This is a genomic window from Pseudomonas sp. B3(2017) (assembly GCF_002113595.1).
In the GTDB taxonomy this organism is placed as follows: Bacteria; Pseudomonadota; Gammaproteobacteria; order Pseudomonadales; family Pseudomonadaceae; genus Aquipseudomonas; species Aquipseudomonas ekonensis.
On the sequence record NZ_NEIU01000030.1, the window covers coordinates 1 to 45,030 of the forward strand.

The window sequence follows — 45,030 nt, forward strand, 5'->3', positions numbered from 1 at the left end:
GGCCGTCGGCAAGCCGTTGACCTGGCTCGCCCTGATCAGCATTCCGGGCTGACGTGGCCAAGGCACCGGCGAAGATCGAGTACCAGCCCCTGCCGGAAACGGCGTTGGGCGGCGGCGCCAAACCGGCCGAGGCCGCGCAGCCGGCCGCACCCGCAGCCCCTGCCGCCGCACCGGCCCAGGCGTCCAATGCCGGCCCTGCGTTCGACAAGGTGCACAGCGTGATCCAGGAACGTTGCGCGGTCTGCCACTCGGCCAAGCCGACCAGTCCGCTGTTCAGCGCAGCCCCTGCCGGCGTGATGTTCGACACCCCTGAACAGATCCGCCAGAACGCGGCGCGGATCCAGGCCCAGGCCATCACCACGCAGATCATGCCGCTGGGCAACATCACCCAGATGACCCAGCAGGAACGTGACCTGATCGGTGCATGGATCGCCCAGGGAGCCCAGACCAACTAAGCAGTAAAAGCATCGCGAGCAGGCTCGCTCCTACACAGGTCATACAAAACCTGTAGGAGCGAGCCTGCTCGCGATTGACCGCAACGCGGTCAGCCTGATGCAAATGACAGCGGTGCGCACCACCACCGCTGTTCAATCACAAGAATAAAAAGATCCGAGGTGTTGCATGTCCGAGCTGTCCAAAGCGCGCATCCCCGACGCACCCGCCATTCAGCGTTTGCCCCTTTTGCAACTGATCCTGGTCGGTCTGCAACATGTTCTGCTGATGTACGGCGGCGCCATCGCGGTTCCGCTGATCATCGGACAGGCCGCAGGCCTGAGTCGCGAGGAAATCGCCTTCCTGATCAACGCCGACCTGCTGGTCGCCGGCATCGCCACCATCGTCCAGTCCCTGGGCATCGGCCCGATGGGCATCCGCATGCCGGTGATGATGGGCGCCAGCTTCGCCGCCGTCGGCAGCATGGTCGCCATGGCCGGCATGCCCGGCATCGGCCTGCAGGGGATCTTCGGCGCGACCATCGCCGCCGGGTTCTTCGGCATGCTCATCGCGCCGTTCATGTCCAAGGTCGTGCGCTTCTTCCCGCCGCTGGTGACCGGCACGGTCATCACCTCGATCGGCCTTTCGCTGTTCCCCGTGGCCGTGAACTGGGCCGGCGGCGGTGCCGCCGCCGCGCAGTTCGGCTCACCCGTCTACCTGGCCATCGCCGCCCTGGTGCTGGCCACCATTTTGCTGATCCACCGCTTCATGCGCGGCTTCTGGGTCAACATCTCCGTGCTGATCGGCATGTGCCTGGGGTATGTGCTCTGCGGCGCCCTCGGCATGGTCGACCTGAGCGGCATGGCCAATGCGCCCTGGGTGCAGTTCGTCACCCCGCTGCATTTCGGTCTGCCGAAGTTCGAGCTGGCGCCGATCCTGTCCATGTGCCTGGTGGTGGTGATCATCTTCGTCGAGTCCACCGGCATGTTCCTGGCGCTGGGCAAGATCACCGGCGAAGACGTCTGCCCGCGCCGGCTGCGGCGCGGCCTGATGTGCGACGCCGCCGCCTCGTTCTTCGCCGGTTTCTTCAACACGTTCACCCATTCCTCGTTCGCCCAGAACATCGGCCTGGTGCAGATGACCGGCGTGCGCTGCCGCTCGGTGACCATCGTCGCCGGCGGCCTGCTGATCGTGCTGAGCCTGTTGCCCAAGGCAGCGTTCCTGGTGGCGTCGATTCCGCCGGCGGTGCTGGGCGGCGCGGCCATCGCGATGTTCGGCATGGTGGCGGCCACCGGGATCAAGATCCTGCAGGAGGCCGACATCGGCGACCGGCGCAACCAGCTGCTGGTGGCGGTGAGCATCGGCATGGGCCTGATCCCGGTGGTGCGTCCGGAGTTCTTCGCCCACCTGCCCGTGTGGATGAGCCCGATCACCCACAGCGGCATCGCCATGGCCACCCTCAGCGCCCTGGTGCTGAACCTGCTGTTCAACATCCTCGGCGGCGCCGAACGCGCAACGATCAACGACTGCCACGCTCACCCGCATTGACGGCAACACGAAGCTCCCTTGTGGGAGCGAGCCTGCTCGCGATAGCGGTGTGTCATTCAACAGTGACGGCGACTGACACGCCCTCTTCGCGAGCAGGCTCGCGCCTACAGGGGATGGGCAACCCTGCGCCTGAAAAACAATAACAAGAGGGAGCACCAGATGATTCGCACGCAATCCGGATTGCTGTTGAGCGGTGGCCTGATGGCCGCCACCCAGGCCATGGCCGGCGACCTGCTGCTGTGGCAGACCAACAGCCTGAGCTACCTGTACGGCAAGAACTTCGCGATCAACCCGTCGATCCAGCAGACGGTGACGTTCGAGCACGCCGACAAATGGAAGTACGGCGACAACTTCCTGTTCGTCGACAAGATCTTCTACAACGGCCAGGAAGACCGCAACAAAGGCCCTCACGCGTTCTACGGCGAATTCAGCCCGCGCCTGTCGTTCGGCAAGATCTTCTACAAGCGGATCGAATTCGGCCCGGTCAAGGACGTGCTGCTGGCGATGACCTACGAATACGGCGAAGGCGACAGCGAGGCCTACCTGATCGGCCCCGGCTTCGACCTCAAGGTGCCGGGCTTCAACTATTTCACCCTCAACTTCTACCGCCGCCAGACCGAAGGCCCGCGCCCCGGCGACGGCGTCTGGCAGATCACGCCGGGCTGGTCGTACAGCATTCCCGTGGGCAACTCCGACGTGCTGATCGACGGCTACCTCGACTGGGTGGTGGACAACGACGAGAACGCGCGCGGCACCTACCACGCCAACCTGCACATCAACCCGCAGATCAAGTACGACCTGGGCAAGGCCCTCGGCTGGCGCGAAAAGCAACTGTACGTGGGCACCGAGTACAGCTACTGGAAGAACAAGTACGGCGTCGAAAGCAGCCACAGTTTCGACACCAACCAGAACACCGCCAGCCTGCTGGTGAAGGTGCACTTCTGAGATGGCCCGCAACCGCGCCCCTTACCTGTCGTCGGTGCTCTGTTGCGGGGCACTTGAGGCCTGGCCGTCGAGTCAGTATTCTCCGCGGCCTCCTGAATTCGGTCTAAAAAAAAGCCCGAATTTAATTCCTGACCGAAAAGCCAACTTATCCAGGCCGCGGTCAGTGCCGAGGCATTCCGAAAACACGTTCATCCGACTGTTTTTCAGCAGCCGGACGGGCGTTTTTTTGCTTTCCGAAAGCCTTGGCGCAGCTCTTGCTGAACGCACCTGCCACAAGCGGCGGAGCTGACCGGACGGACGATTTTCGCAGTAACGAGAAAAGGCGCCACACCAGAGCGCCGACCTTAAAAAAATAACGTGGAACACCTACTTTGGGAGCAACCGAATGAAACGCACCTGCACCAGCCTGATGCTCGCGGGATCCTTGCTGGCCGGCGGCCAGGCCATGGCCGGCGACCTGCTGCAATGGCAGAACAACAGCCTGACCTACCTGTACGGCAAAGACTTCAAGGTCAACCCGGCCATTCAGCAGACCGTCACCTTCGAGCACGCCGATGCGTGGAAGTACGGGGACAACTTCCTGTTCATCGACAAGATCTTCTACAACGGCAAGCCGGATGGCGGCGTCGGCAACAACACCTACTACGGCGAGTTCAGCCCGCGCCTGTCGCTGGGCAAGATCCTCGACCAGAAGATCGAGTTCGGCCCGGTCAAGGACGTGCTGCTGGCGATGACCTACGAGTTCGGTGAAGGCGACGTCGAGTCCTACCTGATCGGCCCGGGCTTCGACCTGGCGATCCCAGGCTTCGACTACTTCCAGCTGAACTTCTACCAGCGCCACACCGAAGGCCCGCGCGCCGGTGACAACGTCTGGCAGATCACCCCGGTCTGGTCCTACACCATTCCGGTCGGCAAGTCGGACGTGCTGATCGACGGCTTCATGGACTGGGTGGTCGACAACGACTCCAATTCCAAGGGCGACTACCACGCCAACCTGCACTTCAACCCGCAGATCAAGTACGACCTGGGCAAGGCGCTGAGCTTCGGCGAGAAGCAGCTGTACGTGGGCGTCGAGTACGACTACTGGAAAGACAAGTACGGGATCGACGACACCCGTGCGTTCACCACCAATCAGAACGTGACCAGCTTCCTGGTGAAGTTCCACTTCTGATTCAGGCCTAAGCGGCGTCCTTGCGGACGCCATCGCGAGCAAGCTCGCTCCCACAGGGCATTGCAGAGACAACAGAATCTGCATTCAACCCGGATCCCCTGTGGGAGCCAGCCTGCTGGCGATGAGGCTGGCACAGCTGACAGCTTCACCGCCTGACACACTGTCATCGCTGGCAAGCCAGCTCCCACAGGGTTTGGGTTCAACCCTGCATCCGAGAACGCCTCAGGCCGGCACCACCGCCTCGCCGATCCCCAGGAACCGGCACAGCTCATCGCGCTTGGCCAACGCATCGCGCCGCCCCAGGTCGATCAGCTCGCTGCAGTACCCCGCCTCGAACAACAGATAGCTCAGCACCCCCGCCCCGCTGGTCTTGGTCGCGCCCGGCCCGCGCAGGAACACCCGCAACGCCGCCGGCAGCTCCTGACGGTGCCGCGCCGCGATTTCGTCGATCGGCTGGCTGGGCGAAATCACCAGCACCTCCACCGGCGCCGCGCCCAACGCCCGGGTCGGCGTGCCGTCGGGCAGCAGATGGCTGAACTGGTTCAGGCGCTGGAGCAGTTCGATGTCGCTTTCCAGGCTGTCGATGAACGTGCTGTTGAGCATGTGCCCGCCGATCTGCGCCAGCGTCGGCTGCTGGCCGGTGTAGGTGCGTTCCAGCGGCTGCTGCGGATCGACGCCGCGCGGGTTGCCGCTCACGCCCACCACCAGCACCCGGCTCGCCCCCAGGTGCAGCGCCGGGCTGATCGGCGCCGACTGCCGCACCGCGCCGTCGCCGAAGAACTCGGCGCCGATCTTCACCGGGGCGAACAGCAGCGGGATCGCCGAACTGGCCAGCAGATGATCCACCGACAGTTGGGTCGGCACGCCGATGCGCCGGTGACGCAGCCACGCATCGATGGCGCCGCCGCCCTGATAGAACGTGACGGCCTGGCCGGACTCGTAGCCGAACGCCGTCACCGCTACCGCATGCAGCTGTTTGCGGGCGATGGACTCGGCGATGCCGGGCATGTGCAGCTTGTCGTGCAGCAGCGAGCGCAGCGGCGAACTGTTGAGCAACGCCACCGGCACCCGCCGGCCCAGGCCCAGCAGGCTGTGGAACACGAACCGGGCGGCCTGGCGGATCACCCCCGGCCAGTCGCTGCGCAGCACCCGGTGGCTGCGGAACCCTTGCCAGAACTGGGTGAGACGCTCGACGGCGGCGCGAAAATCCGTGGCGCCGCTGGCCAGGCTGACCGCGTTGATCGCCCCGGCGGACGTGCCGACGATCACCGGGAACGGGTTGTCCGCCCCCGGCGGCAGCAATTCGGCGATGGCTGCCAGCACCCCGACCTGATAGGCCGCCCGAGCCCCGCCGCCGGAAAGAATCAAACCTGTGACCGGTTCAGCTGGGCTCATCGCAACGCTCCGTGGTGCCTTAAGGGAAAGGGAACATCAACCGCGCTTGGCGTACAGCTTCGGCTCGCCCGGCGGACGGCTCTTGAAGCGCCGGTGGGCCCACAGGTATTGCTCGGGGCAATCGCGCAGCACGCCTTCGACCCACTGGTTGATGCGGATGCAGTCGGCCTCTTCGGTCTCGCCGGGGAAATCCTCCAGCGGCGCGTGGATCACCAGCCGGTAGCCGCTGCCGTCGGCCAGGCGTTCCTGGGTGAACGGCACCACCAGCGCCTTGCCCAGCCGGGCGAATTTGGTGGTGGCGGTGACGGTCGCCGCCTGAATGCCGAACAGCGGCACGAAAATGCTTTGCTTGGCGCCGTAGTCCTGGTCCGGCGCATACCAGATCGCCCGGCCCGAACGCAGCAGTTTGAGCATGCCGCGTACGTCGTCGCGTTCCACCGCCAGCGAATCGAGGTTGTGCCGTTCGCGGCCGCGACGCTGGACGAAATCGAACAGCGCGTTCTTGTGCTCGCGGTACATGCCGTCGATGGTGTGCTGCTGGCCGAGCAGCGCCGCGCCGATCTCAAGCGTGGTGAAGTGCGCGGCCATCAGGATCACGCCCTTGCCCTCGCGCTGGGCCTTCTGCAGGTGCTCCAGCCCCTCGACATGGGCCAGCTTGGCCAGGCGCTGGCGCGACCACCACCAGCTCATCGCCATTTCAAAGAAGGCGATGCCGGTGGAGGCGAAGTTCTCCTTGAGCAGGCGCTTGCGCTCGGCGGCGGACTTCTCCGGGAAGCACAGTTCCAGGTTGCGCTTGGCGATGCGCCGCCGGTCGCCGGCCAGGCGATACATCACGGCACCGAGAAACCGACCGATGGCCAGCAAGGCGGGGTACGGCAGCTGCACGATCAGCCACAAGAGCCCCAAGCCGCACCAGAGCGGCCAGAAGCGCGGGGAAAGAAAGGCGGTTCGAAAACGCGGGCGTTCCATTAAAGCTTCCGTCAATGCAGTGGCCGCGCATTCTACATCGTTCGACCCGGCTTGCGGCTGGCCGGCGTTCTCGTTATAAGTCTCGGCACTTTTAGTGACAAGCCGTTGTATCCCGACATGAGCCAAACCGAACCGCTAGACCAGGATCCCGTGTTCCAGTTGAAGGGCAGCATGCTGGCCATCACCGTGCTGGAGCTGTCCCGCAACGACCTCGACAGCCTCGACCGGCAACTGGCGGCCAAAGTGGCCCAGGCCCCGAACTTCTTCAGCAACGCGCCGCTGGTCCTGGCCCTGGACAAACTGCCGCCGGGCGAAGGCGCGGTCGACCTGCCGGGACTGATGCGCGTGTGCCGCCAGCACGGCCTGCGCACCCTGGCGATCCGCGCCAGCCGCATCGAGGACATCGCCGCCGCCATCGCCATCGACATCCCGGTGCTGCCGCCGTCCGGCGCCCGCGAGCGGCCGCTGGAGGCGCCTGAGCCAGAGGTGAAGAAACAACCGGAAAAGGCGCCGGAACCGACCGTCAAGCCGACCCGCGTCATCACCTCGCCAGTACGTGGCGGCCAGCAGATCTACGCCCAGGGCGGCGATCTGGTGGTGGTCTCCTCGGTCAGCCCCGGGGCGGAACTTCTGGCCGACGGCAACATCCATGTATACGGCCCGATGCGCGGACGTGCGCTGGCCGGCGTCAAGGGCGACACCAAGGCGAGGATTTTCTGCCAGCAATTGAGCGCTGAACTGATCTCCATCGCAGGCCATTACAAGGTTTCCGAAGATTTGCGCCGCGACCCGCTGTGGGGCGCCGGCGTGCAGGTCAGCCTGTCGGGCGACGTGTTGAACATCATTCGGCTTTAACGGATACTGCCGCATTTTCCAAGCATCTCTGAAACATAGCGAAAACGGCTCAAACGAAGTAGGAAAAAGGCCAAAAGCCGAATTCCAGCCAAGGCTGTCCGACTGCATTAGTTTTCAAGAGATGTTTTTCAGGGGCTGAACAGTCCTTCTTCCTTAGGGGTGAAACACCTTGGCCAAGATTCTCGTGGTTACATCCGGCAAGGGTGGTGTGGGTAAGACCACCACCAGCGCCGCTATCGGTACCGGCCTCGCACTGCGCGGGCACAAAACAGTCATCGTCGACTTCGACGTGGGCCTGCGTAACCTCGACCTGATCATGGGTTGCGAGCGTCGCGTGGTGTACGACTTCGTCAACGTGGTCAACGGCGAAGCCAACCTGCAGCAAGCCCTGATCAAGGACAAGCGCCTGGAGAACCTGTACGTGCTGGCCGCCAGCCAGACCCGTGACAAGGACGCGCTGACCCAGGAAGGCGTGGAAAAGGTCCTGATGGAACTCAAGGACCAATTCGACTTCGTGGTCTGCGACTCCCCGGCGGGCATCGAGAAAGGCGCCCACCTGGCCATGTACTTCGCTGACGAAGCGATCGTCGTGACCAACCCTGAGGTTTCCTCGGTGCGCGACTCCGACCGCATGCTGGGCCTGCTGGCCAGCAAGTCGCGCCGCGCCGAAAAAGGCGAAGAGCCGATCCAGGAACACCTGCTGATCACCCGCTACCACCCGGAGCGTGTCGAGAAGGGCGAAATGCTCGGCGTCGAAGACGTCAAGGAAATCCTCGCCGTCCGCCTGCTGGGCGTCATTCCGGAATCCCAGGCCGTGCTCAAGGCCTCCAACCAGGGCGTCCCGGTCATCCTCGACGACCAGAGCGATGCCGGCCAGGCCTACAGCGACACCGTCGACCGTCTGCTGGGCAAGGAAAAAGAACACCGGTTCCTCAATGTCGAGAAGAAGGGATTCTTCGAGCGTCTGTTTGGAGGTAGGTAATGAACCTTTTTGACTTCTTTCGTGCCAACAAGAAGCCCAGCACCGCCTCGGTAGCGAAAGAGCGTCTACAGATCATCGTGGCGCATGAACGCGGCCAGCGCAGCACCCCCGACTACCTGCCGTCCCTGCAGAAGGAACTGGTGGAAGTGATCCGCAAGTACGTCAACATCGGCAACGACGACGTGCACGTGGCGCTGGAAAGCCAGGGCAGCTGCTCGATCCTGGAACTCAACATCACCCTGCCAGACCGCTGATCCGGCCTGGCGGGAACGACGGCGGCTTCAGGCCCTTCCAGCGATGGAACGGCCTGAAGCCGCCGTCGGCATTTGTCACGAGACTGTTTTAATGCCGCTGTCCAACATCCGCATCATCCATCAGGACGCCGCCATTCTGGTGGTCGACAAGCCCACCCTGCTGCTCTCGGTGCCCGGCCGGGCCGAGGACAACAAGGATTGCCTGATCACCCGCCTGCAGGAAAACGGCTACCCGGAAGCGCGAATCGTCCATCGGCTGGATTGGGAAACGTCCGGCATCATCCTGCTGGCCCGCGACCCCGACACCCACCGCGAACTGTCGCGCCAGTTCCACGACCGGGAAACCGAAAAGGCCTACACCGCCTTGTGCTGGGGCCAACCGGAACTGGACAGCGGCAGCATCGACCTGCCCCTGCGCTACGACCCGCCGACCAAGCCGCGCCACGTCGTGGACCACGAGTTCGGCAAGCACGCCCTGACCTTCTGGCGCGTGCTGGAGCGTTGCGGCGACTGGTGCCGCGTCGAGCTGACGCCGATCACCGGCCGTTCGCACCAGTTGCGCGTGCACATGCTGTCCATCGGGCATCCGCTGCTGGGCGACGGGCTCTATGCCCATCCGCAGGCCCTGGCGGCCTGGCCGCGCCTGTGCCTTCACGCCAGCATGCTCAGCTTCACCCACCCCCAGTCCGGCGAACGCTTGCGCTTCGAGTGCCCGGCGCCGTTCTGAGCACTGCCCAGAGGGGCAGTCACCTGTATTGAGACAAGGATTTTTGTTCCGGATGAGCGGTATCGATTCCCTGGCAACACCCGTCAAGAAAACCCGTCACCAGCTGCTTTACCTGATCTACGGCAACCAGGATGTGTACCGGCGCGAAGCCAAGTTCAGCATCCTCACCGCCCTGTCCCAGGCCAAGAACGGCAAGCGCCCGGCGATCCGGATCCTCACCGACCGGCCGCAGGACTATGCCGGCTGGCCGGTGGACACCCTCGTGCTGGACGAACAGACCCTGACCCGCTGGCAAGGCAGCCACGGCTACCACCACCGGCGCAAGGCCTGTGCGATCGCCGCCGGCCTGCAACTGGCGCAGAAGACCCTGTTCGTCGACACCGACACGCTGTTCACCAGCGACCCCAACCGGCTGTTCCAGCACATCACCCCCGGCCAATCGGTGATGGACCGCTTCGAGTACGACTGGAAAGACGTGCACCAGCGCCAGGACTACCTCAAGCTCGCCCGCGACCTCGTTGCCCACGGCGTGACGCCCGACAACGGCTTCAAGCTCTACAACAGCGGCCTGTGCGGGGTCACCGACAGCGACTCGGCGCTGTTCGAGGAATCGATCCGCCTGATCGACGAATGGACCGCCGGCGGCTTCGAGATCCACACCATCGAGCAGATCGCCTTGTCGTACGCCATGCGCAAGCGTCCGGTGGTGGAGGCGCGCAAGCACATCTACCACTACTTCGCGGAGAAGCGTTTCTTCCATGCGATGCAGGCGTACTTCTTCTCCCAGCACGGCGAGGCGTTCAGCCAGCGCCTGGTGGACCTGTGCACCGACGTGCCGCGGGCCAAGCCATTCCCGTCGGCCTGGCAACGCCTGAAGATCAAATGGAAACTGCGCAACCAGAGCGGCACCCTGCGCAAGGTCGGCCGCGACCTTTTGTACGGCAGCGCCGCGCCGGACCATCCGTACTACACCGCTTGCCGCCATGAGTGGTGGGAATGCGCCTCGCGGGAAATCCTGCGCTGGGACGAAAGCCGCCGGAAAAAGCTGCTGGACCATCCCCGCTGGCCGCAGCAACTGCCGCGTCCGGACAAGCCCGAAGACGAAAAGATCATCATGAGCTACCTGAAGAAACGGGTGTCGGCGGCCCGCTGAGGCACCTCTCCGGCTCCGCGGCGCCTTGGCTGACGCCATCGCCGGCAGGCCGGCTCCCACAAACGTGTGGAAGCCACTGTCTTGATCATGCCCTGCGGTGCCCGGACGGCCGCCATCGCTGGCAAGCCAGCTCCCCACAGTTATCGCAGATCACCGAAGACCACTGTGGGAGCGGGCTTGCCCGCGAAAGGGCCGGCCCCGGCAACACCCTCCTGCCGGCCGCCCTTCTGTGGGAGCCAGCCTGCTGGCGATGGCGCCGGCCCAGGCACCGCACGACCGGACCAAGACAGTAGCGCCCGCATGTCCCCAGCCTCGGACCGATGGGTTAAACTCCCGCCCATCGCTGTCTGGAGCCTCCTATGCGCGAAGAGTTGAACCAAGGCCTGATCGACTTCCTCAAGGCCTCACCTACCCCGTTCCACGCCACCGCCAGCCTTGCCCAACGCCTGGAGGCCGCCGGTTATGTGCGCCTCGACGAGCGCGAGCCGTGGCACACCGAAGCCAACGGCCGTTACTACGTCACCCGTAACGACTCCTCGATCATCGCCATCAAGATGGGCCGCCACTCGCCGCTCCACGACGGTATCCGCCTGGTCGGCGCCCACACCGACAGCCCGTGCCTGCGGGTCAAGCCGCAACCGGAACTGCAGCGCCAGGGCTTCTGGCAACTGGGCGTCGAAGTCTACGGCGGCGCGCTGCTGGCGCCATGGTTCGACCGCGACCTGTCGCTGGCCGGCCGCGTCACCTTCCGCCGCGACGGCAAGGTCGAAAGCCAACTGATCGACTTCAAGGCACCGATCGCGATCATCCCCAACCTTGCGATCCACCTCAACCGCGAAGCCAACCAGGGCTGGGCGATCAACGCACAGACCGAGCTGCCGCCGGTGCTGGCGCAGTTCGCCGGCGACGAGCGCGTGGACTTCCGCGCCGTGCTCACCGACCAGTTGGCCCGCGAGCACGGCCTCAACGCCGATGTGGTGCTCGACTACGAGCTGAGCTTCTACGACACCCAGAGCGCCGCCGTCATCGGCCTGCACGGCGACTTCATCGCCGGCGCCCGCCTGGACAACCTGCTGTCGTGCTACGCCGGCCTGCAGGCCCTGCTCAACGCCGACACCGAAGAGACCTGCGTGCTGGTGTGCAACGACCACGAAGAGGTCGGCTCCTGCTCGGCCTGCGGCGCCGACGGCCCGATGCTGGAGCAGACCCTGCGCCGCCTGCTGCCCGAAGGCGACGAGTTCGTGCGCACCATCCAGAAATCCCTGCTGGTCTCGGCCGACAACGCCCACGGCGTGCACCCCAACTACGCCGAGAAGCACGACGGCAACCACGGCCCGAAACTCAACGCCGGCCCGGTGATCAAGGTCAACAACAACCAGCGCTACGCCACCAACAGCGAAACCGCCGGGTTCTTCCGCCACCTGTGCATGGCCGAAGAAGTGCCGGTGCAAAGCTTCGTGGTGCGCAGCGACATGGGCTGCGGCTCGACCATCGGCCCGATCACCGCCAGCCACCTGGGCGTGCGCACCGTCGACATCGGCCTGCCGACGTTCGCCATGCACTCGATCCGCGAACTGTGCGGCAGCCATGACCTGGCGCACCTGGTCAAGGTGCTGAGCGCGTTCTACGCCAGCCGCGAACTGCCGTAACCCTGCGAGAACATCGCCGGCAGACGGGCTCCCACATGGGCAATGCGTTCCATTATGGGAGCCAGCCTGCTGGCGATGGCTATCGAACAGACGCCGCCCCCGTCCGGAGCGGCCCGGTTCTGACCCGCATCACCCCCACCGGGCAAAATCCCACCTAGACTTGAACCATCCCCTTCGACAAGGCAGTCGCCATGATCTCGATGTCATCGTTCCACGCCATGCTCATTCCGATCCTGTCGGGCATGATCCTGCTCGCCATCGGCTTCAACTTCCGCGACAAGAACGCCGGCGTGTTCGCCATGTGGGTCGGCATGCTGATGATCCTGGCCACCGTGGTCTACAAGATCCTGGCCAAACTCAACGAATGAGCCGTGCTGCGCTCGCATTGGCTCCGGCGGGCTCGTACACTCGCCCGATCCGCCCCTTGCGAGGTTGACTGCCCCGTGTTCGCCCGTCTCTTCACCCTGCCCTGCCTGTTTCTCGTCTGCCTGATTTCCCTGATGCCGCTGGCGCCGGCCGAGGCGGTCGGCCTGCCGGGCATCCTCAACGGCGCGAACAAGGCCCAGCCCGAAGCCCAGGAACCGCTGGGCCAGTCGCTGGACGAGGTCATCAAGTCGCTGGAGAACGATCAGCAGCGCGCCCGCCTGCTGGCGGACCTGAAGAAACTGCGCGACGCCACCCAAAAGGCCCAGGCCACCCCGGAAGAAGGCGTGCTGGGCCTGATCGGCGGCACCCTGGCCAACTTCGAAAAGCAGTTTTCCGGCGCCGACAGCCCGCTCAGCCGCTGGCTCGCCGAATTCGACCAGGCCCAGGACGAACTGGCCGCCCTGATGGTGCCCGCCAGCGAGTGGGTGCCGATCGTCTTCGCATTCGCCGTGATCCTCGCGGTCTGGAGCCTGCTCGCCGCCGCGCTGATCTGGCTCGGGCACCGGGTGCGCCTGCGCTTCGGCCTCACCGAGGAACTGCCGCAACACCCCAAGGCCCTCGACATGCTGCGCTTCGCCCTGCGCAAGCTCGGGCCATGGATGATCGCGCTGGTGATGACCGTCTACATGAGTTACGCCCTGCCGTCGTCGCTGGGCAAGAGCCTGGCGATGGTGCTGGCCTATGCCTTGGTGGTGGGCACCTGTTTCTCGGCGATCTGCGTGATCGCCTTTTCCCTGCTCGACGGGCCGCACCGCCACCGCGCGCTGTACATCCTGCGGCACCAGGCGTTCCGCCCGCTGTGGCTGATCGGCAGCTTCGCCGCGTTCGGCGAGGCCCTGAACGATCCGCGCCTGATCGCCAGCCTCGGCGTGCACCTGGCGCACACCGCCGCCACGGTCGCCAACGTACTCGCCGCCCTGTTCACCGCGCTGTTCATCCTGCGCTTCCGGCGGCCCATCGCCCATCTGATCCGCAACCAGCCGCTGTCCCGCCGCCTGACCCGCCGCGCCCTCAGCGACACCATCGAGATCCTGGGCACGTTCTGGTACGTCCCGGCGCTGGTGCTGGTCGGCATTTCGCTGTTCGCCACGTTCATTTCCGCCGGCGACACCAGCACCGCGTTGCGCCAGTCGCTGATCTGCACCGTGCTGCTGGTGCTGTGCATGGTCATCAACGGTCTGGTGCGTCGCCATGCGCTCAAGCCGCAGCGCGGGCCGAAGCGCCACGCGTTCTATTCCGAACGCCTCAAAGCCTTTTTCTACACCCTCGCCCACCTGGCGGTATGGCTGGCGTTCATCGAGCTGGGCCTGCGGGTGTGGGGCAAGTCGCTGATCGGCTTCACCGAAGGCGAAGGCCACGACGTCAGCGTCAAGCTGTTCAGCCTGATCGGCACCCTGATCTTCGCCTGGCTGATCTGGATCCTCAGCGACACCGCCGTGCACCACGCCCTCACCCGCTCGCGCAAGGGCCTGGCCAACACCCGGGCGCAGACGATGATGCCGCTGATCCGCAACGTGCTGTTCGTGGCGATCTTCATCGTGGCCCTGATCGTCGCCCTGGCCAACATGGGCATGAACGTCACGCCGCTGCTGGCCGGTGCGGGCGTGATCGGCCTGGCCATCGGCTTCGGTGCGCAGTCGCTGGTGGCGGACCTGATCACCGGGCTGTTCATCATCATCGAAGATTCGCTGGCCATCGACGACTACGTGGACGTCGGCGGCCACCTGGGCACCGTCGAAGGGCTGACCATCCGCACCGTGCGCCTGCGGGACATCGACGGCATCGTGCACACCATCCCGTTCAGCGAAATCAAGAGCATCAAGAACTACTCCCGTGAGTTCGGCTACGCGATCTTCCGGGTCGCGGTGCCGTACAACATGGACATCGACGAGGCGATGAAGCTGATGCGCGAGGTCGGCCAGAAGATGCGCACCGATCCCCTGCAGCGCCGCAACATCTGGTCGCCGCTGGAGTTTCAGGGAGTGGAGAGTTTCGAGTCCGGCAACGCGATCCTGCGGGCGCGCTTCAAGACCGCGCCGATCAAGCAGTGGGAGGTTTCGCGGGCGTTCAACCTGTCGCTCAAGCGCCACCTGGACGAAGCCGGGCTGGACCTGGCGACGCCGCGCATGAGCGTGCAGGTGGTGACGGCCGGCGGTGGAGAGCCGAAACCGGAGTGACCGTCATCGCAAGCAGGCTCACTCCCCGCACTCCCCCCGAATCCCTGTGTGAGCCAGCCTGCTGTCGATGACGTCGGCAGGCGCACCGATCCAGTCACGGCCAGCCAACAGCTCAGAACACATCGACGCCGACATGGATCGCGTCATGCCGCCAGAACTCCAGGTCGCAGTCGATCAGCCGCTCGTGCTGATCGTAGTTGACCCGGGCGATCCGCAAGCCCGGACTGCCCACCGACACCCGCAGCGCCGCCGCGGCATCCACCGACAGCGAGGTCGGCACGATCTCGAACCGCACCCGGCCGTAGTGCAGGTCGTAGTTGCGCGCGTACAGCTCGGTGATCGACTGGTTCAGGTCGCAGTCCAGGATGCCCGGGAAATAATGCGGGTTCAGGTAGTGCTCCACATACAGCACCAGCCGCCCGTCGATGCGCCGGGACCGGCAGATCTGGATCACGCTCGACAGCGCCGGCAACTGCAGCCAGGCGCACACCGCCGCCGACGCCGGCTGCAGCCGCGCCGAAATCACCTCGGTCGACGGCACCCGCCCCTGGGCGCTGACCATCGCGTGAAAGTGGCTGCGCTGCATCAGGTTGTACGCCAGGCGCGGCGGTGACACGAACCAGCCACGGCGCTCCTCGCGGTAGATCTGCCCTTGGGCCTCCAGCTGCAGCAACGCCTCGCGCACCGTGATCCGGGTGGTGCCGAACAGCTCGCTGAGCTTGCGCTCGGCCGGCAGCTTGCTGCCGGGCGCCAGCAGGCCGTGGTTCATCTGCTCCTGAAGGATCAGGCAAATGGCTGTCACCGCTTTTGTTGCCTCATCGCGCATCAACGTTACCTATCTGGACTAGACCAGCACTGTTTCGGGGCAGAACCGCGCTGCAAAACCGGCTCATCACTGAACACAAAGCCTAGGCAGCGCAGATGACCGGGAGATGACAAAACCGCCCGACGGTCACGCTCACAGCCTGCAATACATCGGCCAAGTCCTTTACGGACCGGGCTCCGGCCATGGTCTACGCTTACCGGGCAGCCTGCGACGGCCCGCAGAAAAAAGCGCCGCCGGACAGTCGCCGACATCAAAGTGTCATCCAGCCCCCTTAGATTGGCTCAGGTATTGCTGACCTAGACCAACACACACCGCAATCGCAGCGTTGAACACGACCCAAGGAGCTTCGGAATGAAACAGTTTTTCCTGGCATCACTGTTAGGCTCGACCATTGCAATGTGCACCGCCGCCATGGCGGCCGACGACCTGAAAACCCTGGAAGCCGCTGCGAAAGCGGAAGGCGCCGTCAACAGCGTGGGCATGCCCGACGACTGGGCCAACTGGAAAGGCACCTGGGAAGACCTGGCCAAGAACTACGGCCTCAAGCACGTCGACACCGACATGAGCTCGGCCCAGGAAATCGCCAAGTTCGCCGCCGAGAAAGACAACGCCACCGCCGACATCGGCGACGTCGGCGCGGCCTTCGGCCCGATCGCGGTCAAGCAAGGCGTGGTGCAGCCGTACAAGCCGAGCACCTGGGAGCAGGTGCCTGCCTGGGCCAAGGACAAGGACGGCAACTGGGCGCTGGCCTACACCGGCACCATCGCCTTCATCGTCAACAAGAAGCTGCTGCACGGCTCCGAAGTGCCGACCAAATGGGCCGACCTCAAGGGCGGCAAGTACAAGGTCTCCATCGGTGACGTGAGCACCGCCGCGCAAGCCGCCAACGGCGTGCTGGCCGCCGCGCTGGCCAACGGCGGCGACGAGAAGAACCTGCAGCCGGCGCTGCTGCTGTTCGCCGACATCGCCAAGCAGGGTCGCCTGTCGATGTCCAACCCGACCATCTCCACCATCGAGAAGGGTGAAGTGGAAGTCGGCGTGGTCTGGGACTTCAACGGCCTGAGCTACAAGGCCAAGATGGCCAACCCGGATGACTTCGTGGTGCTGATCCCGTCCGACGGCTCGGTGATCTCCGGCTACACCACCATCATCAACAAGTACGCGAAGAACCCGAACGCGGCCAAGCTGACCCGCGAATACATCTTCAGCGACGCCGGCCAGATCAACCTGGCCCGCGGCAACGCCCGTCCGATCCGCGCCGAGCACCTGACCCTGCCGGAAGACGTGAAGGCCAAGCTGCTGCCGAACGAGCAGTACAAGAAGGTCACCCCGATCAAGGACGCCGATGCGTGGGAGAAGACCTCCAAGGCCCTGCCGCAGAAGTGGAACGAAGAAGTCATCGTCGAGATGAAGTAAGCCGATAGATCCCTACTAGGTCTGGCACAAAACCCTGTGGGAGCGGGCTTGCTCGCTCCCACAGGATCCGTGTCGATTTCGAGTTTCCCGTTCTTATTGTTTCGCGGAGTTTCTGCCCCTATGAAGCACAACGTCATCCTTGTCGTGCTCGACGGCCTCAGCCACGAGGTCGCCCGTCACGCCATGGGGCATCTGCAAGCTTATGTCGGCGCAGGACGCGCCGCGCTCCATCAACTGGAGTGCGAGCTTCCGGCCCTGTCCCGACCGCTGTACGAATGCATCCTCACCGGCGTGCCGCCGATCGACAGCGGCATCGTCCACAACAACGTCTCGCGCCTGTCCAACCAGCGCAGCATCTACCACTACGCCAGGGACGCCGGCCTGACCACCGCTGCGGCGGCCTACCACTGGGTCAGCGAGCTGTACAACCGCTCACCGTTCGTGGCGGCGCGCGACCGTCACACCGACGACCCGGCCCTGCCGATCCAGCACGGCCACTTCTACTGGAACGACCACTACCCGGACTCGCACCTGTTCGCCGACGCCGAGCACCTGCGCCTGCGCCACCGCCCGAACTTTCTGCTGATCCATCCGATGAACATCGACGACGCCGGCCACAAGCACGGCCTCGACTCGCCCCAGTACCGCAACAGCGCCCGCAGCGCCGACATCATCCTCGCCGACTACCTGCAAGGCTGGCTCGACGCCGGCTACCAGGTGCTGGTGACCGCCGACCACGGCATGAACAACGACCGCTCGCACAACGGCCTGCTGCCGGAGGAGCGCCGGGTGCCGCTGTTCGTGCTGGGCGACGCCTTCAGCCTGGATCCGGGCGCCCGGCCGAAGCAGACCGACCTGTGCGGCACCGTCTGCGAACTGCTCGGTGTGCCCCACGACAAACCCGTCTGCCGGGAGCTGCTCAAGTGAATCCGATGACCCGCAGCAAATGGCTGGCCGCCCTGTGCCTGGTGCCTTTCGCCCTGTTCTTCATGGTGTTCGAGATCGCACCGCTGGCCTGGGTGATGATCAACAGCCTGCAATCGGAGGAGTCCGGCTGGGGCCTGGCCAACTTCACCAGGATCTTCAGCTCCAAGTTCTACCTGCAGGCGATCCAGTACAGCCTGGAGATCAGTTTCTGGTCGAGCGTGTTCGGCATCCTCATTGCGGTGCTGGGCGCGTACTCGCTGCGCCGGGTCGACAGCAAACTGCGCAACTTCGTCAACGCCTTCGCCAACATGACCAGCAACTTCGCCGGCGTGCCCCTGGCCTTCGCGTTCATCATCCTGCTGGGCTTCAACGGCAGCTTCACGATCATGCTGAAGCAGGCCGGGCTCATCCAGGACTTCAACCTGTACTCCAAGACCGGACTGATCATCCTCTACACCTACTTCCAGATCCCCCTCGGCGTGCTGCTGCTCTATCCGGCCTTCGATGCGCTGCGCGAAGACTGGCGCGAGTCCGCCGCGCTGCTCGGCGCCAGCGGCTGGCAGTTCTGGCGCCACATCGGCCTGCCGGTGCTGACCCCGGCGCTGCTGGGCACCTTCGTGATCCTGCTGGCCAACGCCCTGGGCGCCTACGCCACGGTCTACGCGCTGACCACCGGCAACTTCAACGTGCTGCCGATCCGCATCGCGGCGATGGTCTCCGGCGACATCTCGCTCGACCCGAACCTGGCCAGCGCCCTGGCCGTGGTGCTGGTCGTCCTGATGACCCTGGTGACCGTCGTGCATCAACTGCTGCTCAAGAGGAGCTACCATGTCTCGCGCTGAATCCGGCCCGGCCGGCCTCTACCACCGCGTCGTGGTCTGCCTGCTGTTCGCCATTCTGCTGCTGCCGCTGGCGGGCACGCTGGTCTACTCGATCGCCAGCAGTTGGTCGGCCACCGTGCTGCCCAGCGGCTTCACCTTCAAGTGGTACATCCAGCTGTGGAGCGATCCGCGCTTCCTGCACGCCTTCGGCCAGTCGCTGCTGGTGTGCGTGGGCGCGCTGGCGCTGTCGGTGGTGCTGATCCTGCCGCTGCTGTTCGTGGTGCACTACCACTTCCCCAAGCTCGACGCGCTGATGAACATCCTGATCCTGCTGCCCTTCGCGGTGCCGCCGGTGGTGTCGTCGGTGGGGCTGCTGCAGCTCTACGGCTCCGGGCCGCTGGCGATGGTCGGCACGCCGTGGATCCTGATCGGCTGCTACTTCACCGTGGCGCTGCCGTTCATGTACCGGGCGATCACCAACAACCTGCAGGCGATCAACCTGCGCGACCTGATGGACGCCGCCCAACTGCTCGGCGCCAGCACCTGGCAGGCGGCGTTCCTGGTAGTGCTGCCGAACCTGCGCAAGGGCCTGATGGTGGCGTTGCTGCTGTCGTTCTCGTTCCTGTTCGGCGAGTTCGTGTTCGCCAACATCCTGGTCGGCACCCGCTACGAAACCCTGCAGGTGTACCTGAACAACATGCGCAACAGCAGCGGCCACTTCACCAGTGCGCTGGTGATCTCCTACTTCTTTTTCGTGCTGGTCCTGACCTGGGTCGCCAACATCTTGAACAAGGACAAAAGCCAATGAGCTATGTCAGCGTCCAACATCTGCAGAAGCACTACGCGGGCACCACGGTGTTCAGCGACATCAACTGCGAAATCAACAAGGGCGAGTTCGTCACCCTGCTCGGCCCGTCCGGCTGCGGCAAGTCCACCCTGCTGCGCTGCATCGCCGGCCTGACGCCGGTGGACGGCGGCAAGATCCTGCTCGACGGCGTCGACATCGTGCCGCTGAGCCCGCAGAAGCGCGGGATCGGCATGGTGTTCCAGAGCTACGCGCTGTTCCCCAACATGACCGTGGAGCAGAACGTGGCATTCGGCCTGCGCATGCAGAAGGTCAACGCCGACGACAGCCACAAGCGCGTGGCCGAAGCGCTGAAGCTGGTGGAGCTGAACGACTTCGCCGGCCGCTATCCCCATCAGTTGTCCGGCGGCCAGTGCCAGCGCGTGGCCCTCGCCCGCTCCCTGGTCACCCGGCCCCGCCTGCTGTTGCTGGACGAACCGCTGTCGGCCCTCGATGCGCGGATCCGCAAGCACCTGCGCGAGCAGATCCGGCAGATCCAGCGCGAACTCGGCCTGACCACGATCTTCGTCACCCACGACCAGGAAGAAGCGCTGACCATGTCCGACCGGATTTTCCTGATGAACCAGGGAAAGATCGTACAGAGCGGCGATGCCGAAACCCTGTACACCGCCCCGGTGGACGTGTTCGCCGCCGGCTTCATCGGCAACTACAACCTGCTGGACGCCGACAGCGCCTCGAAGCTGCTGCAGCGCCCGATCCACCACCGCATCGCCATCCGCCCGGAAGCCATCGAACTGCGCGTGGACGGCGAGCCCGACGCGCAGATCCGCAGCCACAGCCTGCTGGGCAACGTGATCCGCTACCGGGTCGAGGCCCGGGGCGTGGAACTGGTGGTGGACGTGCTCAACCGTTCGGCGGCGGATCTGCACCCCGACGGCCGCCGCCTCAAGCTTTCCATCGATCCGACGGCCCTGCGTGAGGTAGCCTGATGACTTTGCTGACGTTGAAGAGAGAACCGCACTGATGGCCCTGGCAATTTTTGATCTGGACGAAACCCTGATCCACGGCGACTGCGCCTCCCTCTGGAGCGAGCAGATGGGACGGCTGGGCTGGGTCGATCCCGAGTCGTTCATGCGCAGGAACAACGAACTGATGGACGCCTACAGCCATGGCAAGCTGCGCATGGAGGACTACATGGCGTTCAGCCTTGAGCCGCTGATCGGCCGCACCCCGGCGGAGGTGGAACACCTGGTCGAACCGTGGGTGGAAGACTTCATCGAACCGATCATCTTCAGCGATGCGACCAAGGCCATCGCCGCCCACCGCAAGGCTGGCGACCGGATCCTGGTGATCTCGGCCTCGGGCACGCACCTGGTCAAGCCGATCGCCGAACGCCTGGGCATCGACGAAATCCTCGGCATCGAGCTGGAGGTCGCCCATGGCGTGTACAGCGGCCAGACCACCGGCATCCTGACCTACCGCGAAGGCAAGATCACCCGTCTGCTGGAGTGGCTGGACGCCGAAGAAGAGAACCTGGAGGGCGCAAGCTTCTATTCCGACTCGCGCAACGACCTGCCGCTGCTGCTGAAGGTGGACTACCCGCACATCGTGAACCCGGATCCGGTGCTGCGCGAACACGCCGAACAGGCCGGCTGGCCGATCCACCTCTGGACCTGACCGCCTCCTGCGGGAGCGTCGGTCCGCACCGCCGCTCCCGCAGAATGTGCGGGCCGTCAGGCCAGGCTTTCGTCGATCAGCAGCACCACCTTCCCCGCCACCGTGTTGCTCGCCAGCTCCGCAAACGCCGCTTCGGCGTCCTTGGCCGCGAACGTCTTCGCCAACTGCGGGCTCAACCGTCCTTCGGCGAAGAGCGGCCAGACATGCTGGTTCAGGTCGGCGAACAGATCGGCCTTGAACCCGTCGTCGCGGCTGCGCAGGGTCGAGCCCAGCAACTGCACGCGCTTGCTCAGCACCTGGGCCAGATCCAGCTTCGCCTCGCGCCCGCCCATCAGGCCGATCAGCACCCAGCGGCCATCCTGCGCCAGCAGCTTGAGGTTCAGCGCCGAGTAATGGCCGCCCACCGGATCCAGGATCACATCGAACGGGCCGAAGTCCCGCAGGCTCTCCAGGTCATCGGTGCGCACCGCGCCGCCCTGGGCCCCCAGCGCTTCACAGTAGGCCAGGCGCTCGGCCGAGCCGACGCTGACCCAGCACGGGTTGCCGAACGCCTTGCACAGCTGGATGGCGGCCGAACCGATGCCGCTGGCGCCGGCATGCAGCAAGACCTTCTCGCCCGGCTTGAGCGCCGCCAGCCGGAACACGTTCAGCCAGACAGTGGCGTAGACCTCGGGCAGCGCGGCGGCTTCGGCCAGCGACAGGCCCTCCGGCACCGCCAGCACGTGCCGCCCGTCGACGACCACTTCTTCGGCCATCCCGCCGCCGGCCAGCAGCGCGCACACCCGGTCGCCGACCTGCCAGGACGACCCCGCGCCGACTTCGCTGATCACCCCCGAACACTCAAGGCCGAGCGCCTGGCTCACCCCCGGCGGCGGCGGATAGAGCCCGGCTTTCTGCAACAGATCGGCGCGGTTGAGCCCCGCCGCCGCCACCCGGATGCGCACTTGCCCCGCATCGCACGCAGGACTCGGCTCATCTACCCATGCCACTTGACCGTCAACGCCTTGCAATGCCTTCACACTGCCTCCATAGTGAGTCTGGACTGAGCCCGAAGCTGTAGCGCCGGGCTTTTTGCATTATGCGACCGGCCCTGGGTCTGAACGAACACTGAACGATTGTGTTCGGGCAGAGCGCAGAGGTACCGGCGACTTCAAAGACGGCCTAATATGCGTTATCAATTGTCCCCGCGTCGAATCAGCATGAAGCATCTGCTCCCCAGCTCCGCCCTCGCCCTCATCATCGGTATCGGTCTGTTGCCGGTCTCGGGCAGCTCATTCGCAGCCAACAGCTGGGACAAGCTGCAGCCCGACCGTGACGAAGTGATCGCCAGCCTGAACGTCGTCGAACTGCTCAAGCGCCACCACTACAGCAAGCCGCCGCTGGACGACGCCCGTTCGGTGATCATCTACGACAGCTACATCAAGCTGCTGGATCCGTCGCGCAGCTACTTCATGGCCAGCGACATCGCCGAATTCGACAAGTGGAAGACCCAGTTCGACGACTTCCTCAAGAGCGGCGACCTCAACGCCGGGTTCACCATCTACAAGCGCTACCTGGACCGCGTGAAGGCGCGCCTGGACTTCGCCCTCGGCGAACTGGGCAAGGGCGTCGACAAGATGGACTTCACCACCAAGGAAACCTTGCTGATCGACCGCAAGGACGCGCCTTGGCTCAAATCCACCGCCGAGCTCGACGACCTGTGGCGCAAGCGCGTCAAGGACGAAGTGCTGCGGATGAAGATCGCCGGCAAAGAGCCCAAGCAGATCCAGGAAACCCTGACCAAGCGCTACAAGAACCAGCTGGCGCGCCTGGACCAGACCCGCCCGGAAGACATCTTCCAGGCGTACATCAACACCTTCGCGATGTCTTACGATCCGCACACCAACTACCTGTCGCCGGACAACGCGGAAAACTTCGACATCAACATGAGCCTGTCCCTGGAGGGCATCGGCGCCGTGCTGCAGAGCGACAACGACCAGGTGAAAGTCGTGCGCCTGGTGCCGGCCGGCCCTGCCGACAAGACCAAGCAGGTCGCCCCGGCGGACAAGATCATCGGCGTCGCCCAGGGCAACAAGGAAATGGTCGACGTGGTCGGCTGGCGCCTGGACGAAGTGGTCAAGCTGATCCGCGGCCCGAAAGGCACCGTGGTGCGCCTGGAAGTGATTCCGGCCAGCAATGCGCCTAACGACCAGACCAGCAAGATCGTGCCGATCACCCGCGAAGCGGTGAAGCTCGAAGACCAGGCCGTGAAGAAGTCCGTGCTCAGCCTGAAACAGGACGGCAAGGACTACAAGCTCGGCGTGATCGAGATCCCGGCCTTCTACCTCGACTTCAAGGCATTCCGCGCCGGCGACCCGGACTACAAGAGCACCACCCGCGACGTCAAGAAACTGCTGACCGAACTGCAGAAAGAGAAAGTCGACGGCGTGGTCATCGACCTGCGCAACAACGGCGGCGGCTCCCTGCAGGAAGCCACCGAGCTGACCAGCCTGTTCATCGACAAGGGCCCGACCGTGCTTGTGCGCAACGCCGACGGCCGTGTCGACGTGCTCGAAGACGAAAACCCGGGCGCCTTCTACAAAGGGCCGATGGCGCTGCTGGTCAACCGCCTGTCCGCGTCGGCCTCGGAGATCTTCGCCGGCGCCATGCAGGACTACCACCGTGCGCTGATCATCGGCGGCCAGACCTTCGGCAAAGGCACCGTGCAGACCATCCAGCCGCTGAACCACGGCGAGCTGAAACTGACCCTGGCCAAGTTCTACCGCGTCTCCGGCCAGAGCACCCAGCACCAGGGCGTACTGCCGGACATCGACTACCCGTCGCTGATCGACACCAAGGAAATCGGCGAAAGCGCCCTGCCGGAAGCCATGCCGTGGGACACCATCCGCGCGGCGATCAAGCCGGCGGTGGATCCGTTCAAGCCGTTCCTGGCGCAGCTCAAGTCCGAGCATGACACCCGCACCGCCAAGGATGCGGAGTTCGTGTTCATCCGCGACAAGCTGGCCCTGGCGCAGAAGCTGCTGGAAGAGAAGACCGTCAGCCTCAACGAAGCCGACCGCCGCGCCCAGCACGCCGACATCGACGCCAAGCAGCTGGCGATGGAAAACATCCGCCGCAAGGCCAAGGGCGAAGAACCGCTCAAGGAACTGAAGAAAGAAGACGACGACGCCCTGGCCGCCGCCGAGCCGGACAAGGTCAAGCCGGAAGACGACGCCTACCTGAGCGAGACCGGGCGGGTGCTGCTGGATTACCTGAAGCTGAGCAACCAGGTCGCCAAGAAGTAAGGTGATGGCAATTTAATGGTGACGATCCCCGGATCGTCATCAAACAGTCATCATTCTGTCGTGCAATAAAGGACTGGGAGCGACTCTTGAACTAGAGCGCTCCCAGTCCTTTTTTTATCGCCCGAGAATGCCATGACCACGACCGAACAGCTGAGTGCCTTGAGCTCGATCCTGACTCAAAGCGGTTTGCACAGCCTGTTCCAGCCGATCATCTGCCTCTCGCAACGGCGCATCCTCGGCTACGAGGCCCTCACCCGGGGCCCGTCCAACAGCCCGCTGCACTCCCCCATCGCCCTGTTCGCCGTGGCCCGCCAGGCCGGCCGCCTGAGCGAACTGGAGATCGCCTGCCGGCAAAGCGCTTGCCGGCGCTTCAACGAACAGCGGCTGCCGGGCAAGCTGTTCCTCAACGTCTCGCCGGAGTCGCTGCTTGAGGCCGCGCATCAACCGGGGCGCACGCTGCAACTGCTTCAGGACTTCGGCATCCCGCCCAGCCAAGTGGTGATCGAACTGACCGAGCAGACGCCGACCGACGACTTCCAGTTGCTGCAAACGGCGCTGCACCACTACCGGGCCATGGGCTTCTCGATTGCGCTGGACGACCTCGGCGCCGGCTATTCGAGCCTGCGGCTCTGGTCCGAGCTGCGTCCGGACTACGTGAAGATCGACCGCCACTTCATCGACGGCATCCATCAGGATGCGCTCAAGCGCGAGTTCGTCGGCTCGATCCTGCAGATCGCCAAGGCCTCCAGGGCCCAGGTGATCGCCGAGGGCATCGAACTGCCGGAAGAGCTCGCCGTGCTCACGGAGATGGGCATCGACCTGGTGCAGGGCTACCTGCTGGGCCGTCCCCAGGAACATCCGCCCCGGGACGCCCGGGCCCTGATGCCCAAGCACGACAGCAGCGCCGTCGCCCTGAACGACGAAGGCAGCGACCTCAGCGCCCTGCTCAACGACCAGCCGGCGGTCAACCGCGACACCCCGACCGCCAACGTGCTGGAAGCCTTCCGCCGCCAGGCCAACCTCAATTCGCTGGCGGTGCTCGACGCCCAGGACCAGCCCTGCGGCATCGTCCACCGGCATTCCTTGTCCGATGCGCTGCTCAAGCCGTTCGCCACCGACCTGTTCGCCCGCAAGCCGATCAGCCGCCTGATGAGCGAAGATTTCCTGGCCGTGGAAATGAACCAGTCGCTGCAGCAGGTCAGCCGCCTGATCACCAGCCGCGCCCGGCAACGCATCGAAGAGGATTTCATCATCACCCTCAACGGCAGCTACCTGGGCCTGGGCCGGGTGATCGACGTGCTCAAGCTGATCACCGAGCTGAAGATCCAGCAGGCCCGCTACGCCAACCCCCTGACCCTGCTGCCCGGCAACGTGCCGATCCAGCAGTGCCTGACCCGCCTGCTGCTGCAGGGCCGCGAGTCGATCATCTGTTACGTCGACATCGACAGCTTCAAGCCCTTCAATGACATCTACGGCTACGGCCGGGGCGACGAAGTGCTGCTGTGCCTGGCCCAATGCCTGAACGAGCGCGTCGACCCCACCCGCGACTTCGTCGGCCACATCGGCGGCGACGACTTCCTGCTGGTGCTGGGACCTGAAGACTGGCGCAAGCGCCTCAACCAGTTGCTCGACGACTTCCAGAGCCAGTGCCGGCGCTTCTACCGCCCCGAACACCTCGACGCCGGCTGCTTCACCGCACCGAACCGTCAGGGGGTGCGCCAGGAATTCCCGCTGCTGTCGCTGTCCATCGGCGTGGTGCACCTGCACCCCGAGGCGTGCGGGCAACTGGACGCCAGCCAGCTCGCGGAAATGGCGTCGCAGGCCAAGCACCACGCCAAGAATGTGCCGGGCTACAGCGTGCACGTCATCGACTGCGGGGCCGTGCCTGACGCAGGGCCGGCGTTGCTGATGGGGCAACGCTGAGACCGTCTCCTGTGGGTGCGGGCAGGCTCGAACGACAGGCGCAAAAAACGGGGCGGGAGGTTGCCCTCACGCCCCGCTCATTCGTTGAGACAGGCCTGTCACTCGGATCGTCCGCGCGCCGCCAGTTCCTTGAGCTTGACCTCCGCCAACGGATGCCCGGCCTTGGCGGCGATCCCCCACCAGCGCTCGGCCTCCGCCGGATCCGGCGCCTTGGACGGCGTGCCGGCCAGGCTGATGGCCCCGACCTGGTAGGCCGCCTTGCCGTCACCGGCCAACGCGGCCAGGCGCAGCAACCGCACGCCCTCTTCACGCGCCCCCAGCCCCACGCCGCGAAATGTCAGGATGTGCCCGTAGAAGCTCTGCGCGCCGACATCGCCCAGGTTCGCCATCCGGGCGAACTGCCCTTCGAGCCAATGCCAGCCTCGGGGCTGGCGGACGAACCATGACCAGTGGAACAACCTGCGCGCCAGCCAGTAACCGGCGTGCGCCTTGAACTTGAGAAACACTCAGGCCTCCGCCGATTCGGGGTATTCGTACTCGAACACCCGCACCACTTCGGAGGCGTGCCAGGAAGCGGCGGCAACGCCGTCGGACGGCCCGGAGAAACGCCCCAGCCGCTCGACGCATTCAAAGAAACCGGTGCGCGGCAGGCGGCTGGCGCCCTGGCTGATCACCAGCGAACTGCGCAACGGTTGTTCGGCCTTGGCGTCCAGGGCGGCGAGATGCTCCAGTGCCGCAGTCAGCGTCTGCATCGCCGGCGTGGGCAGTTGCAGTCGTTCGAGCAAGGCCCGATAGGTCAAAAGGTGGCGCTGCCTGCGCGCCTGATCCAGCTCCCCCAGCAATCCGTCCCAATGTTGACGGCTGATGCGTACGCTCACGATTGTTCCCTCCACCCTGGCACCGTCAGTTCCCAGGCCAGGCTGCGGCGAATCGCGGCGTCGGGCTGACGCTCGCCGTTTTCGATCATGGCCAGGTAAGACGGGCTGATGCCTACCGTGCGGGCGAGCGCCTCGATGGCGATGCCCTTCCCTTCGCGCAAACTGCGTAATTGGTCCAGACCTGGAAGAATCGGGTCCGGGGTGGCCGCGACCGGCGCCGGTGCCGGCCGCGACGGTGTTTCGTTGATGCCTGCTGCTTTCAGTAGAGCCTGATACTGAGCCCATGGCAGAACCGCATACTCGGGCTCGCCTTCGCGTGTAATGATCTGAATATCCATGACTACCCCGTAGGACTACACCACTTAGCGAGTCAGCACTTTTCCCTTGAAGTGTAATCCTAACAGCGGCCAAGGTCGTGGGGGGCATCTATCTGAATGAGCGACCGTCGCCGATCAATTTTTTTTCGGGCCTTGAAGCTGAAGCTGCTCGGGGGTATCGGGCAGGCGCTCGACCACACGAAGCTTCTCCGGAGCCTGTTGGTTGCGCCACCGGCGGAACGCATCGAGTTCGTCACCGAGGGTCTTCATCAGCCAGGCGAGCACGGCGATGTCATCCAGCATGCCGAACACCGGAATGAAGTCAGGGATGGCGTCGACAGGACTGAGGAAGTACATCAGCCCGGCCACCACCGATACGATCGCCTTGGGACTGATCGCCCGGTATTCGCCGCGCCACCACGCCAGGCACAACGCCTGAAGCAGGCGCAGGTCATCCTTGAGCTTGCCCAGCCGGTCGCCTTGGGCGGCACCCTTGCTGGCCACGGCGAACAGCAACGTCGGCAAACGCCCGCGGGCGAGCAGGCGTCCGGCCAGGGGCAGGAATCGGGCGAAGTTCCACGGCGTTTTCATCTGATTTTTCCCGTTGAAATGTTATCCACACAAATTGTGGATAACCTTGTGAACAGAGCTGCATTTCGACGCTGAGAGCCCCGTTTCACAAGGGCTGCGCTCAGATCGGGCGTTTTTTACTCACCTAAAAAACCCCAATATTTCATTGACTTGGCGAGCCAGGACAGTTACTGCCGGTGGCTCAATGTCTGGGACTGCCGGCACCGGCAGGGGTTCGTTCTGTTTACGCTTGCCGCCGTCCAGATGCAACAACGCCCCGCATGAGCGAGGCGTTGTGGGCGAAACCGACGCTGCTTACTTGGCAGCGGCGTCTTCTTTGGCCGGATCCTTGATGGCCAGCAGTTCCAGGTCGAACACCAGCACCGAGTTGGCCGGGATCGCCGGGCTCGGGCTCTGCGCGCCGTAGGCCAGGTCGCTCGGGATGTACAGCTTGTACTTCTCGCCGACGTGCATCAGTTGCAGGCCTTCGACCCAACCCGGGATCACGCCGCTGACCGGCAGATCGATCGGGCTGCCGCGCTCCACGGAGCTGTCGAACACGGTGCCGTTGGTCAGCTTGCCGGTGTAGTGAACGGTCACCACGTCGGTCGGCTTAGGCTGCGGGCCGTCGGCCTTCTTGACCACTTCGTACTGCAGACCGGATGCGGTGGTGACCACGCCGGCCTTCTTGCCGTTCTCTTCGAGGAATTTCTTGCCGGCGGCCGCCGACTCTTCGCTCATCTTGGCCATGCGCTCTTCGGCACGCTTCTGCAGCGCCGCGAAGGCTTCGACCAGTTCTTCGTCTTTCAGCTTCTGTTCTTTCTTGCCGACGGCGTCTTCGATGCCTTGGGCCACCGCTTTGGAGTCCAGGTCATCCATGCCTTCCTGGGCAAGGCTCTTGCCCATGTTCAGGCCGATGCCGTAGGAAGCTTTTTGCGCCGGGGTTTTCAGCTCCACGCTGGTCTGCGAATCGCAACCTGCGAGTACCAGGCTAACCAGGGCAACCGCCGCCGCCAACCGATGCTGTTTCATGCTATTTCCTTGTTCATGCGCCGAATGGGCAATCGAGTAAAGCCGCGAGCTTATCAGGCCGCCACGACCAATGGCTACCGGCATGAGAGCAGGAAACCTGCGATAAGTTCAGGGATTAAAACGCATTTGATCCAGAGCGGGATGAAGCTTCTGTCATCTTGGCCTGACGATCACTGCCGACGCTTCTCACAATGCTTGTCGTAATGGCCACTTGCCCCACCCTGCCCGGCTCAGGCATAACAGCGCAACAATTCGACAAGGATGTACATCTTGCGCCTCTTTTACCGACTGTTGATCCTGATCGCCGTGCTGGCAGCCCTTGCCCTCGCGTTAGTGCTGTACTACGTCGCAAACCCGAAACTGCCCTTCTACCCCCCCGTGCAGCAAGTGCATTACCTGAAACAGTGGACGGAGGAAGAACGCCAGGCCTATTACTTCACGCCCCAAGGCACGCAAGTCAAAGGCCTGCGCTACACGTGGTTCCAGGCGCTGGAACTGCCGTTCTCCCAGCAGCGCTTCGCGTCACCGGAATACCTGGCGCGTTTCGGTTTCCTGGTGGATCCCCAGCAGAAGGCCACGCCGCAGAACCCCGGCAACCTGCCCGTGGGCTTTGCCCGGCACCAGAACCCCGGCAGTTCCGAGCAATACCTCGACATCACCTGCTCCGCCTGCCACACCGGCGAGCTGCGCTTCAACGGCCAGGCCGTGCGCATCGACGGCGGATCCGCCCAACACGTGCTGCCTTCCAGCGTTCCTACATTGCGTGGCGGCAGTTTCGGACAGGCGCTGGTGGCAAGTCTGGCGTCCACCTATTACAACCCGTGGAAATTCGAACGCTTCGCCCGCACCGTGCTGGGCGACGACTACGACAGCCGCCACGGGCAGCTGAGAAAGGATTTCAAGCAATCGCTGGACACCTTCCTCAGCGTCGCCTGGAACGACACCCACCGCGGCCTCTACCCCACCGAAGAAGGCCCGGGCCGTACCGATGCGTTCGGCCGGATCGCCAACGCCACCTTCGGCGATGCCATCACGCCCGACAACTACCGCGTGGCCGACGCCCCCGTCGATTACCCGCAACTGTGGGACATGTGGACGTTCGACTGGGTGCAGTGGAACGGCTCGGCGCAGCAGCCGATGGCACGCAACGTCGGTGAGGCGCTGGGCGTCGGCGCCACGCTGAACTTCTTCGATGCCGACGGCCAGCCGCTGCAAGGCGACGCGCGCTACCCCTCCAGCGTCCGCGTGCGCGACCTGCACACGATCGAACAGACGCTGCAGAAGCTGCAGCCGCCGACCTGGCCCGAAGATCTGCTGGGTGCCGTCGACAAGCCGCTGGCCGCCAAGGGCCGGGCCCTGTTCGCCGAAAACTGCGCAGGCTGCCACGTGCCGCGCCAGACCCAGGAAGGCGGACGCTGGGTGCAGCACCTGCCCATGCTGCCGGTGGAGGTCATCGGCACCGATCCCGGCACCGCCACCAACATCGCCAACCACCGCTTCGATCTGACCGCCCTGCAATGGGATCCGGCGGAACTCGCCAAGATGGACGTCAAACTGCACCCCGATCCCACCGAGCCGCTGGACTTGAGCCGGCTGTCGGTGGCCAAGGGGTTGGCCTACGTGACGGCCTTCGTGGAAAACCGCGCCTATCGCGAGGCCGGCGTCACCCCGGCCGAAAAACCGCAACTCGACGGTTTCGGCCTGCCTATCGGCGTACGCGAGAAAGTCGCCTACAAGGCCCGCCCGCTGGCCGGCGTCTGGGCCACACCGCCGTTCCTGCACAACGGCTCGGTGCCCAGCCTCTTTCAACTGCTGTCGCCGCAGGACGAACGCGCCACCACCTTCTACAAAGGCACGTTCGAGTACGACCCGCGGCATCTGGGCTACCGCACCGAGGCCTTCACCAACGGCTTCCTGTTCGACACCCGAATCACCGGCAACCACAACAGCGGCCACGAATTCCGCGCCGGCGAACGGGGCAACGGCGTGATCGGCCGGCTGCTCCAGCCCGAGGAACGCTGGGCCCTGCTGGAATACCTGAAAGTGCTGGGCGGCCCGCTGGAGGCGCAACTGCCATGATCTTCAAGACCGACAAAAAACCGTCCGCGCTGGCGCGCCTCTGGCTGTGGCTGGGGCGGATCCTGGGCAAGACCCTGCTGCTCTTGCTGGCGCTCGGCCTGATTGGCTGGGCCTTGGCCACCGCCTGGTTCGCCTGGCAGCACCGTGGCCCGGTCTCGGCGCTGGAACAGATTCCGCCGGGTGAAGCGGCCATGACCCAGGACGTCATCCAGACCGCCGTGCGCATCGTCGATCAGCACCGGGAAAGCACCCGGTATCTGCGTGATGCCCACGCCAAGGCCCACGGCTGCGTGAAGGCGCAAGTGCAGGTGTTGCCGGATCTGGCCGAGAACCTGCGCCGCGGCGTGTTCAGTGAGCCGGGCAAGGTCTGGCAGGCGACGGTGCGCCTGTCCAACGGCAACGCCTACCCGCAGTTCGACAGCATCCGCGACGCCCGGGGCATGGCGATCAAGCTGCACGATGTGCCGGGCAAGCAGTTGCTGGACGACCGCCGGGATCTGCATGAACAGGATTTCGTGATGTTCAGCCACCCGAACTTCTTTGTCAGCGATGTCGCCGAATACCGTCAGAACGTGGCGGCGCAGGCGGACGGCAAGCGGGTCATGGCGTTCTTTCCGGGCTGGGATCCGCGTAACTGGCAGGTCCGTCATTTGTTCATTGCCCTGGCGACGCTGTCTGCGCCACCGGAAAGCCCGACGCGCACGACGTACTTTTCGGTGTCGCCGTACCGGTTCGGGGACGCCAACGCCAAGTTCCGGGTAACGCCGGATCCGGACAACTGCCCCGCCTACACCTTGCCCAAGCAGAACCGGGACTTGCCGAACTTCCTGCGCAGCGCGTTGAACCAGCAGTTGTCGACGGATCGCGTGCCCGCCTGCTTCGCGCTGCAGATCCAGCGCCAGGACGCCCGGGCGTTCATGCCCATCGAGGACACCAGCATCGAATGGCGCGAGCAGGATGCACCGTTCGAGACCGTGGCGCGCATTACCCTGCCGCCCCAGGATTTCGACACCCCGGCGCAGAACCTGCAATGCGACAACCTGTCCTTCAACCCGTGGTTCGGCATCGAGGCCCATCGGCCGATCGGCGGGATCAACCGTTTGCGCAAGGCGGTGTATGAGGCGGTGAGCGACTACCGGCACAGCCGCAACGCCAACCAATGAAACGCACTGTGGCGAGTTCCCTCGCCACAGGGGATGTGCAAAAAAGTAAATCGCAGACAGCAAAAAGCCCGCACTAGGCGGGCTTTCCGTGTGGTGACCTGGCGTTCAGTGTTCCAGGCTACCGAATATGGCGCAGCGGACGGGACTCGAACCCGCGACCCCCGGCGTGACAGGCCGGTATTCTAACCGACTGAACTACCGCTGCGCGAAACGCTTGAAACGAATGGTGGGTGATGACGGGATCGAACCGCCGACATTCTGCTTGTAAGGCAGACGCTCTCCCAGCTGAGCTAATCACCCTTGCTTCGTTACGGGGCGCATTATGCCACAAGTTTTCGTAAAGTGTTGATTTAATTGAAGTTTTTTCAAAAAAACCTGAAAACCCGTGAAACGATGCAACCCGAGGAACAACGTACAAACTTGAGACAGAAAAAAACCCGCCTCAGCGGGTTTTCCGTGGTGACCTGGCGTTCAGTGTTCCAGGTTACCGAATATGGCGCAGCGGACGGGACTCGAACCCGCGACCCCCGGCGTGACAGGCCGGTATTCTAACCGACTGAACTACCGCTGCGCTAAACACTTGAAACGAATGGTGGGTGATGACGGGATCGAACCGCCGACATTCTGCTTGTAAGGCAGACGCTCTCCCAGCTGAGCTAATCACCCTTCGCTTCGGTGTGGCGCGCATTCTACGGAGCGACCCAACCTCTGGCAAGCACTTTTTCAATTAATTTTTTCAGGCCTTCCAAAGGCTTAGAGAAGGGTTGGCCTATGGCACGGCGAAGACAATAATGCCCTCCTTTGTATAAAGGAGAGATTCACCCCATGTGGTTCAAGAACCTGCTTATCTATCGCCTGACCCAAGACCTGCCTGTCGATGCCGAGGCGCTGGAAACCGCACTGGCCACCAAACTGGCGCGTCCATGTGCAAGCCAGGAGTTGACCACCTACGGTTTCGTCGCACCGTTCGGCAAGGGCGAGGATGCGCCGCTGGTGCACGTCAGCGGTGATTTCATGCTGGTCGCCGCCCGCAAGGAAGAACGCATCCTGCCGGGCAGCGTCGTGCGCGACGCAGTGAAGGAGAAGGTCGAAGAGATCGAAGCGGCGCAGATGCGCAAGGTCTATAAGAAGGAACGCGACCAGATCAAGGACGAGATCATCCAGGCGTTCCTGCCGCGCGCCTTCATCCGCCGCTCGTCGACCTTCGCCGCCATCGCGCCGAAGCAAGGCCTGATCCTGGTCAACTCCGCCAGCCCGAAACGCGCCGAAGACCTGCTGTCCACCCTGCGTGAAGTGCTGGGCACCCTGCCGGTCCGCCCGCTGACCGTGAAAACCGCACCGACCGCCGTGATGACCCAATGGGTCACCACCCAAGAGGCCGCCCCGGACTTCTTCGTCCTCGACGAATGCGAACTGCGCGACACCCACGAAGACGGCGGCATCGTGCGCTGCAAGCGTCAGGACCTGACCAGCGAAGAGATCCAGCTGCACCTGAGCACCGGCAAGATGGTCACCCAACTGTCGCTGGCCTGGCAGGACAAGCTGTCGTTCATGCTCGACGACAAGATGACCGTCAAGCGCCTGAAGTTCGAAGACCTGCTGCAGGATCAGGCGGAACAGGACGGCGGCGACGAGGCCCTGGGCCAACTGGACGCCAGCTTCACCCTGATGATGCTGACCTTCGGCGACTTCCTGCCGGCGCTGGTCGAGGCGTTGGGCGGTGAAGAGACGCCGCAGGGCATCTGAGGCCGGACGATGTACAACCTGTAGGAGCGAGCCTGCTCGCGATCGGCGATCGACATTCAACGAAAGGGTTGACTGAACGTCCGCCATCGCGAGCAGGCTCGCTCCTGCAGTCGTTTTGTGGTGCACATAAACAATAAGGATCAGGCCATGCGCGCACTGGCAGCACTGAGTCGTTTCGTCGGCAACACCTTCGCCTACTGGGTACTGGCTTTCGCGGTGCTCGCCTTCCTGCAGCCGGCCTGGTTCCTGGGCCTCAAGGGCGCGATCGTGCCGCTGCTGGGCCTGGTGATGTTCGGCATGGGCCTGACCCTCAAGCTCGACGACTTCGCCGCCGTCGCCCGTCATCCGTGGCGGGTGGCGCTGGGCGTGGTGGCGCATTTCGTGATCATGCCGGGCATGGCGTGGCTGCTCTGCCAGGTGTTCCGCCTGCCGCCGGAGATCGCCGTCGGCGTGATCCTGGTGGGCTGCTGCCCGAGCGGCACGGCCTCCAACGTGATGACCTGGCTGGCCCGCGGCGACCTGGCGCTGTCGGTGGCCATCGCCGCCGTGACCACCCTCCTCGCCCCGCTGCTGACCCCGGCCCTGATCTGGCTGCTGGCGTCGGCCTGGCTGCCGGTGTCGTTCATGGAGCTGTTCTGGTCGATCCTGCAGGTGGTGCTGCTGCCGATTGTGCTGGGCGTGGTTGCCCAACGCCTGCTGGGCAACAAGGTCCGTCATGCGGTGGAGGTGCTGCCGCTGGTGTCGGTGGTGAGCATCGTGGTCATCGTGGCCGCGGTGGTGGCCGCCAGCCAGGCGAAGATCGCCGAATCCGGCCTGCTGATTATGGCGGTGGTGATGCTGCACAACAGCTTCGGTTACCTGCTGGGCTACTTCACCGGGCGCCTGTTCAACCTGCCGCTGGCCCAGCGCAAATCGCTGGCGCTGGAGGTCGGCATGCAGAACTCCGGCCTCGGCGCCGCCCTGGCCAGCGCGCACTTCTCGCCGCTGGCGGCGGTGCCGAGCGCGTTGTTCAGCGTGTGGCACAACATTTCCGGGGCGCTGCTGGCCACCTGGTTCCGGCGGATGGACGAGAAGGACGGGCGCGAGACACTCGTTCAGCAGCCCGACTGAGCGCGAACTTGATCCCCCGGTCGATGCTGGGCACTATAGCGCCCAACGCGGGGACGACCCTGCGGCTCGCACGAGTCATCATTCTGGGGACGACCCCGTCAATCGATGGAGGTCCCGCATGTCCTGGATCATTCTGTTTTTCGCCGGCCTGTTCGAGGTCGGCTGGGCCGTCGGCCTGAAGTACACCGACGGCTTCAGCCGCCCGCTCCCCACCGCCCTCACCGTCGCCGCCATGGCCATCAGCCTGGGCCTGCTCGGCCTTGCGATGAAGGAACTGCCGCTGGGCACGGCCTATGCGATCTGGACCGGGGTCGGCGCCGTGGGCACGGTGATCGCGGGCATCATCCTGTTCGGCGAGTCGATGGCCTTGGTGCGCCTGATCAGCGTTGCGCTGATCGTGGCCGGGCTGATCGGGCTCAAGGCCAGCGCTTAAAGCACTGGCCCCTTCCCGGCGCATGACGGGCGCGGGCGTTACTTCCTGACCGTCCCGCGCAACTCCCCGACCAACGCCTGCAACTGCGCCGGCTGCGCCGCCTCCACGGCCACCGGCGCCCCCGCCACCAGCGTCACCCGCGACCACAAACGGTGGAAGAACCCTTTGTCCGGATCCCGGCTGAAGAAACTCCCCCACAGCCCCTGCAACGCCATCGGGATCACCGGCACCGGCGTCTCTTCGAGAATCCGCGTCAGCCCGCCCTTGAACTCGTTGATCTCGCCGTCCGCCGTCAGCTTGCCTTCCGGGAAGATGCACACCAGCTCACCGTCCTTCAGATACCGGGCGATGCGGGTGAAGGCCTTTTCGTAGATCTGGATGTCTTCCTGGCGGCCGGCGATGGGAATCGCCCCCGCCGTGCGGAAGATGAAGTTCAGCACCGGCAGGTTGTAGATCTTGTAGTACATGACGAAGCGAATCGGCCGACGCACCGCGCCTCCGATCAGCAAGGCATCGACGAACGACACGTGGTTGCACACCAGCAGCGCCGCGCCTTCATCGGGGATCGCTTCAAGGTTGCGGTGCTCGACGCGGTACATGGAGTGGCTGAGCAGCCAGATCATGAAACGCATGCTGAACTCGGGCACGATCTTGAAGATGTAGGCGTTGACGCCGATGTTCAGCAGCGACACCGCCAGAAACAGCTGCGGGATCGACAGTTTCACCAGGCTCAGCAGGACGATGGACACGATGGCCGAAATCACCATGAACAGCGCATTGAGGATGTTGTTGGCGGCGATCACTCGCGCCCGCTCGTTCTCGGCGGTGCGCGACTGGATCAGTGCGTACAGCGGCACGATGTAGAAACCGCCGAAGATGCCGAGGCCGAGGATGTCGATCAGCACGGCCCAGGCGTGGCCGAAGCCGAGCACTTGGGTCCAGCTGTGCCCGCTCGCGCTGTCCGGGATCCCGCCGGAGTGCCACCACAGCAGCAGGCCGAACACGGTCAGCCCGAACGAGCCGAACGGCACCAGGCCGATCTCGACCTTGCGCCCGGAAAGCCGCTCGCACAGCATCGAACCGACGGCGATGCCGACCGAGAACACCGTGAGGATCAGGGTCACCACGGTTTCGTCGCCGTGCATCCACTCCTTGGCGTAGGCCGGGATCTGCGTCAGGTAGATCGCCCCGACGAACCAGAACCACGAGTTGCCGACGATGGAGCGCGACACCGCCGGCGTCTGGCCCAGCCCCAGCTTGAGGGTGGCCCAGGACTGGCTGAAGATGTTCCAGTTCAGGCGCAGCTGCGGGTCGGCGGCCGCCGCCCTGGGGATGCTGCGGCTGGCCAGATAGCCCAGCACGGCGATGCCGACGATCGCGGCCGACACCACCGGCGCATAGTGCGCCGACGACATCATGATCCCGGCGCCGATGGTGCCGGCCAGGATCGCCAGGAACGTGCCCATCTCCACCAGGCCGTTGCCGCCCACCAGCTCGTCCTCGTGCAGGGCCTGGGGCAGGATCGAGTACTTCACCGGCCCGAACAGCGCCGAGTGGGTGCCCATGGCAAACAGCGCCACCAGCATCAGCGACAGGTGATCGAACAGGAAGCCGACCGATCCCACAGCCATGATGGCGATTTCCGCGAGTTTGATCAGACGGATCAGCGAATCCTTGGCGAACTTCTCCCCGAACTGCCCGGCCAGCGCCGAAAACAGGAAAAACGGCAGGATGAACAGCAGCGCGCACAGGTTGACCCAGATCGAGCGGTCGCCTTCGATGGTCAGCCGGTAGAGGATCGCCAGGATCAGCGATTGCTTGAACACATTGTCGTTGAAGGCCCCCAACGACTGGGTGATGAAGAACGGCAGGAAGCGCCGGGTTCGCAGCAGGTTGAACTGTGAGGGGTGACTCATCTTCCGTGTGACCTGTTTTTTTGTAGGGAGTAGGTAGAGAACGGCCTGGATACGGTTATTGGAGTCTCGAACCGCGATCCAGGCCACACCTTACCTAAACTTTGCCGGTCATTTCTTCAAACCTGCAATGCAGGGCGACACGAACAGCTCGCCGCGCCAGGCGCCCTGCAGGGTGCGTTTGCCGACGATCAGCCACATCACCGCCAGCAGCGCCACCAGCAGGCAGCCCGCCACGCTGAAAAAGCCCAGGTGCAGCGTGCCGGCCAGTTTCAGGGTCGCCAGCGAGTACACCCCCAGCGGGAAGGTGAAGCCCCACCAGCCGAGGTTGAACGGGATGCCGTCGCGCAGGTAACGCACGGTGATCAGCAGCGCCATCAGCATCCACCACAGGCCGAAGCCCCATAGGGTGATGCCGGCCACCAAGCCCAGCCCCGAGGCGACCTCGCCGACGCCCGGCAGGCCGTTGGCGGCGAAGATCGCCGGCGCATCGCCGCCCAACAGCAGCATGCCCAAGGCGCCGGTGCCGATCGGACCGAGGGCGAGCCAGCTCGACGCCGCCATGCTTTCGTGGGGCAGTTTGTGCAAAGCCATGCGCAGCAGCAGGATGGTGAGGATGCTGAACGCCACCGGCAGGGAAAACGCCCACAGCACGTAGCTCGTCGCCAGCACCACCAGTTGCGCGTGGGCGTCGGCCAGATGCGGCGCGAGCAGGCCGCCGCTGGCCGCCGCCACTTCCGCCGCCACCACCGGCAGCAGCCAGACGGCGGTCATCTGATCGATACTGTGTTCCTGGCGGGTGAACATCATGTACGGGATCAGCACACCGCAGGCCAGCGACATCGCCACGTCCAGCCACCACAGCGCCTCGGCCAGGTGGATCACCCCCTCGCCCCAGCGCGGCAGGCCGAACGCCAGGAAACCGTTGATGATCGTCGCCAGCCCCATGGGAATCGTGCCGAAGAACATCGAAACCGTGGAGTGCCCGAAGATCCGCCGTGCCTCGTCGAAGAACAGCACCCAGCGCGCGGCGTAGGCAACGGTAAACAAGGTGAACAACAGGATGTTGAACAGCCACAGCCCTTCGGCCACGGCGTGCAGGCCGGGAACGGACACCGGCAACTGCGCCAACGCCAGGGCGAGCACGCCGGTGCCCATGGTGGCGGCGAACCAGTTCGGAGTGAACTGGCGGATCGCCTCACGCGGGTGCTGCAGGTGGCTGAAGGGTTTGATGCCGGGTTTGGCGGTATTGGGGCAAGTCATCATGAACTCCTGTCCTCTGGTGAGGTTGGAGCCATGATAGATCCGGATCGAATATCTATATAACGGGTAATTTCTCTATCTGTTATCTGTTCTACAGATAAGCGATCAAACGCTGCCTTCCGTTTCGATCACCAGAATCCGCGCTTCGCCCTGAGGATGGGCGACATGCTCGGTGCCGACCGAGGCGTAGAAAATGTCGCCCGCCTCCAGCAGCACCTGCTGCTCCTGGCCCTGTTCACGGTAGCGCATCTGCACGCGGCCATCGAGCACCACGAACACTTCCTCGCCATCGTTGACGTGCCATTTGTAGGGCTGATCCGTCCAGTGCAGGCGCGTGGTGATGCCGTTCATGCTGGCGATGTCCAGGGCGCCCCAGGCGCGTTCGGCGGTGAACGCCTTGCTGCGGATGATCTTCATGGGTCGTTCCGTGAGAGAAGTGGCCGGCCAAGGCTAACCGAATCCGCCGCGCTTATGGAGCGCCGCACGCCTTCACCGCCTGGGGACGGAAGCTGACCAGCAGCGCGCCCACCGCCAGCACGATCAGCACAGCGCCGTAACCGTCGGTGGTGGCCAGCAGGCCCAGGCTGCGGGTGAAGTGCCCCGCCAACAGCGCCGGCAGGCAGAACGCCAAATAGCTGAGCACATAAAAGGACGACATCAGCCCGGCCCGCTCGTGGGGCAACGCCAGCGGCACCAGGCTGCGCACTGCGCCGAGGAAACCTGCGCCGAATCCGCAGCCGGCCACCAACGTACCGAAGAAGAACAGCGACAGGCTGGCGCTGTGCACCCCCAGCAGCATCAGCACCACACCGCTCGGCAACAGGCTGGCGCCCAGCTGCAGCGCCCGGCCTGCGGGCCGGTTGCGCAGGGTGAAGATCATCAGGGCGCCGGTCACGGTCAACGCGGCCACGGTTGCCCCGCCGATCAGGTTGGAGGTGGAACCGGTCGCCGTGCGCACCAGCGACGGGGCCAAGGAAGCGTAGAAGCCGCCCAGCGCCCAGGTGGCGGTGTTCAGCGGCAGCACCCGCCACAAGGTCGACCGGGCCTGGACCGGCACATGCAGGGTCGGCCGCAACGAAGCCCAGGCCCCGGCCTGCGGGGTGACGCTCTCAGGCAGGCGCCAGACGTACGCGGCCTGCGACACAAACAGCGCCAGCAGCAGCCAGTAGGTCAGCTGCAACGGCGCCGGGGCGAACTCCACCAGCACGCCGCAGCCCATGGCGCCTGCCGCCATGCCCAGCAACGGCGCCACGCTGTTGATCAGCGGCCCCTGCACGCGGTCGGTGTCCAGCAACGTGGCGCTCAACACCGCCGTGGCCATGCCCGTGGCGAAGCCTTGCAAGACCCGCGCACCGATCAGCCAGGCCACGCTGTCGGCATAGATGAACGCCAGCATCGCCAGGGCGTTGAGCACGGCGGCGGCGAAGATCACCGGCTTGCGTCCCAAGTGGTCCGACAGCGAGCCGACGGTCAGCAGCGCCGCCAGCAGGCTCAAGGCGTACACGCCGAAGATCAGGGTCAGCACCGCCGCCGAGAAGTGCAGGTGATCCTGGTACAGGTGGTACAGCGGCGTCGGCGCCGTGGAAGCGGCGAGAAAACTGAGCAGGGTGATCGCCAGAAACCACAGGCTGGAACGGTTCGAAACAGGGCTGGTCATGGGCACGCTCCTTAAAAGCTAATTTTTTGCTTTTGCGGAGTGTGCGCCCGGTTTTCGCTTAAAGCAAATTCTTTGTGTTAAGGTCGCCGCCATGCCTATCAAAGAAAGCAGCCGCCCCGGCGGCCGAAGCGCCCGGGTGCAGGAATCGATCCACTGCGCCGTGCGCGCGCTCCTCCAGGAACAGGAGCGCTCCACCGTGACCGTCCCGCAGATCGCTGCGCGGGCCGGGGTCACGCCCTCCACCATCTACCGGCGCTGGGGCGACCTGGCGGCCCTGCTGGCCGACGTCGCCCTCGCCCGCCTGCGCCCCGAAAGCGATCCGCTGGACACCGGCAGCCTGCGCGGCGACCTCCGCGCGTGGGCCGAGCAGTATCTGGACGAGATGAGCTCCGAGCCGGGGCGCAACGTCATGCGCGACGTGCAGGCCAGCGCCACGCCGGGGTTCTGCATCGCAATCATCGCCGACCAGTTGCAGACCATCGTCGACCGCTATCCGGACGACTCGCCGCCCTCGGTGGATCACCTGATCAACCTGGTGGTGTCGCCGACGGTGTTCCGCATCCTGTTCGCGGCCCAGCCGCTGGAAGTGGAAGCACTGCACCGGCTGATCGACATCGCGCTGCGCCAGGACTGACACCGCAGAATCTGTGGGAGCCAGCCTGCCGGCGATGACGGCCTGCCTGAGACATCGATGCCGGATGGGCCGCCGCCATCGCGAGCAGGCTCGCTCCCACATTGAAATGCGGCGCGCACGTGTCGATGCGCTCACCGCAGAACCGCCCGGTTCCCCGCCTGCGACACCCCGCCGCGCCACGACCTTGGTCGACACTGACTAACCGCGGCACTCGTGCCAGACTGTCTGACCGGGCACAGGTCCGGGCGTGTTCTGTCGGGAGTGCTCATGTCGTTGTCCACCGGGCTGATTGCCATCGTCGCCCTGGCCTATATGGCCATCATGTTCGCCATCGCGTTCTACGGCGACCGCCGCAGCGCGCCGCTGCCGCCGCGGATGCGGGCCTGGGTGTACAGCCTGTCGCTGGCGGTCTATTGCACCAGCTGGACGTTCTTCGGCGCGGTCGGCCAGGCCGCCGAACAGCTGTGGTCGTTCCTGCCGATCTACCTGGGGCCGATCCTGCTGTTGCTGGGCGCCCCGTGGGTGCTGCAAAAAATGGTGATGATCAGCAAACAGGAGAACATCACCTCCATCGCCGACTTCATCGCCGCCCGCTACGGCAAATCCCAATCTCTGGCGGTGGTCGTGGCGCTGATCTGTCTGGTCGGCGTCCTCCCCTACATCGCCCTGCAACTCAAAGGCATCGTGCTGGGCGTCAACCTGCTGATCGGCGCCGGTGCCGACGCCATGGGCACCCGCGCCCAGGACACCGCGCTGATCGTGTCGCTGGTGCTGGCGCTGTTCACCATCGTGTTCGGCACGCGCAACCTCGACGCCACCGAGCACCACCGCGGCATGGTGCTGGCGATCGCGTTCGAGTCGCTGGTCAAGCTGTTCGCGTTCCTGGCGGTGGGCGCGTTCGTCACGTTCGGCCTGTACGACGGCTTCGACGACCTGTTCAACCAGGCCATGCTCGCCCCGCGCCTGGAGGAATACTGGAAGGAAACCATCAACTGGCCGTCGATGGTGGTGCAGACCGGCGTGGCGATGATGGCGATCATCTGCCTGCCCCGGCAGTTCCACGTCACGGTGGTGGAGAACATCGACCCGCAGGACCTGCGCCTGGCCAAATGGGTGTTTCCCGCCTACCTCGCCCTGGCGGCGCTGTTTGTGGTGCCGATCGCCCTGGCCGGTCAGATGATGCTGCCGAACTCGGTCATTCCCGACTCGTTCGTCATCAGCCTGCCGCTGGCCGAGGCGCACCCGGCGCTGGCGCTGCTGGCGTTCATCGGCGGCGCGTCGGCGGCCACCGGCATGGTGATCGTCGCCAGCGTCGCGCTGTCGACCATGGTCTCCAACGACATGCTGCTGCCCTGGCTGCTGCGCCGCAACAACGCCGAGCGGCCGTTCGAAGTGTTCCGCCAATGGATGCTGTCGGTGCGGCGGGTCAGCATCGTGGCGATCCTGCTGCTGGCCTACGTCAGCTACCGCTTGCTCGGCTCCACCGCGAGCCTGGCCACCATCGGCCAGATCGCCTTCGCCGCCGTCACCCAACTGGCCCCGGCCATGCTCGGCGCGCTGTACTGGAAGCAGGCCAACCGCCGCGGCGTGTTCGCCGGCCTCGCCGCCGGCACATTCCTGTGGTTCTACACCTTGATCCTGCCCATCGCCGCCCGCAGCCTGGGCTGGTCGCTGGACAGCTTTCCGGGCCTTGCATGGCTGGCCAGCAACCCGCTGAACCTGCCGATCACCCCGCTCACCCAAGGCGTGGTGCTGTCGCTGGCGGGCAACTTCACCCTGTTCGCCTGGGTCTCGGTGCTGTCCCGCACGCGGGTGTCGGAACACTGGCAGGCCGGACGCTTCATCGGCCAGGAAATCAGCGCACGGCAGAGCGCCCGCTCGATGCTGGCGGTGCAGATCGACGACCTCTTGAAACTGGCGGCGCGGTTCGTCGGCGAAGAGCGGGCGCGGCAGAGCTTCATCCGTTTCGCCTATCGCCAGGGCAAGGGCTTCAACCCGAACCAGAACGCCGACGGCGAATGGATCGCCCACACCGAGCGCCTACTGGCCGGTGTGCTGGGCGCCTCATCGACCCGGGCAGTGGTGAAGGCGGCCATCGAAGGCCGGGAGATGCAGCTGGAGGACGTCGTGCGTATCGCCGACGAAGCCTCTGAAGTCCTGCAGTTCAACCGTGCGCTGCTGCAAGGCGCCATCGAGAACATCACCCAGGGCATCAGCGTGGTCGACCAGTCCCTGAAACTGGTGGCCTGGAACCGTCGCTACCTTGAACTGTTCAACTACCCGGACGGGCTGATCAGCGTCGGCCGGCCGATCGCCGACATCATCCGCTACAACGCCGAGCGCGGCCTGTGCGGCCCAGGCGAGGCGGAAGTCCACGTCGCCCGGCGCCTGCACTGGATGCGCCAGGGCCGCGCCCACACCTCCGAGCGCCTGTTCCCCAACGGCCGGGTGATCGAACTGATCGGCAACCCGATGCCCGGCGGCGGGTTCGTGATGAGTTTCACCGACATCACCGCGTTCCGCGAAGCCGAACAGTCCCTGACCAAATCCAACGAATGGCTGGAGCAGCGGGTCAGCGAGCGCACCCAGGAGCTGTCGCAGCTCAACGTGGCGCTGACCGAAGCCAAGGGCACCGCCGAGGCGGCCAACCAGTCGAAAACCCGTTTCCTGGCCGCCGTCAGCCACGACCTGATGCAGCCGCTGAACGCCGCACGGCTGTTCTCCGCCGCCCTCTCCCACCAGGACGACGGCCTGAGCCCGGAGGCGCAGAAACTGGTGCAGCACCTGGACAGCTCCTTGCGCTCGGCCGAAGACCTGATCAGCGACCTGCTGGACATTTCCCGCCTGGAGAACGGCAAGATCAATCCGGACCGCAAGCCGTTTGCGGTCAACGAACTGTTCGACACCCTCGGCGCCGAGTTCAAGGCGCTGGCCCAGGAACAAGGCCTGAATTTCCGCGTGCGCGGCAGCCGCCTGCGCATCGACAGCGACAGCAAGCTGCTGCGGCGGATCCTGCAGAACTTCCTCACCAACGCTTTCCGCTACGCCAAGGGCCCGGTGCTGCTGGGCGTGCGCCGCCAGGCGGACGAAGTATGCCTGGAGGTGTGGGACCGCGGGCCGGGCATTCCGCTGGACAAGCAGCAAGTGATCTTCGAGGAATTCAAGCGCCTCGACAGCCACCAGACCCGCGCCGAAAAGGGCCTGGGCCTGGGCCTGGCGATCGCCGACGGCCTGTGCCGGGTGCTCGGCCACACGCTGCGCGTGCGCTCCTGGCCTGGACGCGGCAGCGTGTTCAGCGTCAGCGTGCCGCTGGCCCGCACGCAAGCGGCGCAACCGGGCGTCGTGCCCGAGCTCAACGGCAAGCCGCTCGGCGGCGCGCAGGTGCTGTGCATCGACAACGAGGACAGCATCCTGATCGGCATGAACAGCCTGCTGACCCGCTGGGGCTGCCAGGTGTGGACGGCGCGCAACCGCGATGAGTGCGCAGCGCTGCTGCGCGAGGGCATCCGCCCGCAATTGGCGTTGGTGGATTACCACTTGGATCACGGCGACACCGGCACCGACCTGATGGCGTGGCTGCGCACGAACCTGGGCGAACCGGTGCCCGGCGTGGTGATCAGCGCCGACGGCCATCCGGAGACGGTGGCGCAGGTGCATGCGGCGGGACTGGATTACCTGGCCAAACCGGTGAAGCCGGCGGCGCTGCGGGCGTTGTTGAGTCGGTACCTGCCGCTGTAGCGGTCAGCCGGGTTAGGTGGCGGCAGTACGGACGCCATCGCCAGCAGGCTGGCTTGTATGCTGGTACTTGAAGGGAGGAGGAGGGACTAGGCTGGATTCTGACTGTTGACGCAGTACAGACCCGTGGGAGATTTC

At 64.8% G+C, this 45,030-nt stretch carries 39 protein-coding genes, 4 tRNA genes and 1 pseudogene; 27 read left to right on the forward strand and 17 right to left on the reverse strand.

Translation table 11 applies throughout. The features are described from left to right. Window positions 1-50 precede the first annotated feature (50 nt). From CAG33_RS26845 to CAG33_RS26860, 4 genes and pseudogenes are all read left to right on the forward strand, one after another. Window positions 51-455 (forward strand): annotated as a pseudogene (locus tag CAG33_RS26845) (hypothetical protein); the annotation flags it as partial. A 166-nt stretch (window positions 456-621) separates the two neighbouring features. Beyond that, window positions 622-1,980, forward strand: a complete 1,359-nt coding sequence (locus CAG33_RS26850) for a nucleobase:cation symporter-2 family protein (protein WP_085577671.1) — start codon at window positions 622-624, stop codon at window positions 1,978-1,980. A 159-nt stretch (window positions 1,981-2,139) separates the two neighbouring features. Beyond that, on the forward strand, window positions 2,140-2,925 hold the full coding sequence (locus tag CAG33_RS26855; RefSeq protein WP_085641181.1) for an outer membrane protein OmpK: 786 nt from the start codon (window positions 2,140-2,142) through the stop codon (window positions 2,923-2,925). A gap of 385 nt (window positions 2,926-3,310) precedes the next feature. After that, window positions 3,311-4,096 (forward strand): outer membrane protein OmpK, encoded by a 786-nt coding sequence (locus CAG33_RS26860; RefSeq protein WP_085577673.1) that lies wholly within the window; start codon window positions 3,311-3,313, stop codon window positions 4,094-4,096. A 222-nt stretch (window positions 4,097-4,318) separates the two neighbouring features. Here the strand turns inward: CAG33_RS26860 and CAG33_RS26865 are convergent, their stop codons facing one another. Further along, complete coding sequence (locus CAG33_RS26865) at window positions 4,319-5,491, reverse strand: patatin-like phospholipase family protein (protein WP_085577674.1); 1,173 nt, start codon at window positions 5,489-5,491, stop codon at window positions 4,319-4,321. 36 nt (window positions 5,492-5,527) lie between these two features. Then, window positions 5,528-6,460, reverse strand: a complete 933-nt coding sequence (locus tag CAG33_RS26870; protein WP_085577675.1) for a lipid A biosynthesis lauroyl acyltransferase — start codon at window positions 6,458-6,460, stop codon at window positions 5,528-5,530. Window positions 6,461-6,577: 117 nt separating this feature from the next. On the opposite strand from CAG33_RS26870, the gene minC reads away from it, so the two are divergent. The 8 genes from minC to CAG33_RS26905 all read left to right on the forward strand — a co-directional run bounded on the left by minC (window position 6,578) and on the right by CAG33_RS26905 (window position 14,683). Further along, window positions 6,578-7,315: a septum site-determining protein MinC gene (gene minC / locus CAG33_RS26875; RefSeq protein ID WP_085577885.1), complete on the forward strand. Its 738-nt coding sequence runs from the start codon at window positions 6,578-6,580 to the stop codon at window positions 7,313-7,315. A gap of 169 nt (window positions 7,316-7,484) precedes the next feature. Next, window positions 7,485-8,297: a septum site-determining protein MinD gene (minD, locus tag CAG33_RS26880; protein WP_085577676.1), complete on the forward strand. Its 813-nt coding sequence runs from the start codon at window positions 7,485-7,487 to the stop codon at window positions 8,295-8,297. Further along, window positions 8,297-8,551, forward strand: coding sequence for a cell division topological specificity factor MinE (gene minE, locus CAG33_RS26885; protein WP_007960071.1), 255 nt, complete (start codon window positions 8,297-8,299; stop codon window positions 8,549-8,551). The genes minD and minE overlap by 1 nt, the downstream gene beginning before the upstream one ends. A gap of 91 nt (window positions 8,552-8,642) precedes the next feature. Beyond that, window positions 8,643-9,278: an RluA family pseudouridine synthase gene (locus CAG33_RS26890; RefSeq protein WP_085577677.1), complete on the forward strand. Its 636-nt coding sequence runs from the start codon at window positions 8,643-8,645 to the stop codon at window positions 9,276-9,278. Between the two features lie 52 nt (window positions 9,279-9,330). Beyond that, complete coding sequence (locus CAG33_RS26895; protein ID WP_085641183.1) at window positions 9,331-10,431, forward strand: hypothetical protein; 1,101 nt, start codon at window positions 9,331-9,333, stop codon at window positions 10,429-10,431. A 359-nt stretch (window positions 10,432-10,790) separates the two neighbouring features. Next, window positions 10,791-12,080 carry a M18 family aminopeptidase gene (locus CAG33_RS26900; RefSeq protein ID WP_085577679.1) on the forward strand — a complete coding sequence of 430 codons (1,290 nt, stop codon included), beginning with the start codon at window positions 10,791-10,793 and terminating at the stop codon, window positions 12,078-12,080. A 191-nt stretch (window positions 12,081-12,271) separates the two neighbouring features. Then, window positions 12,272-12,448 carry a hypothetical protein gene (locus CAG33_RS28625; RefSeq protein WP_007965354.1) on the forward strand — a complete coding sequence of 59 codons (177 nt, stop codon included), beginning with the start codon at window positions 12,272-12,274 and terminating at the stop codon, window positions 12,446-12,448. A gap of 75 nt (window positions 12,449-12,523) precedes the next feature. Continuing rightward, a complete protein-coding gene (locus CAG33_RS26905; RefSeq protein WP_085577680.1) occupies window positions 12,524-14,683 on the forward strand; it encodes a mechanosensitive ion channel family protein in 2,160 nt (719 codons plus the stop codon). Between the two features lie 112 nt (window positions 14,684-14,795). Here the strand turns inward: CAG33_RS26905 and CAG33_RS26910 are convergent, their stop codons facing one another. Beyond that, window positions 14,796-15,509: a UTRA domain-containing protein gene (locus CAG33_RS26910; protein ID WP_085641185.1), complete on the reverse strand. Its 714-nt coding sequence runs from the start codon at window positions 15,507-15,509 to the stop codon at window positions 14,796-14,798. A 351-nt stretch (window positions 15,510-15,860) separates the two neighbouring features. On the opposite strand from CAG33_RS26910, the gene CAG33_RS26915 reads away from it, so the two are divergent. The 6 genes from CAG33_RS26915 to CAG33_RS26940 all read left to right on the forward strand — a co-directional run bounded on the left by CAG33_RS26915 (window position 15,861) and on the right by CAG33_RS26940 (window position 21,155). After that, the gene (locus CAG33_RS26915) at window positions 15,861-16,925 is read left to right on the forward strand and encodes an ABC transporter substrate-binding protein (RefSeq protein ID WP_085577682.1); all 1,065 of its coding nucleotides are present in this window, start codon (window positions 15,861-15,863) and stop codon (window positions 16,923-16,925) included. 120 nt (window positions 16,926-17,045) lie between these two features. After that, window positions 17,046-17,852, forward strand: a complete 807-nt coding sequence (locus tag CAG33_RS26920; protein WP_085577683.1) for an alkaline phosphatase family protein — start codon at window positions 17,046-17,048, stop codon at window positions 17,850-17,852. A 5-nt stretch (window positions 17,853-17,857) separates the two neighbouring features. Beyond that, on the forward strand, window positions 17,858-18,694 hold the full coding sequence (locus CAG33_RS26925) for an ABC transporter permease subunit (RefSeq protein WP_170929971.1): 837 nt from the start codon (window positions 17,858-17,860) through the stop codon (window positions 18,692-18,694). Beyond that, a complete protein-coding gene (locus CAG33_RS26930; RefSeq protein ID WP_085577685.1) occupies window positions 18,681-19,481 on the forward strand; it encodes an ABC transporter permease in 801 nt (266 codons plus the stop codon). Before CAG33_RS26925 ends, CAG33_RS26930 begins: the two co-directional genes overlap by 14 nt. Beyond that, on the forward strand, window positions 19,478-20,467 hold the full coding sequence (locus CAG33_RS26935) for an ABC transporter ATP-binding protein (RefSeq protein WP_085631216.1): 990 nt from the start codon (window positions 19,478-19,480) through the stop codon (window positions 20,465-20,467). Before CAG33_RS26930 ends, CAG33_RS26935 begins: the two co-directional genes overlap by 4 nt. Window positions 20,468-20,501: 34 nt before the next feature. Beyond that, the gene (locus CAG33_RS26940; RefSeq protein WP_085577687.1) at window positions 20,502-21,155 is read left to right on the forward strand and encodes an HAD family phosphatase; all 654 of its coding nucleotides are present in this window, start codon (window positions 20,502-20,504) and stop codon (window positions 21,153-21,155) included. 56 nt (window positions 21,156-21,211) lie between these two features. Here CAG33_RS26940 and CAG33_RS26945 read toward each other — a convergent pair whose 3' ends face one another. Further along, complete coding sequence (locus CAG33_RS26945) at window positions 21,212-22,174, reverse strand: zinc-binding dehydrogenase (RefSeq protein ID WP_085577688.1); 963 nt, start codon at window positions 22,172-22,174, stop codon at window positions 21,212-21,214. Between the two features lie 180 nt (window positions 22,175-22,354). Between CAG33_RS26945 and CAG33_RS26950 the strand changes: the two genes are divergently transcribed. Next, window positions 22,355-24,439, forward strand: a complete 2,085-nt coding sequence (locus CAG33_RS26950; RefSeq protein WP_170929972.1) for a carboxy terminal-processing peptidase — start codon at window positions 22,355-22,357, stop codon at window positions 24,437-24,439. Window positions 24,440-24,571: 132 nt separating this feature from the next. Continuing rightward, on the forward strand, window positions 24,572-26,362 hold the full coding sequence (locus tag CAG33_RS26955) for a bifunctional diguanylate cyclase/phosphodiesterase (RefSeq protein WP_085577690.1): 1,791 nt from the start codon (window positions 24,572-24,574) through the stop codon (window positions 26,360-26,362). Between the two features lie 98 nt (window positions 26,363-26,460). On the opposite strand, the gene CAG33_RS26960 is transcribed toward CAG33_RS26955, so the two are convergent. From CAG33_RS26960 to CAG33_RS26980, 5 genes are all read right to left on the reverse strand, one after another. Further along, on the reverse strand, window positions 26,461-26,868 hold the full coding sequence (locus CAG33_RS26960; RefSeq protein WP_085577691.1) for a sel1 repeat family protein: 408 nt from the start codon (window positions 26,866-26,868) through the stop codon (window positions 26,461-26,463). After that, window positions 26,869-27,240 (reverse strand): hypothetical protein, encoded by a 372-nt coding sequence (locus CAG33_RS26965; protein WP_003223109.1) that lies wholly within the window; start codon window positions 27,238-27,240, stop codon window positions 26,869-26,871. Then, the gene (locus CAG33_RS26970; RefSeq protein WP_085577692.1) at window positions 27,237-27,578 is read right to left on the reverse strand and encodes a helix-turn-helix domain-containing protein; all 342 of its coding nucleotides are present in this window, start codon (window positions 27,576-27,578) and stop codon (window positions 27,237-27,239) included. Before CAG33_RS26970 ends, CAG33_RS26965 begins: the two co-directional genes overlap by 4 nt. A gap of 114 nt (window positions 27,579-27,692) precedes the next feature. After that, complete coding sequence (locus CAG33_RS26975) at window positions 27,693-28,148, reverse strand: YkvA family protein (protein ID WP_085577693.1); 456 nt, start codon at window positions 28,146-28,148, stop codon at window positions 27,693-27,695. A gap of 294 nt (window positions 28,149-28,442) precedes the next feature. Then, a complete protein-coding gene (locus CAG33_RS26980; protein WP_085577694.1) occupies window positions 28,443-29,159 on the reverse strand; it encodes an FKBP-type peptidyl-prolyl cis-trans isomerase in 717 nt (238 codons plus the stop codon). Window positions 29,160-29,429: 270 nt separating this feature from the next. Here CAG33_RS26980 and CAG33_RS26985 point away from each other — a divergent pair, with 270 nt between their 5' ends. Together CAG33_RS26985 and CAG33_RS26990 are read left to right on the forward strand one after the other, a co-directional pair. Continuing rightward, entirely contained in the window at window positions 29,430-31,238 is a 1,809-nt protein-coding gene (locus tag CAG33_RS26985; protein WP_085631209.1) for a di-heme-cytochrome C peroxidase, read from the forward strand. Beyond that, window positions 31,235-32,401 (forward strand): catalase family protein, encoded by a 1,167-nt coding sequence (locus tag CAG33_RS26990; protein ID WP_085577696.1) that lies wholly within the window; start codon window positions 31,235-31,237, stop codon window positions 32,399-32,401. Before CAG33_RS26985 ends, CAG33_RS26990 begins: the two co-directional genes overlap by 4 nt. A 128-nt stretch (window positions 32,402-32,529) precedes the next feature. Here CAG33_RS26990 and CAG33_RS26995 read toward each other — a convergent pair. From CAG33_RS26995 to CAG33_RS27010, 4 genes are all read right to left on the reverse strand, one after another. Further along, a tRNA-Asp gene (locus CAG33_RS26995) sits at window positions 32,530-32,606 on the reverse strand. A 19-nt stretch (window positions 32,607-32,625) separates the two neighbouring features. After that, window positions 32,626-32,701, reverse strand: a tRNA-Val gene (locus tag CAG33_RS27000). A 194-nt stretch (window positions 32,702-32,895) separates the two neighbouring features. Then, window positions 32,896-32,972: transfer RNA gene (locus tag CAG33_RS27005), tRNA-Asp, on the reverse strand. Window positions 32,973-32,991: 19 nt separating this feature from the next. Then, window positions 32,992-33,067, reverse strand: a tRNA-Val gene (locus CAG33_RS27010). Between the two features lie 159 nt (window positions 33,068-33,226). Between CAG33_RS27010 and rdgC the strand changes: the two genes are divergently transcribed. The 3 genes from rdgC to sugE all read left to right on the forward strand — a co-directional run bounded on the left by rdgC (window position 33,227) and on the right by sugE (window position 35,690). After that, entirely contained in the window at window positions 33,227-34,147 is a 921-nt protein-coding gene (rdgC, locus tag CAG33_RS27015) for a recombination-associated protein RdgC (RefSeq protein ID WP_085641187.1), read from the forward strand. Between the two features lie 147 nt (window positions 34,148-34,294). Further along, window positions 34,295-35,257, forward strand: coding sequence for a bile acid:sodium symporter family protein (locus CAG33_RS27020; RefSeq protein WP_085577698.1), 963 nt, complete (start codon window positions 34,295-34,297; stop codon window positions 35,255-35,257). A gap of 118 nt (window positions 35,258-35,375) precedes the next feature. Next, window positions 35,376-35,690 (forward strand): quaternary ammonium compound efflux SMR transporter SugE, encoded by a 315-nt coding sequence (gene sugE / locus CAG33_RS27025; protein WP_085577699.1) that lies wholly within the window; start codon window positions 35,376-35,378, stop codon window positions 35,688-35,690. Window positions 35,691-35,728: 38 nt separating this feature from the next. Here sugE and CAG33_RS27030 read toward each other — a convergent pair whose 3' ends face one another. The 4 genes from CAG33_RS27030 to CAG33_RS27045 form a co-directional block, all read right to left on the reverse strand. Further along, window positions 35,729-37,606 (reverse strand): MFS transporter, encoded by a 1,878-nt coding sequence (locus CAG33_RS27030; protein WP_085577700.1) that lies wholly within the window; start codon window positions 37,604-37,606, stop codon window positions 35,729-35,731. Window positions 37,607-37,714: 108 nt separating this feature from the next. Next, window positions 37,715-38,866: a TDT family transporter gene (locus CAG33_RS27035; RefSeq protein ID WP_085577701.1), complete on the reverse strand. Its 1,152-nt coding sequence runs from the start codon at window positions 38,864-38,866 to the stop codon at window positions 37,715-37,717. Window positions 38,867-38,971: 105 nt separating this feature from the next. After that, window positions 38,972-39,283 (reverse strand): cupin domain-containing protein, encoded by a 312-nt coding sequence (locus CAG33_RS27040; protein WP_085577702.1) that lies wholly within the window; start codon window positions 39,281-39,283, stop codon window positions 38,972-38,974. 52 nt (window positions 39,284-39,335) lie between these two features. Continuing rightward, window positions 39,336-40,523, reverse strand: coding sequence for an MFS transporter (locus CAG33_RS27045; protein ID WP_085641189.1), 1,188 nt, complete (start codon window positions 40,521-40,523; stop codon window positions 39,336-39,338). A gap of 91 nt (window positions 40,524-40,614) precedes the next feature. Between CAG33_RS27045 and CAG33_RS27050 the strand changes: the two genes are divergently transcribed. After that, entirely contained in the window at window positions 40,615-41,157 is a 543-nt protein-coding gene (locus CAG33_RS27050; protein ID WP_085577704.1) for a TetR/AcrR family transcriptional regulator, read from the forward strand. Window positions 41,158-41,424: 267 nt separating this feature from the next. Beyond that, the gene (locus tag CAG33_RS27055) at window positions 41,425-44,895 is read left to right on the forward strand and encodes a hybrid sensor histidine kinase/response regulator (RefSeq protein ID WP_085577705.1); all 3,471 of its coding nucleotides are present in this window, start codon (window positions 41,425-41,427) and stop codon (window positions 44,893-44,895) included. Window positions 44,896-45,030: the final 135 nt, after the last annotated feature.

Bases quoted from the DNA above. Each gene is read 5' to 3' on its own strand.
- CAG33_RS26850 (WP_085577671.1), top strand. From the start codon at position 622: ATGTCCGAGCTGTCCAAAGCGCGCATCCCCGACGCACCCGCCATTCAG.
- CAG33_RS26855 (WP_085641181.1), top strand. From the start codon at position 2,140: ATGATTCGCACGCAATCCGGATTGCTGTTGAGCGGTGGCCTGATGGCC.
- CAG33_RS26860 (WP_085577673.1), top strand. From the start codon at position 3,311: ATGAAACGCACCTGCACCAGCCTGATGCTCGCGGGATCCTTGCTGGCC.
- CAG33_RS26865 (WP_085577674.1), bottom strand. From the start codon at position 5,491: ATGAGCCCAGCTGAACCGGTCACAGGTTTGATTCTTTCCGGCGGCGGG.
- CAG33_RS26870 (WP_085577675.1), bottom strand. From the start codon at position 6,460: ATGGAACGCCCGCGTTTTCGAACCGCCTTTCTTTCCCCGCGCTTCTGG.
- minC (WP_085577885.1), top strand. From the start codon at position 6,578: ATGAGCCAAACCGAACCGCTAGACCAGGATCCCGTGTTCCAGTTGAAG.
- minE (WP_007960071.1), top strand. From the start codon at position 8,297: ATGAACCTTTTTGACTTCTTTCGTGCCAACAAGAAGCCCAGCACCGCC.
- CAG33_RS26890 (WP_085577677.1), top strand. From the start codon at position 8,643: ATGCCGCTGTCCAACATCCGCATCATCCATCAGGACGCCGCCATTCTG.
- CAG33_RS26895 (WP_085641183.1), top strand. From the start codon at position 9,331: ATGAGCGGTATCGATTCCCTGGCAACACCCGTCAAGAAAACCCGTCAC.
- CAG33_RS26900 (WP_085577679.1), top strand. From the start codon at position 10,791: ATGCGCGAAGAGTTGAACCAAGGCCTGATCGACTTCCTCAAGGCCTCA.
- CAG33_RS28625 (WP_007965354.1), top strand. From the start codon at position 12,272: ATGATCTCGATGTCATCGTTCCACGCCATGCTCATTCCGATCCTGTCG.
- CAG33_RS26910 (WP_085641185.1), bottom strand. From the start codon at position 15,509: ATGCGCGATGAGGCAACAAAAGCGGTGACAGCCATTTGCCTGATCCTT.
- CAG33_RS26915 (WP_085577682.1), top strand. From the start codon at position 15,861: ATGAAACAGTTTTTCCTGGCATCACTGTTAGGCTCGACCATTGCAATG.
- CAG33_RS26920 (WP_085577683.1), top strand. From the start codon at position 17,046: ATGAAGCACAACGTCATCCTTGTCGTGCTCGACGGCCTCAGCCACGAG.
- CAG33_RS26925 (WP_170929971.1), top strand. From the start codon at position 17,858: ATGACCCGCAGCAAATGGCTGGCCGCCCTGTGCCTGGTGCCTTTCGCC.
- CAG33_RS26930 (WP_085577685.1), top strand. From the start codon at position 18,681: ATGTCTCGCGCTGAATCCGGCCCGGCCGGCCTCTACCACCGCGTCGTG.
- CAG33_RS26935 (WP_085631216.1), top strand. From the start codon at position 19,478: ATGAGCTATGTCAGCGTCCAACATCTGCAGAAGCACTACGCGGGCACC.
- CAG33_RS26940 (WP_085577687.1), top strand. From the start codon at position 20,502: ATGGCCCTGGCAATTTTTGATCTGGACGAAACCCTGATCCACGGCGAC.
- CAG33_RS26950 (WP_170929972.1), top strand. From the start codon at position 22,355: ATGAAGCATCTGCTCCCCAGCTCCGCCCTCGCCCTCATCATCGGTATC.
- CAG33_RS26955 (WP_085577690.1), top strand. From the start codon at position 24,572: ATGACCACGACCGAACAGCTGAGTGCCTTGAGCTCGATCCTGACTCAA.
- CAG33_RS26970 (WP_085577692.1), bottom strand. From the start codon at position 27,578: ATGGATATTCAGATCATTACACGCGAAGGCGAGCCCGAGTATGCGGTT.
- CAG33_RS26975 (WP_085577693.1), bottom strand. From the start codon at position 28,148: ATGAAAACGCCGTGGAACTTCGCCCGATTCCTGCCCCTGGCCGGACGC.
- CAG33_RS26980 (WP_085577694.1), bottom strand. From the start codon at position 29,159: ATGAAACAGCATCGGTTGGCGGCGGCGGTTGCCCTGGTTAGCCTGGTA.
- CAG33_RS26990 (WP_085577696.1), top strand. From the start codon at position 31,235: ATGATCTTCAAGACCGACAAAAAACCGTCCGCGCTGGCGCGCCTCTGG.
- rdgC (WP_085641187.1), top strand. From the start codon at position 33,227: ATGTGGTTCAAGAACCTGCTTATCTATCGCCTGACCCAAGACCTGCCT.
- CAG33_RS27020 (WP_085577698.1), top strand. From the start codon at position 34,295: ATGCGCGCACTGGCAGCACTGAGTCGTTTCGTCGGCAACACCTTCGCC.
- sugE (WP_085577699.1), top strand. From the start codon at position 35,376: ATGTCCTGGATCATTCTGTTTTTCGCCGGCCTGTTCGAGGTCGGCTGG.
- CAG33_RS27030 (WP_085577700.1), bottom strand. From the start codon at position 37,606: ATGAGTCACCCCTCACAGTTCAACCTGCTGCGAACCCGGCGCTTCCTG.
- CAG33_RS27035 (WP_085577701.1), bottom strand. From the start codon at position 38,866: ATGACTTGCCCCAATACCGCCAAACCCGGCATCAAACCCTTCAGCCAC.
- CAG33_RS27040 (WP_085577702.1), bottom strand. From the start codon at position 39,283: ATGAAGATCATCCGCAGCAAGGCGTTCACCGCCGAACGCGCCTGGGGC.
- CAG33_RS27045 (WP_085641189.1), bottom strand. From the start codon at position 40,523: ATGACCAGCCCTGTTTCGAACCGTTCCAGCCTGTGGTTTCTGGCGATC.
- CAG33_RS27050 (WP_085577704.1), top strand. From the start codon at position 40,615: ATGCCTATCAAAGAAAGCAGCCGCCCCGGCGGCCGAAGCGCCCGGGTG.
- CAG33_RS27055 (WP_085577705.1), top strand. From the start codon at position 41,425: ATGTCGTTGTCCACCGGGCTGATTGCCATCGTCGCCCTGGCCTATATG.